Here is a 54917-nt window from a genome sequence, read left to right as displayed (position 1 = left end):
GGTGCTCGCCCTGGAGATCGTGGTCCTCCTGGTCTTCGTCGTCTCGGCGGTGGTCGTGCTCGCACGGGACGGGGCGCTGCGCGACTGGTGGTCGCCGCTCACCGGCGACACCTCGTTCTCGCTCGCCGCGGTGGTCGGCGCGGTCTCGGTGGCCGTCCTGTCGTACCTGGGCTTCGACGCGATCGCCTCCTTCGCGGAGGAGGTCACGGGAGGCTCGGCGAAGGTGGCGCGGGCGGTGCTGTTCTGCCTGGCGCTCGCGGGCGTCCTGTTCGTGGCCCAGACCTGGCTGGTGGCGCTCCTCGAACCCCTCTCCTCGGCCGATCTCGCCGACGACCCCGCCAAGCAGGGCTCTGCCTTCTACGACGCCGTGGACGCCTCGGTGGGCGGCTGGCTGCACGACCTGGTGGCCGCCTCGAAGGCGATCGGCGCGGCCTTCGCGGCGCTCGCGGGGCAGGCGGCGGGCGGGCGGCTGCTGTTCGCGATGGGCCGCGAGCGGCGCCTTCCGCACCTGCTGGGCCGCACCGACGGGGGCGTCCCGCGCGTGGCGCTGCTCGTGGCGGCGACGGTGACGATGATCGCGGCGGTGTGGGCGGCGCGCCGGGACGACGGCCTCGACCACCTGGTCTCGGTCGTCGACGTCGGCGCGCTGACCGCGTTCGTCCTGCTGCACGCGAGCGTGGTGGGCTGGTTCGCCGTACGGCGGGCCGAGGGGCCGCCGCACTGGCTGAAGCACGTCGTGCTGCCGGTGGCCGGCGCGGCGATCCTGATCGCGGTGATCGTCGAGGCGTCGCCCGCCGCGCAGGTGGTGGGCGTGGTGTGGCTGGGCGTGGGCCTGGTGGTCCTGGCGGTCCAGGGCGCGACCCGGACGTCCTCGGGCAGGTGAAGCACGGCGCGGTACGGGGCGGTGCCCACGCGCGCGTGAAGCTCGGTGCGATACGGGCGGTGTCCACGCGCGCCTGAAGCGCGGTCCGATACGGGGCGGTCTCCACGCGCGCCTGAAGCGCGGTGCGGTACGGAGCGGTGTCCACGCGCACGTGAAGCGCGGTCCGATACAGAGCGGTGTCCACGCGCGCCCGAAGTCGCCCGGCCGTCGCGCGCCCCTGACGTTGTCGTACCGCGCGGTTACGCTCGGTCCATGGCTCTGACTACGTCCGCCGAAGCACCGCTTCCCGTCGGTGAGGTCTCCCGGATGATCGGGGGGTGGATCGACCGGCTCGGGGCGATCTGGGTCGAGGGGCAGATCACGCAGCTGTCGCGGCGCCCCGGCGCCGGGGTCGTCTTCCTGACCCTGCGGGATCCGTCGCACGACATCTCCATCGGCGTCACTTGTTACCGCCAGGTCTTCGACGCGGTCGCGGACGTCGTCTCGGAGGGCGCCCGGGTCGTCGTGCACGCCAAGCCCGAGTGGTACGCGCCGCGCGGTCAGCTGTCGCTGCGGGCGGTGGAGATCAAGCCGGTCGGGATCGGCGAGCTGCTCGCGCGCCTGGAGCAGCTGAAGCGGAGTCTGGCCTCGGAGGGCCTCTTCGCGCTCGACCGGAAGAAGCCGCTGCCGTTCCTGCCTCACCTCGTCGGCCTGGTCTGCGGCCGGGCCTCGGCGGCCGAGCGGGACGTCCTGGAGAACGCGCGCCGCCGCTGGCCCGCCGTCCGCTTCGAGGTGCGCAACGTCGCGGTGCAGGGCGTGAAGGCGGTCCCGCAGGTCGTCCAGGCGGTCAAGGAGCTCGACGCCCACGGGGACGTGGACGTGATCATCGTGGCCCGGGGCGGCGGCAGCGTCGAGGACCTGCTGCCCTTCTCGGACGAGCAGCTGGTCCGGACGGTGGCCGAGTGCCGTACGCCGGTGGTGTCCGCGATCGGGCACGAGCCGGACTCGCCGCTGCTCGACCTGGTGGCCGATCTGCGCGCCTCGACGCCGACGGACGCGGCCAAGAAGGTCGTCCCGGACGTCGGCGAGGAGCTGGACCGGGTGCGCGGGCTGCGGGACCGGGCGCTGCGGACCGTGCGCGGCCTCCTGGAGCGGGAGGAGCGCGGCCTGGCGCACGCGCTCGCGCGGCCCGTCATGGAGCATCCGCAGCGCATGGTCGAGGTCCGCGAGGACGAGCTCGCGGCGCTGCTCGCCCGGAGCCGGCGGGTCCTCGGGCACCTGCTGGACCGGGCGGACTCGGAGCTCTCGCACACGCGGGCGCGTGTCCGGGCGCTGTCGCCCGCCGCGACGATGGAGCGGGGGTACGCGGTGCTCCAGCGGCCGGACGGGGCGGTGGTCCGCTCCCCCGAGGAGGTCACGGAGGGCGAGGAGCTGCGGGCCAGGGTCGCCGAGGGCGAGTTCGCGGTGCGCCGCGTGGCCGATCGGGCCTGAGCGGCGAGAAGGCGGAGAGGAACGGAAACCAAGGATGGAGCGACGGATGGCAGCGGGTACGGAGACGAGCGCGGAAGAGGCGGCTCTCGGCTACGAGCAGGCGCGGGACGAGCTGATCGAGGTCGTCCGGCGGCTGGAGGCGGGCGGGACGTCGCTGGAGGAGTCCCTGGCGCTCTGGGAGCGCGGCGAGGAGCTGGCGAAGGTGTGCCGGCGGCGCCTGGAGGGCGCGCGGGCCCGGCTCGACGCCTCGCTGGCGGCGGAACGCGCGGCGGAGGCGGAGGACGAGGACGAGTAGCCCCGGCGCGGGCCGGGGCCGGCATGTAGACTCCGAGTGAAGCGGATCACTATCCGGATGGATTAGTTGAAGTTTCACCAATCTTCCGCGTACTGTCGAGACATCGCCCGAGCCCATGTTCGAGCGGTTCCCCTTTGCAGTCCGGAAGGTACGCAGCATGTCTCTCGCCCTTGACGCCGTCGCCCAGGACCTCCTCTTCCGTGAGGCCCGCACCGCCAACACGTTCACCGACGAGCCGGTGACCGACGAGCAGGTCCAGGCGATCTACGACCTGGTGAAGTACGGCCCGACCGCCTTCAACCAGTCCCCGCTGCGCATCACCCTGGTCCGCTCCCCCGAGGCCCGCGAGCGCCTGGTGAAGCACATGGCCGAGGGCAACCAGGCCAAGACCGCCGCCGCCCCGCTGGTCGCGATCCTGTCCGCCGACAACGAGTTCCACGACGAGCTCCCGGCCCTGCTCCCGCACTTCCCGCAGGCCAAGGACATGTTCTTCTCGGAGCGCCCGGTCCGCGAGGGCTCCGCCCTGCTGAACGCCGCCCTCCAGGCCGCGTACTTCATCGTGGGCGTCCGCGCCGCCGGCCTGGCCGCCGGCCCGATGACCGGTCTGGACTTCGCCGGCGTCCAGAAGGAGTTCCTGGACGGCGACCACACCCCGCTGATGGTCGTCAACATCGGCAAGCCGGGCGAGGACGCCTGGTTCCCGCGCTCCCCGCGCCTCTCCTACGACGAGGTCATCACCACCGTCTGAGCGGCACGCGAGAAGGGCCCCGCACTCCGTGAGTGCGGGGCCCTTCCCCGTTGCGCCTCAGGCCTTCTTCGACTGGAGCGAGCCGGCCATCTCCGCCAGCGTCTCGAAGGAGGCCGTGCCGGTCACCACCGTCGTCGCGCCGTTCTCCGTGCGGACGAGCGCGTCGTACCTCGGGCCCTCCCAGCGCTGCCAGACCTGGCCGGCCACCGTCTGGGTCTTCCCGGTGTTCTTGGCCTTCTGCGTCACCTCGGGCACGAACTTGCCCGGCTCCGCCGTCGACTGGTTCACGGCCACGTACTGGGTGTCCGGGGAGAGGAAGCCCAGCTGCCAGGCGTCGGACTTCTCTCGCTTGTACGAGACGACCGTCGCCTTCCAGCCCTCCCCCAGGCCCTCGGGGGCCAGCACCGGATAGGGCGCCGCCCGCTGGGCCGTGAGGAGCTCGACCCGGTAGTCCTTCGCCTTGACCGGATCCGCGTTCTCGTCGTGCGGGATGAAGAGATACATCACGCCCGCGGCGACCATGATCACCCCGAGGGACTGGAACATCCCGCGTACCGTCTGCCTGCCTCGCATACCTGCCACGCCCACCATGGTCGCATCATGGTGCTGTGCTCATACGTGGGCCCCTCTGCTCATTTTGTCGACGTACCGATAGAGTCGCAGCACCCTCTTTTTTCCGGCCGTCGCCGTACAGAAAGGTGCGTTCCGATGACCGAGCACCACCACCTTCCGCCCGAGCTTGTCGTTTCCCCCGAGGCCCCCGACCGCAACCTCGCCCTTGAGCTGGTCCGCGTCACCGAGGCCGCCGCCATGGCCGCCGGCCGCTGGGTCGGCCGCGGCGACAAGATCGGCGCGGACGGGGCGGCGGTCAACGCCATGCGGACCCTGATCTCCACCGTCTCGATGAACGGCGTCGTCGTCATCGGCGAGGGCGAGAAGGACGAAGCCCCGATGCTGTTCAACGGCGAGCGGGTCGGCGACGGCACCGGCGCCGAGGTCGACATCGCGGTCGACCCGATCGACGGCACCACGCTCAACGCCAAGGGCATGCCGAACGCCATCGCCGTCCTGGCCGCCGCCGACCGCGGCACCATGTTCGACCCGTCCGCGGTCTTCTACATGGACAAGCTGGTCACCGGCCCCGAGGCCGCCGACTTCGTCGACATCAACGCCCCCGTCTCGGTCAACATCCGCCGGGTCGCCAAGGCGAAGAACTCCGCGCCCGAGGACATCACGGTCGTCATCCTGGACCGCCCGCGTCACGAGGGCATCGTCAAGGAGATCCGCGAGACCGGCGCCCGCATCAAGTTCATCTCGGACGGCGACGTCGCCGGTTCGATCATGGCCGTCCGCGAGGGCACCGGCGTCGACATGCTCATGGGCATCGGCGGCACCCCCGAGGGCATCATCTCCGCCTGCGCCATCAAGTGCCTCGGCGGTGTGATCCAGGGCAAGCTGTGGCCGAAGGACGACGCCGAGCGCCAGAAGGCGCTGGACGCGGGCCACGACCTGGACCGCGTACTCTCCACGAACGACCTGGTCTCCGGCGACAACGTCTTCTTCGTCGCCACCGGCATCACCGACGGCGAGATCCTGCGCGGGGTGCGCTACCGCGCCGAGACGGCGACCACGCAGTCGCTGGTCATGCGCTCGAAGTCGGGCACGATCCGCCAGATCGACTCGACGCACCGGCTCTCGAAGCTGCGCGCGTACAGCAAGATCGACTTCGACCGCGCGAAGTAACGCTCCTGCGCGGTGACGGTACGAAGAGGGGCGCCCCCATGTGCGGTGGGGGCGCCCCTTCTCGTACGGACCGGGGGAAGGTCTCCGCGATCCCGTCAGCCCGCCTGGGCGATCCGCTCGGTCGCCGACGCCTTCCGCAGCTCCACCTCGCGCCGCCGGCGCCGGGCGAGGACCACGCGGCGCTCCGCCGCCGTGAGCCCGCCCCACACGCCGTACGGCTCGGGCTGGAGCAGCGCGTGCTCCCGGCACTCGACCATCACCGGACAGCGCGCGCAGACCCGCTTCGCCGCCTCCTCGCGCGCGAGCCGCGCGGCGGTCGGCTCCTTGGACGGGGCGAAGAAGAGCCCGGCCTCGTCCCGGCGGCACACCGCCTCCGCGTGCCATGGACCGGCCTCGTCCTCCCGGGCAGGGGCGCGCTGAGAGGGTACGGCGGCGACCTGGAGGGGCTGATGCGGCAGTTGCAGCACGGTCTACTCCTGACGACGGCTTCGCGAGCGAGCGGCGATGCACCAGCCCTACCCGCTGTGCGCGCGCCTATGCACCGCGTGCCCCGCCGTTCCGCTCTGCGGATACCCGAGGACGAATTCCGGTCACCTCCGGACGGACCCCGGCCGGTCCCCCGAAGCGCCGCCGGCGATTCCCCCGGCGTCCCCCGGCCGGTCCCCCGAAGCGCCGCCGGCGGTTCCCCCGGCGTCCCCCCGGACGGTCACCCGAGGTGCTTGCGGAGCTTGTCCTGGAGGTCGGTGATCCACTTGCCGCGCTTGGGCCTGGCCTCGACGTTCCCGAAGACCGAGTAGCCGTTGATGACGACGACCGGCGCCTGCGGATCGACCCCTTCCAGGGTCACGACCTCGAAGTTCCCGAAGATGCCGCTGCCGTTGCCGCGCAGGCTGATGTTCTCCGGGACCCGCACCTCGACGTTGCCGAAGATGGAGGTGGCGTTGATGGTGGTCAGCCGCTGGGCGAAGATCGCCTCGGTCAGGTCGACCTCGATGTTCCCGAAGAGGGCGAAGGCGTTCGTCCTGCGGCTCACCCGCCAGCGGCCCTTGCGGGTCGTGCTGGAGAAGATCGCGACGAGGTTGTCCGCGGGGCCGTCGGCGTCGTCGGAGCCCCAGGCGAAGGCGGGTTCGGACTCGCGGGCGGTCCGGGCACCCGGCAGGTCGCGGACGATCGGCTCCAGCTCCCCGACGGTCTTGGCCCGGTAGACCGCGTCGATCCGGTCCGAGTGCTCCTCGGCGTCGAGCCGTCCCTCGGCCAGGGCGTCCCTGAGGATGTCCGCGATCCGGTCCCGGTCCGCGTCCGAGGCCCGCAGCGAGCCCTCCGGATCGGCGAAGGCGGGCTTCGCGAGGGCGGGCTCGGCGGGGGCGACCGGCCGCTGCGGCTGCGGCTGCTTCTCGGGTTCGGGCTGCTTTTCGAGGTCCACGGAGCCAGCCTAGCGAAACGCGATAGATCGCAACCAGAGGGAGACACCCCGGTCAGTCCCCTAGGGGATCCCCCCGGACCCGGGGGCGGCCACGACCGGATCCGGACCGAATTCCGCACCGGGGCACGGAAACACGCCATTCCGGTGCGGTCCCGGCACCTAGTGAGCCTTACCTCACAGGATCGGCGCCGCCCCCGCGTCTTACGCTGGAGGGCGCGCAGCCAACGGAGGCGGCGCAGCTGTCTGCCGAGTGAGGAATGGCCGCCGTCATGCCTGAGTTTGCGTACTCCGATCTGCTCCCCCTGGGAGAGGACACCACGCCCTACCGCCTGGTGACCTCCGAAGGTGTCTCCACCTTCGAGGCCGACGGGCGTACGTTCCTCAAGGTCGAGCCGGAGGCGCTGCGCACGCTCGCCGCCGAGGCCATCCACGACATCCAGCACTTCCTGCGCCCGGCCCACCTGGCCCAGCTGCGCCGGATCATCGACGACCCGGAGGCCTCGGGCAACGACAAGTTCGTCGCGCTCGACCTCCTCAAGAACGCGAACATCGCCGCCGCCGGCGTGCTGCCCATGTGCCAGGACACCGGCACCGCGATCGTCATGGGCAAGCGCGGCCAGAACGTGCTGACCTCCGGCCGCGACGAGGAGGCCCTGTCCAAGGGCATCTACGACGCGTACACCAAGCTGAACCTCCGCTACTCGCAGATGGCCCCGGTCACCATGTGGGAGGAGAAGAACACCGGCTCGAACCTGCCCGCGCAGATCGAGCTGTACGCGACCGACGGCGGCGCGTACAAGTTCCTCTTCATGGCCAAGGGCGGCGGCTCGGCCAACAAGTCCTTCCTCTACCAGGAGACGAAGGCGGTCCTGAACGAGGCCTCCATGATGAAGTTCCTGGAGGAGAAGATCCGCTCGCTCGGCACGGCCGCCTGCCCGCCGTACCACCTGGCGATCGTCGTCGGCGGCACGAGCGCCGAGTTCGCGCTGAAGACCGCGAAGTACGCCTCCGCGCACTACCTGGACGAGCTGCCCACCGAGGGCTCGGCCGAGACCGGCCACGGCTTCCGCGACAAGGAGCTGGAGGAGAAGGTCTTCGAGCTGACGCAGAAGATCGGCATCGGCGCGCAGTTCGGCGGCAAGTACTTCTGCCACGACGTCCGCGTCGTCCGCCTCCCCCGTCACGGCGCCTCGCTGCCCGTCGCGATCGCCGTGTCCTGCTCGGCCGACCGCCAGGCCGTCGCGAAGATCACCGCCGAGGGCGTCTTCCTGGAGCAGCTGGAGACCGACCCGGCGCGCTTCCTGCCGGAGACGACCGAGGAGCAGCTCGCCACCGACGAGGACGTCGTCCGGATCGACCTGAACCAGCCGATGGACGAGATCCTCGCCGAGCTGACCAAGTACCCGGTCAAGACCCGTCTCTCCCTCAGCGGCCCGCTGGTCGTGGCGCGCGACATCGCGCACGCCAAGATCAAGGAGCGTCTCGACGCGGGCGAGGAGATGCCGCAGTACCTGAAGGACCACCCGGTGTACTACGCGGGCCCCGCGAAGACCCCCGAGGGCTACGCCTCCGGCTCCTTCGGCCCGACGACGGCCGGCCGCATGGACTCGTACGTGGAGCAGTTCCAGGCGGCGGGCGGCTCGAAGGTCATGCTGGCCAAGGGCAACCGCTCGCAGCAGGTCACGAACGCGTGCGGCGCGCACGGCGGCTTCTACCTGGGCTCGATCGGCGGCCCGGCGGCCCGTCTCGCCCAGGACTGCATCAAGAAGGTCGAGGTCGTCGAGTACGAGGAGCTCGGCATGGAGGCGGTCTGGAAGATCGAGGTCGAGGACTTCCCGGCGTTCGTCGTCGTCGACGACAAGGGCAACGACTTCTTCCAGAACCCGGCGCCGGAGCCGACGTTCACGCACATCCCGGTGCGCGGCCCCGGTCTCGCCTGATCCGACCCCGTAGGGCTCCCGCGAAGCCCCTGGTCCGTCCGCCGGGCCGGGGGCTTCGTCGATCCTCGATCAGAAAGTCGCTACCGACCGGTAGCCTTCCCGTCGCCTACTGGCCAGTATGGGGCGCGAGCATGTCAACCACTGAGCCGGTCGACCACTCGGGAGCCCCCCATGCCCTCCGCCAAGGCCACCGCCACGGCCACCACCGCCCTCGGCCTGACGGCCCTCCTCGTCGTCGGCCCGGCGCCCGCCGCCTCCGCCGCCGACCCCGACACCCACATCACCTCGGCCGCGGCCCTCGCGGACGTCGACTACACGACCTGGCGCCGCGACGTGGCCGCCGTCGTCGCCGAGGCCCGCCCGTACATCGAGGCGCGCGCCGAGGACGCCGGCCGCGAGAAGCAGGCCATCGTCCTCGACATCGACAACAGCTCCCTGGAGACGGACTTCCACCCCTTCTGGGAGCTGCCGACCCCGGCCATCGCGGACGTGCGGGCGCTCGTCCGCGACGCCCACGCGCGCGGGGTGGCCGTCTTCTTCGTGACCGCCCGGCCCGGGATCATCTACTCCCTGACGGACTGGAACCTGAAGAAGGCCGGCTACCCGGTCGACGGTCTGTACGTGCGCTCGCTGCCCGACCTGTTCTCCGAGGTCAGCGCGTACAAGACCGGGAAGCGCGCCGAGATCGAGGCCAAGGGCTACACGATCATCGCGAACATCGGCAACAACACGACCGACCTCGTGGGCGGTCACGCCGAGCGCGCCTTCAAGCTCCCGGACTACGGCGGCAAGCTGTCGTGACGCCCCGGGGTCAGCGCGTGGTGATGTGGAACTCCATCTGCTGGTAGTCCCCGTCGGGGGTCGCGCGGACGTATCCGCGTGCCTGCTTGAAGTCTCCGGTGCCGCCGGTCACGGCGATGTCGTACGCGGCCGGCGCCTGGTTGGAGACGTCGAAGGTGACGAGGGCCTGGGCGGTGAGCTGTCCGCCGGGCCCGCCGTTCAGGACGAAGGTGCCGACGCAGTTCGCGTCGGCCTGGTCCCCGGAGACGCGCACCACGGCGCAGGTGACCCCGTCGCGGCCGACCGTGTCGCCGCCCTTGGTCTTGTACAGGTCGTCGGCGGAAGTGAAGACGTCACCGACCCGGGGCGTCTGCCCGCTCGCGCTCGCCCCGTCGCCGGGAACCTCCTTGGCGAAGAGCGTGAACTCGAACCCGTCGACGGCGTGGGCCGTGTCGGCGGCCCGCACCGCGGCCTGGGCCGGGGCGACGGCCGCGAAGGAGACGACTGCGGCCGTACAGGCGCCGAGCACGCCGATCCTCCGGAGACCGGTCCTCCTGAAGCTGCGGGTCATGTCATGCCTCCTGGGCTGGGGGTCCCCCTCGGCACGCTTCATTGTCCGATGCCCGCCGGGGGTTCGCCCGTCCGGAGCAGTCCCGGGCCTCCGGATCGGGGATCATGGCGTCATGCCACAGAGAGCACGTCCGATACGCACGGCCGCCGTCCCCGCCGCCCTGGTGGCCGCCGGTCTGCTGCTGACCGCCTGCGGGGCGCCGGCGACGACCCCGGAGCCCGACGCCCCGGCGCGGGCCGGCGCACCGCAGAAGCCCGCCGTCCCGGCCGCGGCCGCGACCCTCGGCGGTCCGGGTTCCGCCTGCGCGCTGCCCGTCTCCTTCGCGCTCGCGGAGAGCTGGAAGCCGGAGGCGATCGAGAACCCGGAGGACCCGGAGTTCGCGGCGCTCACCCGGCAGGGGCCCGCCACCGTCCGCTGCGAGGTCGACGCCAAGCCGTCGGGGAACATCGGCTACCTGCGGGTGTGGACGGCCCCGAAGGGCCCGGCCCGGACGGCCCTCGAAGGCTTCGTGAAGGCGGAGAAGGGGAGTTCGGCGGTCTCCTACCGGGAGACCAGGGCGGGCGCGCTGCCCGCGACCGAGGTGACCTACACGGTCCGCGACACGCTGACGGAGGAGACGAAGGAGGAGCGGGCCTTCGCCGTCTCCACCCCGAAGGGGACGGTCATCGTCCACCTCGGCGGCCTCGACACCGACGAGCACCGGGCGATGCTCCCGGCCTACGAGCTCGCGAGGACCACGACGAAGGCGCTCTGAGCACGGTGAACGCCGGCGGAATGACCGTGACCCCCCGTCCCGCACCGGACGAGGGGCCACGGCGTGCGTGGGGCTCCTAGACGAACTTCTGGTTCGCGGAGCCGTCGCAGTTCTGGAGCCTGATCGGCTCCTTCGCCGCGCCCTGGGTGAGGCAGAGCCCAGTCGCGGCGGCGGGCCGGACGGTGGCGCCGTCACGGACGAACTTCTGGTTGGCCGCACCGCTGCAGTTCCAGACGATGAGGGCCTTGCCCGCCTGGTAGACCGCTCCCGGCACGTCCAGACAGCGGTCCTGGGTGAGCTGGGTGAGGACGGTCTGCCGTGCGGAGTCGTACCACCATCCCTGGTTGCGGCCGCCGTGGCAGTCCCAGCCGAGGACGGCGGTGCCGTTGGCGGACTCGGAGGCGTTGACGTCCAGGCAGTTGCCGGTCGCCTGGTTCTTCAGCGGCTTGTACGCGTCGTCCCAGGCGACCGGGAAGAGCGTCGGGGTGCCGGAGGAGTTGACGTCGGCGCAGCTCGCCTCGCGCAGACCCGAGTTGTAGATCTGGGTCAGGCAGGAGGCGAAGGCGCCGTGGCCGCTCCTGTTCGGGTGGAAGGACTGGCGGACGGAGTTCTCGTCGAGGCCGCCGGGCTTGGAGAGGTCGATGTAGAGGCCCCGGGCCCAGGTGTCCTCCATGCAGACCTCGTGGCCGTGGAAGAGGCGCGAGTTGTCGAGGTAGGTGGCCCCGGTGTCGGCCGCGATCCTCCGCATGCCGCGTTCGAAGGCGGGCACGGCGGTGTTGCGGCCCCACTTGGTGTCGGAGTCGTACCCCATGCCGCCGCAGGTGAGCTTGCCGGGGAAGTTCGGGTTGTCGTAGAAGTCGGGGCCGATCGGGCTGGGGTAGCCCATGACGACGAGCTTGTAGTCGCCGTCGGCGTATCCGGCGTCGCGCATGACGGTCTTCAGGTCGCGGACGGTCTGCTCGACCTTGGGGACGAGCGCGTCGACGCGGGCCTGCCAGCCGGGGGCGTACTTGGGCTCGCAGGTGCCCTGGCTGAGCACGAACCGCTGGACGCAGTCGGTCATGACGGGCCCGAACTGCAGGTCGTCGTTGGCGCCGGCGACGAGCAGCACCATCTTGATGCGGGTGTTGCGGGCCTTGACCGCGAGGTTGTCGCTCTGGACGAGCTCGTCGGCGTACTGCTTGGAGCCGCCGATCCGGATGTTGCCGGTGTAGGCGCCGGAGCAGGAGACGTTGAAGGTGAGGTCCGCGGGGATCCCGGTGCGGTGGATGGCGGCGTCCGGGGAGCGGTGGCACCAGTTGGTGGGCCCGTTGGTGGGCGACTCGTACGTGCCGACGCCCTCGCCGGAGATCTCGCTGTCGCCGAGGGAGATCAGGCCGGTCCTGCGCTGGGCGAGCGGGCGCTCCTCGGGGCTGCCGTAGATCTTGGTGGCCTCGGCCGCCCGGATCGCCTCCAGCTCGGGAGAGAGCGGTACGGAGGTGATTCCGGCCGCTGCGCTCGTGTCGACCGCGCCGGCGGGGGCGGCTGCGGTCATGCTGCCGAGGGCCGCCGCGGCGGCGGCGACGGCCGCGACGGGCCAGCGGAGTCTGTACCTGGTGCGCTTCACTGCGCCTCCTGGAAGTGGGGTTACCCACGGTTTTTACTGGCCGGTACGCGCCTTGGGAATACATCGAACAAGAGAAGTGCTCATCTTTTTCAGGAGGTTGACCGACCATGAGCAATGACGACGGATACCGGATCGAGCACGACTCCATGGGTGAGGTGCGGGTCCCCGCGCACGCCAAGTGGCGGGCCCAGACCCAGCGGGCCGTGGAGAACTTCCCGGTCTCCGGACAGCGCCTGGAGCGCGCCCACATCGAGGCCCTGGCCCGGATCAAGGCCGCCGCCGCCACGGTCAACGCCGAACTCGGGGTAATCGGGAAGGACCGCGCGGAGGCGATCGTCTCGGCGGCGGAGGAGGTCGCCGAAGGGCGCTGGGACGAGCACTTCCCCGTGGACGTCTTCCAGACCGGCTCGGGCACCTCGTCCAACATGAACACCAACGAGGTGATCGCCACCCTCGCCACCGAACGGCTCCCCGAGGGGCACGAGGTCCACCCCAACGACCACGTCAACGCCTCGCAGTCCTCGAACGACGTCTTCCCCTCCTCCATCCACATCGCGGCCACCGGCGCCGTCACCCGCGACCTGATCCCCGCCCTCGACCACCTGGCCGCCTCCCTGGAGCGAAAATCGGCCGAATTCGCGTCGGTCGTGAAGTCCGGCCGTACGCATCTGATGGACGCCACCCCGGTCACCCTGGGCCAGGAGTTCGGCGGCTACGCGGCGCAGGTCAGGTACGGCGCCGAGCGGCTGCGCGCGGCACTCCCCCGGCTCGCCGAACTCCCCCTCGGCGGTACGGCGGTCGGCACCGGCATCAACACCCCGGCCGGCTTCTCGGCGGCCGTCATCGCGGAGGTCGCCCGCGCCACCGGGCTGCCGCTGACGGAGGCCCGGAACCACTTCGAGGCCCAGGGGGCCCGCGACGCCCTGGTGGAGACGTCCGGGCAGCTCCGGACCGTCGCCGTCTCCCTCACCAAGATCGCCAACGACCTGCGCTGGATGGCCAGCGGCCCGCGCACCGGCCTCGCCGAGATCAACCTCCCCGACCTCCAGCCCGGCTCCTCGATCATGCCGGGCAAGGTGAACCCGGTGATCCCCGAGGCGGTCCTGATGGTCGCCGCGCAGGTGACCGGAAACGACACCACGGTCGCGGTGGCGGGCGCGGCCGGGAACTTCGAGCTCAACGTGATGCTCCCGGTGATGGCCAAGAACCTCCTGGAGTCCGTACGGCTGCTCGCCAACGCCTCCCGGCTGCTCGCCGACCGCACGGTGGACGGGATCACGGCGAACGTGGAGCGCGCCCGCGAGTACGCCGAGTCATCGCCGTCCGTGGTCACCCCGCTGAACAAGTACATCGGCTACGAGGAGGCCGCCAAGGTCGCCAAGAAGTCGCTCGCCGAGCGGAAGACCATCCGCGAGGTGGTGCTGGAGTCCGGCTACGTCGAGCGGGGCGACCTCACCGTCGAGCAGCTGGACGAGGCACTGGACGTGCTGCGCATGACGCACCCGTAGGGCGGCCGGACGTGGTGCGGCGACGCACCCGCAGGGCAGGTGACCGGCCGGTAGGGTCCGGCCGGTAGCCGACTCCTCCGTGATCTGTGCCGCAGCGGTCGTGGGAGCGCGCCCCTAAGATCTGCGCATGACAGGATCGGACGGCTCACAGCACTGGGCGCCGGGGGAGCACATCCTCTGGCGCTACCGCGGCAACGGCACCGGCGACGTGCACATCTGCCGGCCGGTGACGGTCGTCCAGGACACGCCGGAGCTGCTCGCGGTCTGGATGGCGCCCGACACCGAGTGCGTCCGTCCCGTGCTCGCCGACGGCACCGCCGTCCACGAGGAGCCGCTCGCCACCCGCTACACCGCCCCGCGCACCACCGAGCGCACGCGCTGGTCCGGCAGCGGGGTGCTGAAGCTGGCCCGGCCCGGCGAGCCGTGGTCGGTCTGGCTGTTCTGGGAGCGCGGCTGGCGCTTCCGCAGCTGGTACGTGAACCTCGAGGAGCCACTGGTCCGCTGGTCCCGCGGCGTCGACTCCGAGGACCACTTCCTCGACATCTCCGTCTACCCCGACCGCAGCTGGCTGTGGCGGGACGAGGACGAGTTCGCGCAGGCCCAGAGGTCCGGCCTCATGAGCCCGCGGCAGGCCGCCCGGGTGCGGGCCGCCGGGGAGCGGGCGGTGGAGCGGATCAAGAGGTGGGGGACGCCGTTCGCCGACGGCTGGGAGGACTGGCGGCCCGATCCGGGGTGGCGGGTTCCGGAGCTGCCGGCGGACTGGGATCGCACTCCGGCGCACACGGCGCCGTGAGACCCTTGATGCGCCCCCGGGGTTCAAACGTAGGATCGTCCTCCGCACGGCAGAGACGGACCGGACACCACGTCAGACCCACCGGACAGCACGCCAACGACTCAGCACAGCACAGGACCTGACCAGAAGTCATCGACGAGGGGGAGAGCAGTGCCGGACGTGCGCCCGGGTGTTTCGACCCCTGCCGTTGCCGCGACTCGCGGAACGTCCACATCCGCTGCATACGAGGGGTTTATCCCCGCCGAAGGCGCGGCATCGGCGAGAAGAGCGAGTGCATCGCACCACCGGCCCGGACGGACGGAACCCCACGCGTGACGGAGCATCCCACCTCCCACGAAGGCCGGCAGCCCCTGGCTGCCCGGTCGCAGGAACGCGCGCGCCCTCGCCAGGAGGCCGCCGGCCTGCCCTCCGACGTGCCCGCCCAGCCGGGCGGCCCCGGAGCCCAGGGCCAGGACGCGCCCGCCCCGGACGCGGCCGACGGCACGGGCCGCCCGAGCACCCCGGGCGGTACGCAGCACCCGGCCGCCCCCGGCGGTGCGGACCGTCCCGGCGGCCCCGGCTCCCCCGGCGCCGTGGCCGTCGCCGTCTCCCCGCAGCCGCCCGGCGGCGGCGCCCGCGGCGGGGACGGCGTCGCACGCCGGGAGGGCGACCGGCTGCGGTTCGTCGGGGCCGCGACCCGGCGCATCGCGCGCGGCATCGACCTGGACGAGATCGTCCTCGGTCTGTGCCGCGCCACCGTGCCGACCTTCTCCGACGAGATCCTGGTCTACCTCCGCGACCCGCTCCCGGTGGGCGACGAGCGGCCGGTGGCGCCGTTCGTGCTGCGGCTGCGCCGTACCGACCGGCTCCGGTTAAGCGATGGCGAGGGGGAGGAGCTCGTCCTCGTACCCGATCCGGATCCGACCCCCGCGGCCGAACTCTGCGAGGTGCGGAACGGCGGGGCGCTGGCCGAGGTGCTGCGCGGGGTGCGGCCGGTCTTCGGCGACTCCGCGGCCGCGAAGGCGGCGCTGGCCGAGCTGCTCGGCGCCGAGCACCCGCTGCCCGGCGGGCTGCGCGCGGTCCTCGCGCCGCTGCGCGGCCGGCGACGGGTGATCGGCGCCGCCGTGTTCCTGCGCCGCCCCGAGCGGGCCGGCTTCGAGCCGAACGACCTGCTCGTGGCGGCCCAGCTGGCGACCCACACCGCGCTCGGCATCGACAAGGCCGTGCTGTACGGCCGCGAGGCGTACATCGCGGACGAGCTGCAGCGGACGATGCTGCCGGACTCGCTGCCGCAGCCGACCGGCGTCAAGCTCGCCTCGCGTTATCTGCCGGCGGCGGAGACGGCCCGGGTCGGCGGCGACTGGTACGACGCGATCCCGCTGCCCGGCAGCAGGGTCGCCCTCGTCGTCGGCGACGTCATGGGCCACTCCATGACCTCGGCGGCGATCATGGGCCAGCTGCGCACCACGGCGCAGACCCTGGCCGGTCTCGACCTGCCCCCGCAGGAGGTCCTGCACCACCTGGACGAGCAGGCGCAGCGGCTCGGCGAGAACCGGATGGCGACCTGCATGTACGCGGTGTACGACCCGGTCTCGCACCGGATCACCGTCGCCAACGCGGGCCATCCGCCGCCGATACTGCTCCACCTGGGCGGCCGCGCCGAGGTGCTGCGGGTTCCGCCCGGTGCCCCGATCGGGGTCGGCGGGGTGGACTTCGAGGCGGTGGAGCTGGACGCCCCGGCCGGCGCGACGCTGCTCCTCTACACCGACGGTCTCGTCGAGTCCCGGCTGCGGGACGTGTGGACCGGCATCGAGCAGCTGCGGGAGCGCCTCGCGGCGACCGCGCAGCTGACGGGCCCGGACCACTCGCCGCCGCTCGAAGCGCTCTGCGACGACGTCCTCGACATGCTGGGCCCCGGCGACCGGGACGACGACATCGCGCTGCTCGCGGCCCGGTTCGACGGGATCGCGCCGAGCGACGTGGCGTACTGGTTCCTGGAGCCGGAGGACGCGGCCCCCGGCCGGGCCCGTCGGCTCGCCCGCCGGGCGCTGGCCCGCTGGGACCTGGAGGAGCTGACGGACTCGGTCGAGCTGCTGATCAGCGAGGTCGTGACGAACGCCGTGCGGTACGCGGAGCGGCCGGTGACGCTGCGGCTGCTCCGGACGGACGTGCTGCGCTGCGAGGTCGGCGACGACTCCCCGCAGCTGCCCCGGCAGCGGCGGGCGCGCGACACGGACGAGGGCGGGCGCGGGCTGTTCCTGGTGAACCGGCTCGCCCGGCGCTGGGGGGCGACCCGGCTCTCGGGCGGCAAGGTGGTCTGGTTCGAGCTGGCGACCCGTACCTGATCCGGCGCCGGAGCATTCCCGTACGGCCGAAGGCCGGACCCCTGTGCGGGGGGTCCGGCCTTCGGTCCGTCGTCAGCGGGGCGGGCGTCCCGTGCTGTTCGCGTCGGGCTCGCCGCCCGCGTCCGGCGGCTGGATCGACGTCGGCGGGGACGTCGGCTCATCGGTCGCCGTCGGCTCCTGGGTGGGCTCCGGCGGCGTGGTGACCGGGTCGGTCGTCGGCTGCGGCGGCGTGGTGGCCGTCGAGGTCGGCGGGGCCGTCGGGTTCGGGGAGGCCGTGGTCGGCTCCTCGGTGGGCTCCTCGGTCTCCGGGGCCTCGGTGGTCGGGGTGGGGTCCGGGGTCGTGCCGTCGCCCGGGGCGCCGCCCTCGGTCTCCAGGTCGAAGGAGGCGTCCGAGCCGCCGTTCAGCGCGCGCTCGGTGTAGTCGCCCCAGATCTGGGCGGGCGTGCGGCCACCGTTGGCGCGGCCGGGGTTGATGGTGTCGGTGAGGGTGACCTGGTTGCCCTTGGCGTCCTCGCCGAAGAGGCCGACGGCGGTGACGAGTTCGGGGGTGTAGCCCACGAACCAGGCGGAGCGGTTGTTCTCGGAGGTGCCGGTCTTGCCGGCGGCCTCGTAGTCACCGGCGGCACGGAAGCCGGAGCCGCTCTGCACGACGCCCGTCATGGCCTGGGTGGCGGTGTCGGCGGCCTCGCGGCTGATGACCTGCTCGCCGATCGCCTTGGCGCCCTGGACCGTGCGGTCCTTGTGGGCGGCGGTCTTCACCAGGGTCGGGGTGACCTTCTTGCCGTGGTTGTCGAGCGTGGCGTAGGCGCCGGCCATGTCCATGGTCGAGGCACCCATGGTGCCCAGGGAGATGGCGGGCGTCTGGGGGAAGTCCGCGCCGTCCTTCATGCCGAGGGAGAGGGCGGTCTCCTTGGCCTTGGCCGGGGTGACGTCGACGATCATCTGGGCGTAGACCGAGTTGATCGAGCTGTTGGTGGCCTTCTGGACGGTGACGGGGCCGTAGCTCTCGTCGTCCTCGTTCTCCGGCGCGAAGTCGATGGGGCTGCCGACGACCGGCCGCTGGCTCGTGCCGTCGTAGATGGTGCCGAGGCCGATCTTGCGGCCGTCCTGGGTGGTCGCGCGGTTGTCGACGGCGGAGGCGAGGACGATCGGCTTGAAGGTGGAGGCGGGCTGGTAGTCGCGGCGGGTCGCGTTGGACATCCAGTGCTCGGTGGCGCCGACGCCGCCGTACATCGCGACGACCGCACCGGTCTTCGGGTCGACCGAGGTGGCGCCGGCCTGGACGGTGGCCTGCTTCTTGTCGCCCTTGCGGTCGAGCTTGGACTCCAGCTGCTTGTCGACCGCCTTGACGAGGTCCTTCTGCTTCTTCTCGTCGATGTTGAGGGTGATCGTCCAGCCGCCGGCCTTGATGTCCTCCTCGCTGACGCCCTGGCGCATCAGCTCCTGGTTGGCGGCCTCGACGATGTAGCCGGTCTGGCCCTCCATGCCGGGGGCGGGCTTGGGCTTCTGCGGGACGGGGAACTTCATGCCGGCGCGCTCGGAGGCGCTGAGCCAGCCCTCGCCGACCATGTTGTCGAGGACGTAGTTCCAGCGCTCCTCGACGAGCTTGCGGCCGGTGGCGTTGGCGGAGGTCCAGTCGTACTGGTTGGGCGCCTGGAGCAGCGAGGCGAGGTAGGCGCCCTGGGCGGTGGTGAGCTGGGTGGCGTCGACGCCGTAGTACGAGCGGGCGGCGGCCTGGACGCCGTAGGCGCTGCGCCCGTAGTAGCTGGTGTTCATGTACCCGGCGAGGATCTCGCTCTTGCTCGACTTCTGGTCGACCTTGATGGCTATGACCATTTCCTTGAGCTTGCGCGTCGCGGTCTGGTCCTGGCTCAGGTAGAAGTTCTTGACGTACTGCTGGGTGATGGTCGAGCCGCCCTGCTTGCCCTTGCCGGTGATGGTGTTCCAGGCGGCGCGGGTGGTGCCCTTGATGTCGACGCCGTTGTCCTTGTAGAAGGTCTTGTTCTCGGCGGCGACGAACGCCTGCTGGACCTTCAGGGGGATCTTCTCGAGGCCGACGATCTCACGGTTGATCTTGCCCGTGCGGGCGAGGATCTTGCCGTTGGAGTACTTGTAGATGTTGCTCTGCATCGTCGCCTCGGCGTTGGCCGACGGCACCGGGACCAGCAGGTAGACGACGTAGAGGGCGCCCATGCCGAGCAGGCAGAACACGAAGAAGGTGCCCAGGAGCTTCTTCCAGGTGAAGAGGCGGCGTATGCCCCGCTTCTTCGCCTTGCCCTTGTCCGGTCGGCCCATGTGTCCAGTCGCTCCGCTCGTCTTGTGTCCGGCGCCCTCGGTGCTGAGCCCGTTCGCGCCGGATCAGCTCAGCAAGCTAACACCGGCGAGGCGGACAAAGGACAACCGATCACGTCTTTTCAGGACGTGAGAATCAGCACCCACGCCCAGAGGAACCGACGCTCGGGCGGGCCGGATGGTTGCGTGAAGGGATGATTCCGCTTAGTGACCGATCACCGGATCCGCGGCTATACATCGTGCGTATACACCCCGTGTACAGTGGTCCCATGTCCATCGGTCACACCCTGCTCGGGCTCCTGGAGTCCGGACCGCGCCACGGCTACGACCTCAAGCGCGCCTTCGACGAGAAGTTCGGCCAGGACCGGCCGCTCCACTACGGCCAGGTCTACTCGACCATGTCCCGGCTCCTGAAGAACGGCCTGGTCGTCGTCGACGGCATCGAGGCCGGCGGCGGCCCCGAGCGGAAGCGGTACGCCATCACCGAGGCCGGCATCACCGATGTCGCCCAGTGGCTCGCCACCCCCGAGAAGCCGGAGCCGTACCTCCAGTCCACGCTCTACACCAAGGTCGTCCTCGCGCTGCTCACCGGCCGCGGAGCCGCCGACCTCCTCGACATCCAGCGCGCCGAGCACCTGCGCCTGATGCGCGAGCTCACCCGGCGCAAGCGGGACGGCGACCTCGCCGACCAGCTCATCTGCGACCACGCCCTCTTCCACCTGGAGGCGGACCTGCGCTGGCTCGAACTGACCGCCGCCCGCCTCGACGCGCTCGCCGAGGAGATCCGCCGATGAGCCCCACCCCGCTGCTCCACGCCACCGGCCTGGACAAGACCTACGGCCCGACCCCGGCGCTCGCGGGCGCCGACTTCGCCCTCCGGGCCGGCGAGGTCGTCGCCGTCATGGGCCCCTCCGGCTCCGGCAAGTCGACGCTCCTCCACTGCCTGGCCGGCATCGTGCGCCCCGACGCCGGGACCATCGCCTACGACGGACGCGAGCTCACCGCGCTCTCCGACGGCGCGCGCAGCTCCCTGCGCCGCACCGACTTCGGGTTCGTCTTCCAGTTCGGCCAGCTCGTCCCCGAGCTGACCTGCGTCGAGAACGTCGCCCTCCCGCTCCGCCTCAACGGCGAGAAGCGGAAGACCGCCGAGGCCAGGGCCGCCGAGTGGCTCGCCCGCCTGGAGGTCGACCCCGTCGCGGACAAGCGCCCCGGCGAGATATCCGGCGGCCAGGGCCAGCGCGTCGCCGTCGCCCGCGCCCTCGTCACCGCCCCGCGCGTGATCTTCGCCGACGAACCGACCGGCGCGCTCGACTCCCTCAACGGCGAGCGGGTCATGCGGCTCCTCACCGACGCCTCCCGGGACACCGGCGCCGCCGTCGTCCTCGTCACCCACGAGGCCCGGGTCGCCGCGTACTCCGACCGCGAGGTCGTCGTCCGGGACGGTTCGGTACGGGACGCGGAGTGGGCGGCATGAGCCTCGGCACCTGGGCCCGCGACCTGACGCTCGGCGCCCGGTTCGCGGTCACCGGCGGCCGCTCCGGCCTGCTCCGCACCGTGCTGACCGCGACCGGCGTCGGCTTCGGCGTGGCGCTGCTGCTGCTCGCCGCCTCCTTCCCGAACATGCTCTTCCAGCGGGAGGTACGGGAATCGGTCCGCGCCGTCGACGCCGGCCGGCAGGTCGACGCGCCCCGCGCCGACTCCTTTCTCCACCTCACCCGGAACACCGTCTACCGGGACGACACCATCAGCGGACTGCTGCTGCGGCCCGAGGGCGACGCGCCCCCGCTCCCGCCGGGCGCCGCGGCGTTCCCCGGGACCGGCGAGATGCTGGTCTCCCCCGCGCTCGGGAAGCTGCTCGACTCCCCCGAGGGCGCCCTCCTCAAGGAGCGGCTCCCCTACAAGGTCGTCGGGACGATCGGCCAGGCCGGACTCATCGGCCCGGCCGACCTGCGGTACGTCGCCCACGTCGACTTCCTCGACACCGACAACTTCGACGGGCGCGGCGTGCGCTACGGCTGGTCGGTGCCCGAGGAACCGATGAACGGGTTCCTGATCCTCCTCGTCGTCGTCGCCTGCGTCGTCCTGCTGCTTCCCGTCCTGGTCTTCATCGCGACCGCCGTCCGCTTCGGCGGCGAGCAGCGCGACCGGCGGCTCGCGGCGCTGCGGCTGATCGGCGCGGACACCGCCATGACCCGGCGGATCGCGGCCGGCGAGTCCCTCGCGAGCGCGCTGCTCGGGCTCCTCGTGGGCCTCGGGCTCTTCGCGGTGGCCCGGCAGTTCGCCGGCACGTTCACCATCTGGGACGTCAACGCCTATCCCGACGACGTCGTGCCGATGACCGCGCTCGCCGTGCTCGTCCTCGCCGTCGTCCCCGTCGCCTCGGTCGTGGTGAGCCTCTTCGCGCTGCGCGGAGTGGCCATCGAACCGCTCGGCGTCGTACGGGCCGCCACCCCGCGGCGCCGTCGGCTGTGGTGGCGGCTGCTGCTCCTGGTGGCCGGTGTGGCCGTTCTGGTCCCGCGCATCGGGGACATCGAACTCAGCGACACCAGCATCGACACCTTTAGCGTCGTGACCGGCACCACGGTCGCCCTGATCGGCCTCACCAGCCTTCTGCCGTGGCTCGTCGAGGCGGGCGTGAAACGACTGCACGCCGGACCGGTGGCCTGGCAGCTCGCGGTCCGCAGGCTCCAGCTGAGCAGCGGCACGGCGGCCCGCGCGGTCAGCGGCATCGTGGTCGCGGCGACCGGGGCGATCGCGCTCCAGATGCTCTTCCAGGCGATGGAGACCGAGTTCACGCTCGTCAGCGGCGAGGACACCACCCGCGCCCAGATCGCGATCGGCACCGACGCCCGGAACGTCGGCGAGGCCCGCGGGGTGATCGACCGCGTCGCGCGGACCGAGGGCGTCTCCGGAGTGATCGGCGTCGTCGAATCCCGGGTGTGGCGGCCCGGTCCGCTGAAGGGCGGCGAGGAGTTCGCCCCGGCGGCCTCGCTCCGGGTCGGCGACTGCGCCTCCCTGCAGGAGTTCGCCACGCTGCCCTCCTGCACGGACGGCGACGTGTTCGTCTTCCTCGCGCACGGGGCGCAGGGCAACCCGGACGACAGCTTCGTGACCAAGGCGGCCCGGCCCGGCGCACCGGTCGCCCTGCGCGACCCGTATCCGCACCCGAGCGAGCCGAAGCGGCCGAACGACGGCCCGGTGCCGCAGTGGCGCATCCCCGCCACGGCCAAGGTCGTGGACTCCCGCCCGGACCCGACGGGCATGTACCAGTACGGGGTCCTCGCCACCCCGTCGGCGATCGGCACCGCCCCGCTCGACGACCCCGACGCACAGGTCATGGTCCGGCTCGACCCGGCCGTGCCCGACGCAGCCGACCGCGTACGGAACACGGCGGACGCCATCGACCCGACGTCCTGGGTGCGCACCCTGAAGGACACCGAGCGCGACGCGGCGTTCTCCAGCGTCCGCACCGGCATCCTCGTCGGCTCCACCCTGACGATGCTCCTGGTGGCGGCCTCGCTCCTGGTCGCGACCCTGGAGCAGCTCAGGGACCGCAAGCGGCTGCTCTCCTCGCTGGTCGCCTTCGGTACCCGGCGCTCCACCCTGAGCTGGTCGGTGCTGTGGCAGACGGCGGTGCCGATCCTCCTCGGACTCGTCCTGTCCGTGGCGGGCGGTCTCGGCCTCGGGGTGGTCCTGCTGAAGATGGGCGGGCAGCGGGTCGAGGACTGGTGGGGCTTCCTGCCCGTCGTCGGGATCGGCCTCGGGCTGATCGCGGCGGTGACGCTGCTGAGCCTGCCGGTGCTGTGGCGGCTGATGCGCGCGGACGGCCTGCGCACGGAGTAACCCGCCGTCCGCATGTACGAGGAGGGGCGTCGGATCCTGGCACCGGGGGGTGCCAGGAGCGGGCGCCCCTCACCCGTACGTGAGCACGCGCACGGGTCAGGCCCCCGCGCCCAGCACCCGGACCGGAAGCCCCCTCATCGCGCCCCGCAGGGCCTCCGCGAGCTCCTCGAACTCGGCGTGCCGGGCCGCGCCCGTCCGCATCGCGAGGGCGATCCGCCGCGAGGGCGCCGGTTCGGCGAACCTCCCGGTCCACAGGGCGGTGTTGCGCGCGGTCTCGACGGTCACGGCGGTGCGCGGCAGCAGGGTCACCCCGAGACCGCCGGCGACCAGCTGGACCAGGGTGGCGAGCCCGGCGGCGGTGGTGGTGACCTCGGCGCCGCCGGTGCGCCCGGCCTCCCGGCAGATGTCGAGGGCCTGGTCGCGCAGGCAGTGCCCCTCGTCGAGGAGCAGCAGCCGGAGTTCCCTGAGGGCCTCGCGCGGGATGTCGTCCCGCCCGGCCAGCGGGTGGCCCTCCGGGGTGACCAGGACGAAGTCCTCGTCGAAGAGGGGGAGTTCGGTGACCCCGGGCACTCCGAGCGGCACGGCGAGCAGCAGCAGGTCGAGCCGCCCGGCGGTGAGCCCCTCCAGGAGCGAGGAGGTCTGCTCCTCGTGGACCTGGAGGTCGAGCTCGGGGTAGCGCCGGTGGACGAGCCGCAGGACGGTGGGCAGCAGGTAGGGCGCGACGGTGGGGATCACGCCGAGCCGCAGGACGCCGGTGAAGGGGGCCTGGGCCGCCTCCGCCTCCTCCATGAGCTCCGCCACCGCGTCGAGGACGGCCCGTGCGCGGACCGCGAGCCGCTCCCCCGAGGGCGAGAGCAGCACCTTCCGCGTCGTACGCTCGAGGAGCTGGACACCGAGTGCCTCTTCGAGAGCCGAAACCGCGCCCGAGAGGGCGGGCTGGCTCATGCCGATGGCCGCCGCCGCATCGCGGAAGTGCAGATGCTCGGCGACCGCCACGAAGGCTCTGAGCTGCGAGAGGCTCGGCTGTTTGCCTCGGTGCGGGGCGTGCGGGGTGCTGTACGGGGATGCCACTGATAACCACCTTCGATCAACACGACCCACTCTAGCTATTTCACTGATCAATGCACTCCGTGCCATGCTGTGAGCCGTCCAACCCCCACGGAAGACCCCAAAAGGGACCCTTCCTGCTTGCAAGGAGAGCGCGTGCTCACTGTCGGTGACAAGTTCCCCACCTACGACCTGACCGCCTGCGTGTCGCTGGAGAGCGGCAAGGAGTTCGAGCAGATCGACCACAAGGCCTACGAGGGCAAGTGGCGCGTGGTGTTCTTCTGGCCGAAGGACTTCACCTTCGTCTGCCCGACCGAGATCGCCGCGTTCGGCAAGCTGAACGACGAGTTCGCCGACCGCGACGCCCAGATCCTCGGTGTCTCGGGCGACTCCGAGTTCGTCCACCACGCCTGGCGCAAGGACCACGCCGACCTGCGTGACCTGCCCTTCCCGATGCTGGCCGACTCGAAGCACGAGCTCATGAGCGACTGCGGCGTCCGCGGCGAGGACGGCTTCGCCCAGCGCGCCGTCTTCATCGTGGACCCGAACAACGAGATCCAGTTCGTCATGGTGACCGCCGGCTCCGTCGGCCGTAACCCCAAGGAGGTCCTGCGGGTCCTCGACGCCCTGCAGACCGACGAGCTGTGCCCGTGCAACTGGAACAAGGGCGAGAACACCCTCGACGCGGCCGCCCTCCTCTCCGGCGAGTAAGGGCGATCCGACATGGCTCTCGACGAACTGAAGTCCGCCATACCGGACTTCGCCAAGGACCTGAAGCTGAACCTCGGTTCGGTCATCGGCAACAGTGACCTCCCGCAGCAGCAGCTGTGGGGCACCGTCCTCGCCTGCGCGATCGCCTCGCGCTCGCCGAAGGTGCTCAGGGAGCTGGAGCCCGAGGCCCAGGCCAACCTGAAGCCCGAGGCGTACCAGGCCGCCAAGTCCGCCGCCGCGATCATGGCGATGAACAACGTCTTCTACCGGACCCGGCACCTGCTGTCGGACCCCGAGTACGGGACGCTGCGCGCCGGCCTGCGGATGAACGTCATCGGCAACCCGGGCGTCGAGAAGGTCGACTTCGAGCTGTGGTCGCTGGCCGTCTCCGCGATCAACGGCTGCGGCCAGTGCCTGGACTCGCACGAGCAGGTCCTGCGCCAGGCCGGTGTCGACCGCGCCACGATCCAGGAGGCCGTCAAGATCGCCGCGGTGATCCAGGCGGTCGGCGTCACCCTCGACGCGGAAGCGGTCCTCGCCGAGTAGTCGGCGCGGCCGTACGAGAAGGGCCCCGGGGCTTCGCGCCCCGGGGCCCTTCCGTCATGTCCTGAGCGCCGCCATGAGGGCCAGCAGGTCCTGGGTCATCGGGACGTCGATCCCGGAGAGGTCGACGGGCTCGGCCTCGCCGAGCGGGTTCCCCTGCTCGTCGGTGCTGTACTGCCGGTAGACCTCCAGCTCGAACTGGGCCTGGCCGTCGAGGACCCGGATCTGCCCGCCCTCGCCGCCGCGGTCGTCGAAGAAGGCCTGCTCCCCGAGGCCGCCGATCGGCGTCGCGACGTCGTAGTACTTCGCCCGCGCCGCGAACTCGGGCCCGGGGTCCGTCACCTTGTGCAGGGTGTACGTGAGGGTGGCGCTGTATCCGGCGTCCGGATCGCCGTACATCATCGAGCAGGACGTCTCGTACACGGCGGGATCGTCCATCTCGGGCCCGATGCCGTCCTCGCTGCGCTTGCCGAGGATCCCGCCGAGCGCCTTCAGCTTCGCCTTCTCGCAGAGCTTCACCCCCGTGGGGTACCCGCCGAGGTCCGGGCCCGGATCCTTCTTCTGCGCGTACGCGTAGAGCCCGCCGCCCCACAGGGCCGAGGCGAGGACCGCGCCGCCCAGCGCCCACAGCCAGGGGCGGCGGGTCCGGGGCGGGCGCGGCGGCGGGACGTCGGTGAGCACCTCGGGGTCGTCGAACTCCACGCCGCCCACGAGTTCCGGCTCGGATATCACTTGCCCGCCCCCTCGACGGCGCCCGGCGCCGGGACCGGCGCCACGGCGAAGGCGGTCGCCCCACGGGGTTCCGGCGTGCTGCGGAGGGCCTGTTCGGTGCTGTAGGCGCGCAGGTAGCCGACCACCGTGTTGGCGACGGCGACCAGCGGGACGGCGACGACGGCGCCGCCGATGCCGGCGGTCAGACCGCCGGCCGCGACCGCGAGGACGACGGCGAGCGGATGGACGCGGACCGCCCGGCCCAGGATGAAGGGCTGGAGGACGTGGCCCTCGATCTGCTGCACGGCGAGGACGACGACGAGCACCATCAGCGCGGTGAAGGGGCCGTTGGTGACGAGCGCGACGACGACGGCGAGGGCGCCGGAGATGACCGCGCCGACCAGCGGGATGAAGGCGAAGAGGAAGATGAAGACGGCCAGCGGCACCGCCATCGGCACGTCGAGGAACCAGAGTCCGAGGCCGATGAAGACGGCGTCGATGAGGGCGACGAGGACCGTGCCGCGCACATAGGCGGTGAGGGTGCGCCAGGCGCGCGGGCCGGCGCCGGCGACGCCCGGCCGGGCCTGCGCGGGCACCAGCTTGAGGGTCCACTCCCAGACCTTCTTCCCGTCGTAGAGCAGGAAGAGCGTCGAGAACATGGCGAGCAGGATGCCGGTCATCGCCTCGACGACGACGGTGACGCCCTGGAGTCCGACCTGGGTGATCTGTTCGGCGTTGGCGCCGACGGAGTCGCTGAGGTTCTTCGCGATGCCGTTGATCTGCTGCTCGGTGACGTGGAAGGGGCTGTTGAGGAGGCCTCGCTTGAGCTCCTCGATGCCGTTCTTGATCTGGTCGGACAGGTTGTCGATGTTGTCCATGACCTGCCAGACCACGAACCAGCCGACCAGGCCCATGACGACGAAGCCGGAGACGGCGGTCACGGCGGTGGCGAGCCCGCGCGGCAGGCCCTTGCGGCGCAGCATGGCCACGGTGGGCTGGAGCAGGGCGGTGACGAGGAGCGCGGCGACGAAGGCGAGGACGACCAGCTGCACGGAGCTGATCACCTTCATCAGGACCCAGACCGTGCCGGCGAGGACGAGCAGCCGCCAACTCGCCTCGGCGGCCACGCGCATGCCCCAGGGGATGGCGGCGACCGGGTCGGGGCGGGCGGCGACCGCCGGTGCGTACGAGGGGGGTGCGGGGACGGAGCGGCCGGACTCGCCGGGGGCGCCGTCCGGCGCCGCGGTCCCGGTCGCGGGGAGCGGCGCGGCGGTGTCGGGGTCGTCGGCGTCGGACCGCACCGGGGCGGCCGCGGGCTCGTACGGGACGTCGTGGACGTACGGCGGTCCGAGCGGGTCCTCCCGCTCCGCCTCGGCCCGGCGCTCGTCGAGGCGTTCACCCATGCGGCTCAGGCTCTCGCCGAACCGGCCCAGCCACCCTGGCACTCTGGACATCTCTTCCCTCTTCCCCCCGCTCATTCCTCCTCGCGAACCTACACGCAAGAGGCCCCCCACCGTAGGACGGTGAGGGGCTCCTGGAGGTTGAGCGCGGTACTAGTACCAGCGGTTGGCCTGCCAGAACGACCAGGCGCCGCACGGGCTGCCGTAGCGGCCGTCCATGTAGCTGAGGCCCCACTTGATCTGGGTGGCGGGGTTGGTCTGCCAGTCGGCGCCGGCCGAGGCCATCTTGGAGCCCGGAAGGGCCTGGACGAGGCCGTAGGCACCCGAAGACGGGTTGGACGCGCGGTAGTTCCAGCCGGACTCGTGGTCCACGATGTTGCTGAAGCACTGGAACTGGTCGGAGGCCATCATCTGGCGGGCCATCGACTTGATCTCGGAGACGCTGTAGGAGCCCTGCGCGGAGAACGACGACGCGTCGCGGGCGGCCGAACGGCTCGCGCGCTCCTCGGCCTCCTTCTCCTTGCGCTCCTTCTCGGCCTTCTCCTCGGCGGCCGCCTTGTCGGCGGCCTCCTTCTTCGCCTCGGCGTCCTTGGCGGCGCGGAGGCGGGCCGTCTCCTCGGCGGACTTCTTCGCGGCCGAGTCGGCCGCGGCGGCCTGGACGTCGGCCTGCTGCGAGAGGGACGAGACCTGTACCTGGGCCTGCTCGCCCGCGGGGATGTCCGCGAGCAGCGTGGTGTCGGCCGCGGTGGCTTCGAAGTTGTCGTCCGAGGCCTGGGCGGCGTTGCCCGAGGCAACACCCACGACAGCGCCGACGGTGGTGACCGCAGTGGCCGAAGCCACCGCGAATCCCCGGACCGAGATCCGGCTCACACGGTTTCCTTCCAGCACGCCCGCACAGGTGACCACGCGAGCGAAATCTTGCCCCTGGCACTGGTCTCCGACGTACGGGGTCACAGAAGACACGGGCCCGTGGTGCTGTGGGCGGCATACGGTCAACGGCTGTGGAGTTGTGTGGTGCTGTGCGCACCCCTGAGGGTGCACGTGTGCCGTATGCGGGGCCTGACGGAAGCAAGACTCTGCCGGACGGCGACACCGCAAGGCAATTCCGTGTTGCGTGTGAAAGCTCACACCTCGGTGGACCCAGGTGTTTTGACGGATCCACGGGACAGGGGGGCGCCGCCCGGCTAAGCTCCTGGGCTTTGCCGGGCGGCGCCAACTGCCTTACCCGTACGGACGGGTACGAATCGGTCAGATCTGACCGTCCTCCAGCATCTCCGTCACGAGCGCGGCGATCTGCGAGCGCTCGGAGCGGGTGAGCGTGACGTGGGCGAAGAGCGGATGCCCCTTCAGCTTCTCGACCACGGCGACGACTCCGTCGTACCGCCCCACCCGGAGGTTGTCGCGCTGGGCGACGTCATGGGTCAGGACGACCCGCGAATTCGCCCCGATCCGGGACAGAACGGTCAACAGGACGTTCCGCTCCAGGGACTGGGCCTCGTCCACGATGACGAAGGCGTCGTGGAGCGAGCGGCCGCGGATGTGGGTGAGCGGCAGGACCTCCAGCATCCCGCGCCCGAGCACCTCCTCGATGACCTCGCGGCTCGCGACCGAGGACAGCGTGTCGAAGACGGCCTGGGCCCACGGGCTCATCTTCTCGGACTCGCTGCCCGGCAGGTACCCGAGCTCCTGGCCGCCGACCGCGTACAGCGGGCGGAAGACCATCACCTTCTGGTGCTGCCGGCGCTCCAGGACCGCTTCCAGGCCCGCGCAGAGCGCGAGCGCGGACTTGCCGGTGCCGGCCCGGCCGCCCATGGAGATGATGCCGACGTCCGGGTCGAGGAGCAGGTCCAGCGCGATCCGCTGCTCGGCGCTGCGGCCGTGCAGCCCGAAGGCCTCCCGGTCGCCCCTGACCAGTCGTACGTTCCCGTCGGGGGTGACGCGGCCGAGCGCCTTGCCGCGCTCGGACTGGAGCACCAGGCCCGTGTGGACCGGGAGCTCGGCGGCCTCCGGGACGTACAGCGTGCTCTGCTCGAAGAGCAGGTCCACCTGCTCGCCGGAGAGCGCGAGCTCGGACATCCCGGTCCAGCCGTTGGCGTCCGTGATGGCGAGCTCGGCGCGGTACTCCTCGGCGAGGAGACCCACCGAGGAGGCCTTGATGCGCAGCGGCAGGTCCTTGGAGACGACCGTGACGTCGTACCCCTCGGCCTGGAGGTTGCGCGCGACGGCGAGGATCCGTGAGTCGTTGTCCCCCAACCTGTAGCCGGCGGGGAGGACGCCGGGGTCGGAATGGTTGAGTTCGACACGCAGGGTGCCGCCCAGCTCCCCGACGGGGAGGGGGGCGTCGAGGCGTCCGTACCGGACCCGGAAGTCGTCGAGCAGGCGCAGGGCCTGCCGGGCGAAGTAGCCGAGCTCGGGATGGTGCCGCTTGGCCTCCAGCTCCGTCACGACGACGATCGGGAGCACGACCTCGTGCTCCTCGAAGCGCGAGACGGCGTTGGGGTCGGCCAGCAGGACGCTGGTGTCGAGAACATAGGTGCGCCGGTCGGAAAGGCGGCGCTTCGTGCTGGTCACCACGGAAGGACAGACCCCCTCGGAAGACCCCTGTGAGGTCGGGGTGCGACGGAACCGGTGTCGCTGCGGAATGGGACCGGGCTCAGGCCGCGATGCGCGGGCCGAACCACGGCCCTCCGCTTCTCCCGTACGTGTCCCGCACGGTCGTCCTGGTGCAAGGGGCCTCCCGGGTGGCGGTCTCCGTGCCGCTCACTTCACCAGGGATATGCCCTCGAACAGCCACTGCCATGCCATGGCATATGACGACGTGTTCATGAACACGAGGTGATCGGTTCCGACCGGGTATGTCCGGAGGGGTGACGCGGACGGTCAGGAGCCGTAGCGCCGGTGCCGGGCCGCGTAGTCCCGCAGCGCCCGCAGGAAGTCGACCTTCCGGAAGGCCGGCCAGTGGACCTCGCAGAAGTAGTACTCGGAATGGGCGCTCTGCCACAGCATGAACCCGGAGAGACGCTGCTCGCCGCTGGTCCGGATCACCAGGTCCGGGTCGGGCTGACCGCGCGTGTAGAGGTGCTCCGAGATGTGCTCGACGTCGACGATCTCGGCGAGCTCCTCGAAGCTCGTCCCGCGCTCCGCGTGCTCCAGGAGCAGCGAGCGGACCGCGTCCGCGATCTCCTGCCGGCCGCCGTAGCCCACCGCGACGTTCACGAGTATCCCCGTGTTGCCGTGGGTGGCCTGCTCGGCCTCCTTCAGCACCGTCTGGGTGCGGGCGGGCAGCAGGTCCATCGTGCCGACGTGGTGGACCCGCCAGCGGCCGTCGGCGGCCAGCGAACGCACCGCGTTCTCGATGATGCCGAGCAGCGGGACGAGCTGCTCCTCGGGGCGGTTCAGGTTGTCCGTCGAGAGCATCCAGAGGGTGACGACCTCGACGTCCGTCTCGGCGCACCAGCCCAGCAGCTCCTGGATCTTGTCCGCGCCGGCCTTGTGTCCCTGCTCGGGGGTCCCGCCGGACGCCTTGGCCCAGCGACGGTTCCCGTCGAGGATGACCCCGATGTGCTTGGGCACCTGGGTGTGGTCGAGGCGGCCTTCCACCCGGCGTGCGTAGAGCCCGTACACCAGGTCGCGCAGGTTCACTGTTCTTTACCCCTCCATGCAGTGTCGGCCCCCGAAGCCGCCAGACTACTGCGCACGGGCGACGGGCTCCCAGCCCGGGACTGTCACAAGTCCGTGATAAGCAGAGATACGTGACTGATTCCCCCCTGTACCGCGCCTCCGCGGACCGCTACGACGCCATGGAGTACCGCCGCACCGGCCGCAGCGGCCTCAAGCTCCCCGCGATCTCGCTCGGCCTCTGGCACAACTTCGGCGACGACAAGGCCCTCGACACCCAGCGCGCGATCCTCCGCCGCGCCTTCGACCTCGGCGTCACCCACTTCGACCTGGCGAACAACTACGGGCCGCCGCCCGGCTCCGCCGAGCTGAACTTCGGCAAGCTCTTCGCCCAGGACTTCGCGCCCTACCGCGACGAGCTGATCATCTCGACCAAGGCCGGCTACGAGATGCACCCCGGCCCGTACGGCGAGTGGGGCTCCCGCAAGTACCTGCTGTCCTCGCTCGACGCCTCCCTGAACCGGATGGGCCTCGACTACGTCGACATCTTCTACTCGCACCGCTTCGATCCGCACACCCCGCTGGAGGAGACGATGGGGGCCCTGGCCTCCGCCGTCCAGCAGGGCAAGGCGCTGTACGTCGGCGTCTCCTCGTACAACAGCGAGCAGACCGCCGAGGCCGCGCGGATCCTCACCGGGATGGGCGTCCGCCCGCTCATCCACCAGCCCTCGTACTCCATGATCAACCGGTGGACCGAGGAGGACGCCCTCCTGGACACCCTGGAGGCGGCCGGCATGGGCTGCATCTCCTTCGTCCCGCTCGCGCAGGGGCTGCTCACCAACAAGTACCTGAAGGGCATCCCGGAGGGCTCGCGGGCCACCCAGGGCAAGTCCCTCGACCCGAACCTGCTCTCCGACGAGGTGCTGCGGCGCCTGCGCGGTCTCGCGGACATCGCCGAGCGGCGCGGGCAGTCCCTCGCCCAGCTGGCGCTGTCGTGGGTGCTGCGGGACGAGCGGATGACCTCGGCGCTGATCGGCGCGTCCAGCGTCGCCCAGCTGGAGGAGAACGTGGCCGCGCTCGCGGGCGCGCCGCTCACGGACGAGGAGCTCAAGGAGATCGACTCGTTCGCGGTGGACACCGCCGGCACGAACATCTGGGCCGGCCGGGGCTGACGGTTCCGACGGGGCCGGGGAAAAGAAAAACGGGCCGGTCCGTGGGGGGGATACGGACCGGCCCGAGGGGGGGTTTCCACCATAACCCTTCGATAGTCGTCTTGCGCGCCACGTGCGCCGAACGAACCGTGGCGGATGTGCCGGATCCCAAGCGGCACAAGGGATCCGAGGCCCTGTGGCGGGTTTGCGCCCCGGCGTGGCGGCGGGGTTCCGTCCCTCCGAAGAGGGACCGCCCGCCCGGGGCGCGACGTTGACGGGAGAGCCCCCGGCGGCCCGCCTTCCCGGCAGGTCAGCCGCCTGAGCGGCGGTACGGCAGGGCGAGCCCGTCGCATCGTGCGACGACCTCGTGGCCGTGCGTACGGGTCGCGGCGGCTCGGCGGGGTACGGCGTCGCGGCGGCTCGGCGGGGTACGGCCAGGAGTCAGGCCGGGACGGTGAACGCGCCGAGGAGGAGGCCGAGCAGAAGGCCGCCGAGCATGAAGGGGCCGAAGGGGATCGCCGAGGAGCGGTCGGCCCGGCGCAGCAGGACGAGCCCGAGGCCGTACACCGCGCCGAGGAGGAAGCCTGCGAAGGCCCCCGCGAAGAGCACGCCCCAGCCGTACCAGCCGAGGGCGGCGCCCAGCGGGACCGCCAGCTTCACGTCGCCGAGGCCGAGCTGGCTCGGGCTGATCACGTGGAGCAGCAGGTACGCGCCGCCGAGGACGAGCCCGCCGAGCAGCGCGTGGAACCAGGACCCGGCGCCGTACGGGAGGAGTTCGGCGGCACCGAGGAGCAGCGGGACGGCGACGGCGAGCGGCAGGGTCAGACCGTCCGGGAGGCGGTGCACGCGCGCGTCCACCGTGGCGAGGAGCACCGCGAAGGGCGCGCCGAGCAGCCAGACCGCGAGCTCGGGCCGGGGCGCGCCGGTGGCGGCGGCGAGCGCGGCACAGGCCAGGGCGGTGAGCACGGGAGCGACGAGGGGGCTCGCGGTGGTCGCGCAGGCCTGCCGCCCCGGTCCGCCGAGCCAGCCGCGGCCGGGCCCGGCGAGGACGTGCCCGGCGGGGCAGCGGTCCCGCCACGGTTCCTCCGGATCCACCGAGAACCGGTACGCGGCCCGGGGCACGAGCAGCCCGGCGGCTGCCCCCCACAGGGCGGCGAGGGCGATCAGCGTGACGTACACGGACGAGACCCTAGGCGCCCGTGCCGCTACGGTCTGCCGCATGGGGAAATGGGCGGACGGGACGGGGACGTTGACGGTGGCGGCGCGGGAGGTCCCACTGGAGGTGGCGGCCTCCTACCGGGCCCGGCGGCGGGGGCTCCTCGGCCGGGACGGGATCGCGGGGGCGCTGCTCATCGTCCGCACGAACAGCGTCCACACCTTCGGCATGCGGTTCCCGATCGACGTGGCCTACCTGGACGGCTCGTTCACGGTCAGGTCCGTGGTCACGATGCGCCCGGGACGGCTCGGCATGATCCGCCCGCGCGGCCGGCACGTCCTGGAGGCGGAGGCGGGCGCGATGGCGGGCTGGGGTCTTGAGCCGGGGGTACGCGTGCGCGTGGACCTCACGGGGGTCCCGAACCGAGCAGGGTGAACGCCCCGTACGCGGCGGACGCGAGGGCGAGCCCGCCGAGGACCGGCACGGCCGTGCGGGTCCGCACGCGCGCGAGGGCCACGGCGGGCGGGAGCAGCAGCCCGAACGCGGGCATCATCAGCCGCGGCCGGGAACCGAAGTACGCGGCGCCCACGAGCGAGACGAACACCACCCCGACCGTGTACACGAGCAGCGGCAGCGGCTGCCGCTGCCGCACGCACAGCGCGACCAGCCCGCCGAGCAGCGCGAGCGCCGCGCACAACCCGAGGGCGGCGGGCCACGGCAGGCCCGCGATGAACCGGGCCAGGGCGACACCGCCGTCGATCGAGTTGCCCCAGGCCGCCTGGACGTCGAAGTAGGCGGTCGGACCGCCCTCGCGGACCCCGACGTAGGCGACGTACGCGAGCCAGCCCAGCGGGGCGATCAGCACCCCGGCCACCGTCCGCGCGGGCAGCCGCCGTTCCCGTACGAGGACGACGAGGGCCGTGACACCGAGGGCGGCGATCAGCGCCGCGGCCGTCGGCCGGGTCAGCCCGGCGACCGCGCACAGGACACCGGCCAGGATCCAGCGCCCGCGCAGCACCGCGTACAGCGACCAGGCGGCGAGGGCGGTGAACAGCGTCTCGGTGTACGCCATCGACTGGACGAACGCGGTGGGGTACACGCCCCACAGGACCGCGAGGAGCACGCCCACGCGTGGCCCGGCGACGTGGGTGCCGCAGCGGTGGATCCCCCAGGCGGCGGCGAGCCCGGCCGTCCAGGAGACGACGAGCCCGGCGGTGGCGGCGTCGACGGGGAGGACGGCGGAGAGGCCGCGCTCCAGTGCCGGGAGGAGCGGGAAGAAGGCGAGGTCGGAGTGGACGTCGCCGTTCGGCAGGGTGACCTGGTACCCGTACCCGTGCTCGGCGACGCGGACGTACCAGACGGAGTCCCAGCGCCCCTTGAGCCGGTGCAGCCCCTCCTCGCCGGTCGCGGCCGCGGCGACGGCCAGGACGACGAGGCCGACGAGGCGGGTGGCGACGTAGCCGCCGAGGGCGGCGAGGGTGGCACGGTCGGGCCTGCGGCCGGACAGGGGAAGGGGCGGGGACATGCGCCCGATTATCCCGGGGGCCCTTCCGGCCCGGCCGAGGGGCCTTGCCGCCCGGCCCCTCGGCCCAGGAGCCCTTCCGGCTCAGCCGAGGGGCCTTATGCGGACGAACTTCGCGGCCATGACGGGACCGAGCTGCTCGACGATCGCGTGCCCGGGCTCCTGCGGCGAGGGCAGGTCGCCCAGGAAGGAGGTGACGATGACCTCGTCGATGCCGAGGACGCCGCGGGCACTCTGCTCCTCCAGGAACGCGAGGGTGCTGCGCCAGTCGGCGACGCCGGGGGCCTCGCCGAGGAAGGACCGGACGGTGTCCTGGACGACGTCCCAGAAGAAGACGTGCGGCAGGACGCCGCCCTGATGGAAGACATGGGTCTCGTACACGCCCCGGAACTCGGGGATCCGGGTGACGAGATCACTGACCAACTGCACGCTGGAGGTGAGGTTCGGGCTCGCCGTCATCTGTCCAGAATGCTCCTGCCCGGGACGTACGTCTCGCCGGATTTACGCTTTCCTGGCGACGTCTTTCGCCGGGTTTTCCACAGGGGGTGCGAAGTGTCCCCCTTCCGTGGATCGTTGGGCGTATGTACGAGTTGGCGATCCTCGCCAGGGGCGGGGTCCTCCTGACGGTCTGGGCGGTCGCGGCGGGCTGGCCGCCGGGCCGGCTGGCCGGACGCCTGCGCCGCGACGGCTGGCAGCGGATCTGCCGGGGCGCCTGGGCGGCCCCCGGGAAGGAGGTGGACTGGCGGCTGAGGGCGACGGCCCTGCAGTTCCTGCGCCCGGAACTGGTGTGCAGCCACGGGACGGCGGCGCGGCTGCACCGCATCGAGGTGCTGGGCGGGGAGCCGTCGCCGGACCACCTCGACTTCACGGCGCCACCCGCGGCCGGGTCGGCACGCGGCCACGGCATACGCGTCCACACCACCGTCTTCCTCACGGACGGAGACCGGTCGCTCCGGCGGGGGCTGCGGACGACGACCCCGGCGCGGACGGTCGGCGACCTCATACGGGCCTCCGCGACCCGGGAGGAGGCGGTGGTCGTCGCGGACTCGGCCCTCGCGCGCCGGGCGGTCGGAGGCGTGCGACGGGAGGCCCTCGTCCGGTACGAGCAGCTCACCGCGGAACTCGCCGGCCCGCGCCGGGGTGCGGCCCGCGCCCGCGTCTGGCTGCGCCTTGCCGAACCGGCGTCGGGGTCCCCGGCGGAGACCGTGGCCCGGCTGCGGATGGGTGACGCGGGCCTGGCCCCCGAGTGCCAGCCGACGCTCCGGACGGCTCGGGACAGGGTGCTGCGCCCCGACTTCCTCTTCCGCGAGGCGGGCCTCGCGGTCGAGGTCGAGGGCTACGCCTTCCACGGCACCCGCCGCGCCCACGAACGGGACATCGCCCGCTTCAACGCGCTCCAGACCTGCCCGGAGGTCCGGCGGGTCCTGCGCTTCACGGCGCGGGAGGTGTTCCACCACCCGGACCGCATGACGGCCACGATCCGGGCGGCGCTGACGTCCCTGACCGCCTAGGGAGCGGTGGTCCGGGGGAAGGAGATCTCAACCCGCCGGTTCTTCTTGCGCCCCTCCTCGGTGCGGTTGTCGGCGATCGGGTAGTCCTCGCTGTAGCCGCGGATGTCGAACGTCGTCCCGGGATCGAGGGCGCGGGCGAGGACCTGCTGCACGGCGACGGCCCGCTCCTTCGACAGCTTGAGCCCGTGCTCGTACGTCCCCAGGTTGTCGGTGAACCCGAAGACCCGCACCCGGCCGGAGCCCATTCTGCGGATCTCGGCGGCGATGGCGGCGATGCGGGAGGAGGCGGCGGGGGTGAGCCTGGCGCTGTTCTTCGGGAACAGCACCTCGGCCTGGAGCGCGAACGTCACGTCGACGTTGGTGTCCTGCCGCCGCTGCTGCCCGCCCTCGTCCTCGACGATCTGCTTGATGTCGAGCACCTTGGCGGGGGCGAGGGTGGCACCGTCGGGCAGCATGAGCCCCGGCGAGTCCGGGTCGATGACGGGCGCGGGCGAGGAGGTCCCGGCGGCCCCGGGCGGATCGTCGGCGTAGGCGGCGGACACGGCACCCGGCCAGAACACGACGGAGACGAGCGCGAGGGCGGCGAGGCGGCGGTGAGTGATCGTCGTCATGGCGTCGCCTCAGGAGAGCTTGAGGGTGGCGGGTTCGAAGGTGGGGAGCTGGAAGGAGACTTCGGTGGTGTTGGCGGGGGGTGCGGGGAATTGCAGGAACACTGCGGCCGTCTCCCCTGCGGGGAGGATGTCAAGACCAGTAGTCGTCAACGGGCGGCCATCGGTGTCTCGCAAGACGTAGTAACGCTTCTTGCCTACGGAGTCGATGAGCGTGGCCCCTCCCAGAGAGTTGCCGTGCTTCATGACCTCGGTCTCGTCACCGCGAATCTGGCCAGGGAGCGCAATGGACCGCGTGGACGTGTTCTTCAACGCACCCTTGACGGTGAGGAATCCGCCTGAGTCCCTCACTGCAGAGGAGATGACGAGCTGAACTCCGTCGTTCCCTTTGAGTACGGCAAGCGTCTCGGTGGGTTCCTCGGTCGACTGCGCCTCCTGCGTGCCTGAACCGCCTTTGGGCGGAGCAACCGTCGTAGAAGTGGGCTTGTCCGTAGGGGACTTGTCCTCGGCGCCGCAACCGGCCACGAAGAGTGCCACCGACGTGATCGCGACGGCGACCGCCCCTCTGCGGGTCTTGCTTGCGTAGCGCGCGTTCATGAAGCGTGCGTCCTTTGCTCGTCGCGGGTCAGTCCGACAGTCGGACTCTGAAGAGATCTGCGGCACCGGGGAGGCTCGGACTGTCGGGCTCGATCACCCACGGCTCGCCGTCACACACGAGGCCGACCACGGGCCCCTCCTCGTCCGGCTCTTCGCCGTCCTCGTCGGGGGCCGGCGGCGTCGAACTCGGCGGGGATGTCGGCGGATCCGGAGGAGGTGACGGATCCTCGAACCTGCAACGCGGCTCGAGCACGGCTTCTGCGGATGCTCTGGCGTGACGCGACTCTTCGCCTGTCGTAGTCACCGTCACCTTGAAGCCGTTTTCACCGGTGTCGAGAGATCCACATGAGTCGAGCGCCGCCTCGTTCCGGGCCGCGAACTCCGCGGCCCGTCCGCACGCCGGGCCCTCGTAGTAGGACCTGCCCTTGAGGAACCCATCCCACTGACCCGGATCGAGAATCACGTCGATCCAGCCGTCCCGCAGCTGCTCCCGGGCGTCCTGAGCCGCAGCCAGGGCTGCCGCGTCCGCAGCGGTCTGTGCGCTGTTCCGCGTCAAAGCGGCCTGCCCCACCAGAAAGTAGGCGAACGCCAGGAACAAGAGCCCCGCAATGACCGCGATGTAGACGGGAAATGCCTGCCCCTCATCGCCCTGCCACCTGCGCCGTCTTATTTCCCGGTCAGATCGGCGATCTTCTGAGTGATGGCGTTCTTGATCGAGTTTCCGATGTCCGTACCCGTGATCGCCACCACGATCGCCACCACCACCACAATGATCCCCAGGTACTCCACCGCCGTCTGACCGCGGTCCCGCGTTCGGCGGTCCGTCCAGGCCGCAAGCTGCATGCGTGCCTTGGTCAGGGCCTTCAGCATCGCGTCGTTCATCGTGGTCCCCTCCGCGTTCGGACGCCTGCGCTTGGGCACCGTACGCCGATGGGCGGGTCGGCGGACAGGGCCCGTTCGGCGGGTGGGCCTGATGAAGAGTCCGGTCCATCACGTCCACCCCCCTCACACTCTGTCCGCACTGTGGCACATCGGGTTGCGCCCGCGAAGTCCTTTCCCCGGAATATGTCACCGCACCCCGTCAGCCGTTCACTCCCCCGTCACCGACCCGAAGTCCGTCCCCGTCCCCAGGAACAGTCCGGCGCCCAGCAGGATCATCGTCGCCGGGACCATCAGCGTCGTGATCACCATCGTCGCCTTGGGCACCGCCTTCGCGGCCTTGCGCCGGGCGTTCTGCGCGTCCGTGCGCCGCATGTCGTTGGCGATCTGGATCAGCGTGTCCACGATCGGCGCCCCCAGCTCCTCACCCTGCTGGAGCGCCGTCACGAACTGGGCCACCTGCTCCGAGTCGTTCCGCCGCCGCAGTTCGTCGAACGCCTGTCGGCGGCTGACGCCCATGTCCATCTGCCGCAGGGTGATGCGGAGTTCGTCCGACCAGGGTCCCTCGTACTTCTCCGCCACCCGTTCCAGCGCCTGCCGGAACCCCAGGCCGGCGCTGACCACGACGGCCAGGACGTCGAGGAAGTCCGGCAGCGTGCGTTCGATCTGGTCCTTGCGGATGCGGACCGCCGACCAGATCCCGACCTCCGTCCAGAACGCGCCGAAGGCCAGGAGCAGCAGCGCCGTCACGTACGAGCCCTTGCTCAGCATCACCAGGCCGCCGAGGCCGCCGAGGAAGCCGTAGACCGCGCGCCTCGCCCCGTACCGGTCGATCGTCAGGCCACCGGGGTTGCCCGCGAGGTCGATCCGGCGCCGGACCGCGTTGACCCGTTTCGGGCCCATGAGGCGCAGCACCGTCGGCGACCACCGCATGCCCAGGCGGTCGACCGCCGAGTCGACGGCTCCGGTGCGGGTGCCGCCGACCTCCAGCGCGAGTCTGAGGTCGTCGGGGAGTCTGGCGTCGGCCCGGTAGAGCCGCAGACCGTACGCGAAGCCCGCGACGGCGAGGCCTGCCAGGAGGGACAGGAGGAGGTCCACGGCGCTGTCCCCTACACGTCGATCTTCGAGAAGCGGCGGATGGCGGCGAAGCCGACCACGTACAGCGCGAACGCCGCGACGACCGCGGCCTGCCCGATGCCCGAGGAGGTCATGCGGTCGAGCGCACCGGGCTGCATGTTGTCGATGAGCAGCAGCGAGCCGACGCCGATGACCGGGACGGAGTACGCGGTCATGCTCACCTGCGAGAGCTGGGTGCGGACCTCTCGCCGGGTCTCCTTGCGCTCCTCCAGGGTCTCCGTGAGGTTGCGCAGGGAGGAGACGACGGTGCCGCCCGCCCGGTTCGCGAGGACGAGGGTGGTGACGAGGACGACGAGTTCGCGGGAGGGGAGGCGCTCGGCGAGCTCCCCCAGGGCGTCGTCGAGCGGGGTGCCCACGGCCAGCTGCTGGGCGACCTTCTCCAGTTCGTCCCCGGCCGGCGCCTCCATCTCGTCGGCGGCCAGGCTGAGGGCCATGCGCAGGGCGAGCCCGGCCTGGGTGGCGTTGGCCAGGATCCGGGAGAGCTCGGGGAGCTGGTTGATGAACCGCTCGATGCGCTTCTGCCGCTGCCAGTTGAGGTAGCCCATCGCGACCCAGATGCCGAGCAGTCCGCAGATCGGGCCGAAGAACGGGGACAGCGCGGCCTGTCCCACGATCCAGAGGACCGTCACCGTCGCCGCCAGCGCCATGGTGAACTCGCCGGGTGTGACGTCGAGTCCGGTCGCCGCGATCCGCAGCTCCAGCTTCCGGCCGAGGGCGGTCTTCCGTACGCGCCGGTCGACGCCCCGGAAGCGGCGCCTGCGGCGGCCGGTCGCGGCCTCCGGTTCACCGCTCTCGTCGAGGCGGGCGACGAGGGCCGCGTGGCGGCGGGCGCCGCTCGCGTACACCTGGACGCCGACGACGCCCAGGACGCAGGCGAGCAGCGCCACGCCGGTCGTCAGCCAGAAGGGGTCGGTCGTCATCGCCGCGCCTCGGTTCGCCAGGTCGGGTCGTCGTCGGTCATCGCCGTTCCCCCGGTCGCCAGGTCGGGTCGTCGGTCGTCGCTCCGTCGCCCGGGCGCCAGGTCGGGTCTTCGGTCATCACTCCGCCTCTCGGGTGGCCAGATGGGCGTCCGTCGCGGCCACGCCGAAGGCCTGCGGGATGGGCTGCCCTGCCAGGTACAGGCGCTCGGCGACGCGCCGGGGCAGTGGGTGGTATGTGAACCGGCCGTACACCCGCCCGTCCGCCGCGACCGGCTCGGCCTGGAAGCGGCAGACCGTGGCCAGCAGGAAGCGCTCCCGGCCGTGCGAGGCGAGGACGGAGATCTCGGTGACGCGGCGGGTGCCGTCCGGGTGCCGGGTCAGCTGGACCAGGACGTCGACCGCGCTGTTGATCTGGTCGCGGAGTGCCTCGAAGGGCACCTTCACCTCGGACATCGACGCGAGGGTCTGGAGCCGCATCAGGGCGTCCTCGGCCGAGTTCGCGTGGACGGTGGCGAGCGAGCCGTCGTGGCCGGTGGACATGGCCTGGAGCATGTCGAGCGTCTCGCCGCCGCGGACCTCGCCGACGATGATGCGGTCGGGGCGCATGCGCAGGGAGTTGCGGACGAGGTCCCGGATGGAGATGGCTCCCCGGCCCTCGATGTTCGGCGGGCGGGCCTCCAGGCGGATGACGTGGGACTGCTGGAGCTGGAGTTCGGCCGAGTCCTCGATGGTGATGATCCGCTCGCCGTCCGGGACGAGGCCGGAGAGGGCGTTGAGGAGGGTGGTCTTCCCGGTGCCGGTGGCGCCGGAGACGATCAGGTTGAACTTGGCCTGCACGAGCCCGGAGAGCAGGAGCAGCATCTGCTCGTCGAGGGAGCCGAGGCCGATCATCTCGTGGAGCGTGTACGCGCGGGGGAAGCGGCGGATGGTGAGGGTCGCGCCGGTGAGGGAGAGCGGCGGGATGATCACGTTGACGCGCTCGCCGGAGGGGAGCCGGGCGTCGACCATGGGGTTCGACTCGTCGACGCGCCGGTTGACGGTGGAGACGATCCGCTCGATGGTCTGCATGAGCTGCTCGTGGGAGGCGAAGCGGAGCGGGAGGAGTTCGACCCGGCCGCCGCGCTCGATGAAGATCTGGTCGGGGCCGTTGACCATGATCTCCGTGATGGAGGCGTCTTCGAGGAGCGGTTCGAGGACGCCGAGCCCGAGGGCCTCGTCGACGACGCGGCGGATCAGCTGTCCGCGTTCGGCGGTGGAGAGGACCGGGCCCTCGCGGCTGATGATGTGGCCGAGGACGCGCTCCAGCCGGGCCCGGCGCTCGGTCGCGGCGAGGGCGGACATCTCGGTGAGGTCGATCTCCTCCAGGAGCTTGGCCCGGAAGGCGGCGACGAGGTGTCCGTCCTCCCGGGCGGCCGCGGCACCGCTCTCCTCGGGGGCGTTGATCCGTGCGCGCAGGCTCATGGCAGGTCCTCCTCGTCGGGCATCGGCATGGTGGCGGTCTTCTTCACGGGGTCGAAGGTCCAGAAGGGGACGACCGAGGGGATGCGTACGGTCACGGTGGCGACGGCCTCGCCTCCGGCCGGCCGGACGTCCACGTCGGTGGCCCAGGTGGCGGCCGCGAATCCGGCCGCGACGGGGTCGGGCGCGTCCTCCGCGTCGCTGCTCGCAGCCCGCGCGGCCGCCCGCGCCGCTGTGCCCGCCTGCTGGGCCGCGTACGCGGCGACGCCGAGCTGGAGGCCCGCGAGCCCGACGATGAGCAGGAGGGGGAGGAACCCGAGGTACTCGATGGCGGCCTGGCCCCGGTCGCGCCGGCGCTTCCGCTGGTCGCCCCTCATGGCGTGGGGCCCGTCTCGTCCACGGCGGCCGCCTTGGCCTCGACCGGGAAGAGGCCTCCGACGCCGGGGACCAGGACCGGCACCCGGAGCGTGACCACGGCGGTCACCATGCCTTCGCCCGGGGAGCAGCTCACCTCGGCCCCGTCGAGCCAGGCCCCGTCCAGGTGCCGCTTCGCCGCCTCGCCGCAGTCGTCGCCGACGGCACCGGACCGCGCCGCCTCGTCCGCCGCGTTCCCCGCCAGTGTGTACGTGTAGCCGACCAGGACGACCTGCCACAGCAGGGCCAGGGTGAGCAGGATCAGCGGCACCATGCCGAGGAACTCCACCGCCACCTGCCCCCTGTCGTCGTCCCGGTGCGCGCGCATCGTTCAGCGGCCTCCGGCGCGGCGGCGCAGGCCCAGGGAGCCCCTGTCCCCCGCGCGGGCGAGCTCCTTGCCGGGCTGTCCGGCCGCCTGGACCAGGCCCAGTTCGCCCGCGAGGCTCCACAGGGCCTGCTTGACGGTCGACCTGGCGTCGAGTTCGTGGAGGCGGCCGGCGTCGACGACGGCCTGGAGCTCCTTGAAGTTGGCCGGGACGGCGACGCCCGCGATCCGCGTGCCGGTGATCTTCTGGACGAGGGGCGGCTGGATCTCGGTGGAGCGGTGGTGGCGGTTGACGAGGGTGACGGTCTCCTCGGCCTTGCGGACCTGGAGCCGTTCCCACATCCGTACGGTCCGCTTGGCGGCCCGGACCGCGACCACGTCCGGTGTGGTGACGAGGAGGGCGGTGTCGGCCATCTCGACGGCGGCGGCGTTGGCGCTGTCGAGCCGGGAGCCGCAGTCGAGGACGACGACCTCGTGCCGGCCGCGCAGGGCGCTGACGACCTGGCGGGCGGCGCGGTCGGTGACCTCCTCGCCGCGCTCGCCCTCCGCCGGGGCGAGGAGGAGCGAGAGGCCGGTCTCGTGGACGTAGACGGCGTCCTGGAGGACGCGGGGCGAGATGTCGGTGATGGTGGCGAGGTCGGCGACGGAGCGGCGGAACTGGACGTCGAGGTACGAGGCGATGTCGCCGCTCTGGAGGTCCATGTCGACGAGGGCGACGCTGCGTCCGGAGGCGTGGGCGGCGAGGGCGAGGTGGACGGCGGTGACGGTGGTGCCGACGCCGCCCTTGGCGCCGCTGACGGTGACGACGGTGCCGCCGGGGCCGGTGATCCGCTCGGCGCCTGCGCCGAGGTGGCGGCGGACGCCCAGGGACCACTGGGCGGCGGCCTGGACGCGGCTGGCGAGTTCCTCGTAGCCGAGGGGCAGGGTGACGAGGCCCCGGGCGCCGGAGTCCATGGCGGCGGAGAAGAGGACGGGGCTGGCGTCGGCGGTGATGAGGACGACGCCGACGGCGGGGAAGCGGAGGGCGACCTCGCGGACGAGTTCGAGGGCGGGGACGGGCCCGATCCGCTCGTGGACGAGGACGACCTCGGGGAGTTCGTCGAGGGAGGCGGCGGCGAGGCGGGCGAGGGTGTCGACGAGCTGGGTCGAGTCGGCGACCGGCGGGGCGGGTTCGGCGTCGGGGAGCTGGCTGAGCAGCGTACTGACGGACCGGGCCGCGTCGGGGTCGCCGACGGCCGGGAGGATCCTGGTGGTCATCCGGCCTCACTTGTCCTTGTCGAGCGTGTAGGTGCGGTCGCCCTTGTCGGCGGGGGAGCCGGCGGTGGACGGGGCGACGAGGGCGAGGCGTACGTGCTCGGCGAAGGACTCGGCGTACGCGACGCGCTGGGTGTCGAGGGTGGAGAGCGCGAAGGTGATGGGGACGGCGGAGGTGGCCCGGTCCGCGCGGTCGCTGCGCTGGGAGACCGGGGTGAGGCTGCCGACGTCGAGGACGCGGGCGCCGGCGACGATCAACCGGGACTGGTCGGGGTCTCCCTTCTTCTCGCCCGCGAAGGTCGCGTAGATGTTGACGGTGGCGCCCGGGTTGATCTTTCCGGCGACGCCGCTGGCGGCGTCGACCATGATCGCGATCTCCTGCTCGCCCGGCTTGAGCTGGGGCCGTTCGACGATCATGTCGCTCTGGAGGAGGGAGCCCTCCTTGAGTGCGGTGACGGCGATCTTTCCCTCGATCTGGCGGAGGTCGGTGACGGCGGTCGAGGAGAGCCAGCGCTCGGGCATGGAGATCTTCTCGAAGTCGCCCGCCTTCAGGGGCTTGTAGGGAAGCACGTCGTTCTTGAGCCGGTACGCCGTGGTCTCCGGGCCGACCTTCGAGTTCACGTCGCTGATGACGGCGAGCACTCCGGCGAAGGCGCCGAGGGCGCACAGGACGGAGAGCAGCAGCAGGATCACGCCGCGGCGCTGGCGGGAGTTCATGACCGTACTTCCTCGATCGGAGACGTGGGGCGGGGGCGGGCGGGGGCGGGGCCGTTCACGGCAGCGCGGCGCGGGCGGTGCCGGTGCCGGGCCCCAGGGCGCGGGCGTGCGCACCGGCCGGTGCGGCCGGCCCGAGGGCGTACGGGCCGGTGCGCGGCCCCGGCCCGAGGGTGTGCGCGCCGTGGTCGGGCGGTGGCGGGGCCGCCGGGGGCAGCGGCGCGGCGCAGAAGCCGCAGCGGTCGCCGATGAGCTCCATCCCGCACCAGTGGCAGGCCTCCCGTCGTACGGAGGAGACGAGCTGGTGGAGGACGGACAGGTCCGGCAGGTACGCGGTGAACTCGACGAGCTTGCCGGTGCCCCACCAGCCGGGCGAGGACGCGGGCAGGGGCGTCTCGTGCACGGGGCCGGGGATCCGCCAGGCGGGTACGAGGGTGGTGGTGGGCCAGTCGGTCTGGAGCTGGCCGCGGGCGAGGAGCAGTTCGGTGCCGAACTCCGGTCCTGCGAGGCGTTCTTCCCCGGCGCCGAGCCGTACGAGCTGCGGGGTGGGTCCGGCGAGGACGGCGAAGTGGGCGCCGGGGAGCCAGCCCTTGAGGTGCGAGCCGAGGCTGACGGGGACGCGGTCGAGTCGGGAGACGGAGCCGAGGACGGCGCCGGCGTAGATGTAGTGGGCGAGCAGCCGGGCGGCGGAGGCGAGGACTCCGGGGCTGAAGTCGCAGCCGGCGAGCTGGCGCAGCTGGCGGACGAGGACGGCCGTGCCGAGGGGTGGCAGGTCGGTCCTGACCAGGGCGATCCGGTCGCTCTCCAGGAGGGCGCGGACGGCGCGGAGCCGGTGTTCGACGGCGGGGGGCGCGCCGGTGGGGCAGACGACGACCACGTGTCCGTAGCGGGCGAGGAGCTGCTGCATGTCCGCGAGGGAGGCGTCGAGCGAGCGGGTCTCGGGGGGCGGGAGCACGGCCGCCTGCGGGGTGCGGGGGTCGGTCGCCGGCAGCACCAGGTCGGTGCTGGTGACGGCGATGGCTGTCGGCACGTCGGACCCCCCGTCCCCTCCGGCCTCCGGCGCCCCGGGGGCCGCGGATCACTGACCGCGTTCGCGGCGTCACCGCAGGGTGCCGCCGTCTCTGCACCTTATCCACGTCCCCCGGGGTGGTGAACAGACAATCCGCCAAGCTGTCCCCACTAATTTGCGCCCTGACCTCGGGCCCTGACACCGCCGCCCGCGTCCCGGCTTCCACCTCGGCCGAACTCCGTTCGGTGCCGGGGGTATTGACAACGCGATTGGTCTGGACCAACTTGTTGCGACAGCGGTGGCCACCGCCGGTACCCCCCGTACCCGCACCTTCCCTCCGTACGACGACGTACGGCACCTCCACATCCCCAACTCCCCCACCGGAGGATGCACGTGGACCGCACCACCACCCGCCCGCACGGACGGCGCCGGCTCGCCGGAGCCCTCGCGCTCGCCGTCGGCTCCGGGCTCGTCCTCGTCGGCGGAGCCGGCACCGCACAGGCGGCGGACGTCAACGTCGCCAAGAACGCCGGGTTCGAGAACGGCCTCGCCAACTGGTCCTGCTCCGCCGGGAGCGGCTCCGCCGTCTCCTCGCCGGTCCGCACCGGCACCGGCGCCCTCAGGGCCACCCCGGCCGGTCTCGACAACGCCAAGTGCGTGCAGACCGTCACCGTGAAGCCCAACTCGACCTACACGCTGAGCGCCTGGGTCCAGGGCGGCTACGCCTACCTCGGCGCCAACAACACCGGGACCGGCACCGGCACCGTCTCCACCTGGACGCCCGACAGCCCCTCCTGGAAGCAGCTCACCACCACCTTCACCACCGGCGCGAGCACCACCTCCGTGGAGATCTACACCCACGGCTGGTACGGCACCTCCCCCTACCTCGTCGACGACGTGAGCGTCTTCGGGCCCGACGGGGGCGGCGGCCAGGACCCCGACCCGGTCGTCCCGTCCACCCCGGCCGGACTCGCCGCCGGCACGGTCACCACGAGTTCCGTCGCCCTGAGCTGGGGCGCGGTCAACGGCGCCACGGCCTACAAGGTCTACCGGGACGGCGCCAACCCGCAGACGGTGACCGGCACGTCGGCCACCGTCACCGGGCTCACCGCCGACACCGCCTACCAGTTCCAGGTCTCCGCGACGAACGCCGCGGGCGAGTCCGCGAAGTCCGCCGCCGTGTCGGCCCGCACCTCCAAGGCCACCGACCCGGGCCCCGGCCCGGCCGTGCCCAAGCACGCCGTCACCGGCTACTGGCAGAACTTCGACAACGGCGCGGCGAAGCAGAAGCTGCGGGACGTCCAGGCCGCGTACGACATCATCGCGGTCTCGTTCGCCGACTCGACGGCCACGCCCGGCCAGATCACCTTCAACCTCGACCCGGCCGTCGGCTACGCCTCGGCCGCCGACTTCAAGGCCGACGTCGCGGCCAAGAAGGCGGCCGGCAAGTCCGTGATCCTCTCGGTCGGCGGCGAGAAGGGCAACGTCACGATCAACAGTGACGCCACCGCGACCGCCTTCGCCGACAGCGCGTACGCCCTGATGCAGGAGTACGGCTTCAACGGGATCGACATCGACCTGGAGCACGGCGTCAACGCCACGTACCTCACCAAGGCGCTGCGCCAGCTCTCCGCCAAGGCGGGCTCCTCGATGGTCCTGACGATGGCCCCGCAGACCATCGACATGCAGAACACGAGCTCCGAGTACTTCAAGACCGCGCTCGCCGTGAAGGACATCCTCACGGTGATCAACACCCAGTACTACAACAGCGGTTCGATGCTCGGCTGTGACGGCAAGGTCTACAGCCAGGGTTCGGTGGACTTCCTCACCGCGCTCGCCTGCATCCAGCTCCAGGGCGGCCTCGCCCCGTCGCAGGTCGGCCTGGGCGTCCCGGCCTCCACGCGGGGCGCGGGCAGCGGCTACGTCGACCCGCAGGTCGTGAAGAACGCGCTCGACTGCCTCACCAAGGGCACCGGCTGCGGCACCTTCAAGCCGGCCCAGACCTGGCCGTCGCTGCGCGGCGCCATGACCTGGTCGACCAACTGGGACGCGACGGCCGGCAACGCCTGGTCGAACGCGGTGGGCCCGCACGTGCACGGCCTGCCGTAGCGGAACCCCGGAGGTCCCGGAAGCAAGCGCAGCGCCGCCGCTCCCCCGGCGGCGCTGCGCCGTCCCGTCACAGGGGCAGGTAGTGGCGCAGCACCGGGTCGAGCAGGCGGATCCACTCGTCCACCCGGGCGGCCCGGCGCCCGTCGACCTCGCAGTCCCAGACCGAGCCGTCGTAGAGGGTGACGGCGACGCGCAGCACCCGGTCGCGCCGGACACGCTCGTACCGTACGGCCCCGATCTCGCTCCAGAGGAAGTCGGCCTCCTCGCCGAAGAAGTGCAGGGACACCCCGCTCCCGTCGACGGCGACGCCCGAGTTCCGGTCGGCGGCGGCGAAGTCCGGCGCGGGCGGGGGCGGGACGAGGGGCGGGGGCGGGACGTGGAGGTAGGCGGGATGCGGTACGGCCGCCAGGGCCTGTACGGGTACGGGCGTGGGCACGGCGTCCTGGACCCCGCCGGCCGGGGGCGCAGGCGCCGCGTCGACGGGGCCGGGCGCCACCCGGGGGTCCGGGACCGCCGGGGGCGTGGGAGCGGGCTCGTGCGGGGTCCCCGCCAGTTCGTCCATCAGGGCGTCCGGTGTGGGTCGTTCGGCGGGGTCCTTGGCGAGGCAGCGTCCCACGAGCCCGCGCAACGCCTCCGGTACGGCGCCGAGGTCGGGGGCCTCGTGCACCGAGCGGTACATGAGTCCCATCGGCGTCCCGTCCCCGAAGGGCCGCCCGCCGGCGGCGGCCACGAGGACGGCGCCGAGCGCGAACACGTCGGCGGCGCCGGTGACCTCCTCCCCGAGGGCCTGCTCGGGGGCGAGGTAGCCGGGGGTGCCGAAGGCGTTTCCGGTGGCGGTGAGCCGGGTCGACTCCAGGGCGCGGGCGATCCCGAAGTCGAGGACGCGCGGCCCGTCGGAGGCCATGACGATGTTGCCGGGCTTGAGGTCGCGGTGGACGAGCCCGCAGGCGTGGATGGCTTCCAGGGCCTCGGCGAGCGCGGCCCCGAGCGAGCGCAGCCGCGCCTCGCCCATGGGGCCCTCGGCGGTGAGGAGTCCGGAGAGGGTGGGGCCCGGGATGTAGGCGGTGGCGAGCCAGGGGGCCTCCGCCTCGGGGTCGGCGTCGACGACCTGCGCGGTGTGGAATCCGCCGACCTGCCGGGCGGCGGCGACCTCGGCGCGGAAGCGCGCACGGAAGGACGGGTCGGAGGCGAGTTCCGGCCGTGCGACCTTGACGGCGACGGCGCGCCCGCCACGCGATCGGGCCAGATAGACGGTGCCCATGCCGCCTTCGCCTAGCTTGTGCTCGATGACGTATCTACCGATGAGGGTCCCCACCGGGACAGTATGGCCGAACTCCCCATCTTGACCGGTCCATGACATCGCCGGACCATGTGCGCGGACACCCGCACGACTTGGTCGCACTCCCCCACACTCCCCACCCAGGAGACAGCATGCGACGTCCCACCCGCGGCAGAAGGACCGCCACCCTCGCGGCCCTCGTGGCGTTCGCCCTCGCGGCGCCCCTCTCCGCCCTCAGCACCCCCGCCGGGGCCGACCCGGCGCCGACCGCCGCCCGCATCGCGTCCGGCGCGGAGGAGGTGATCCGGCAGTACGAGATCGCCGGACCGTCCACCGTCGCCGCCCGCAGCGCACTGACCGCCACCGGCGTCTCGATCGACGAGGTCGACGCCCGCTCGGTCGTCGTCAGCGCCAACACCGAACAGCTCGCCCGGCTCAAGGCCCTCGGCTACGCGCCGGTCGCCCTGCCCGGCCCGCCGAACCGCAGCGCGGAGGGCGACAAGAAGGTCGGCCCGGCCGACTTCCCCTCCGCCGACGCGAAGTACCACAACTACGCGGAGATGACCGCGGAGATCGACCAGCGCCTCGCCGCCTACCCCTCGATCATGAGCAGGCGGGTCATCGGCAAGACGTACCAGGGCCGGGACATCGTCGCCATCAAGGTCAGCGACAACGTCGCCACCGACGAGAACGAGCCCGAGGTCCTCTTCACCCACCACCAGCACGCCCGCGAGCACCTCACCGTCGAGATGGCGCTGTACCTGCTGCGCGAGCTCGGCGCGGGCTACGGCACCGACCCCCGCATCACCGGCATGGTGAACAGCCGCGAGATCTGGATCGTCCCGGACCTCAACCCGGACGGCGGCGAGTACGACATCGCGAGCGGCTCCTACCGCAGCTGGCGCAAGAACCGGCAGCCCAACTCCGGCTCCTCCTACATCGGCACGGACCTGAACCGGAACTGGGACTTCAAGTGGGGCTGCTGCGGCGGCTCCTCCGGCTCGAAGAGCTCCGAGACCTACCGGGGCGCGGCACCCGAGTCCGCCCCCGAGGTGAAGGTCGTGGCCGACTTCGTACGGTCCCGGGTGGTCGGCGGCAAGCAGCAGATCACGGCGGCCATCGACTTCCACACGTACAGCGAGCTGGTCCTCTGGCCCTTCGGCTGGACCACGGCCAACACCACCACCGGCATGACGCAGGACGACCGCGACGCCTTCGCGACCATCGGCCGGTCGATGGCGGCGAGCAACGGGTACACGCCCGAGCAGTCCAGCGACCTGTACATCACGGACGGCTCGATCGACGACTACCTGTGGGGTACGCAGAAGATCTTCGCGTACACGTTCGAGATGTACCCGTCGAACGGTGGCGGCGGCTTCTACCCGCCCGACGAGGTCATCGACCGCGAGACGAGCCGCAACCGTGAGGCGGTCCTCCAGCTCCTGGAGAACGCCGACTGCATGTACCGCTCGATCGGCAAGCAGGCCCAGTACTGCGCGGCCTGACGACCCGTGGACGAGAGGGTGCCCCGGCGGGGTCCGTACCGCCGGGGCACCCTCTCGTCCCGTCTCAGCCGAGTACGGCCAGCGCGTCGATCTCGATGAGGAGACCGGCCGGGAGGCCGACGTAGACGGTGGTGCGGGCGGAGGCCGGGGCCTTGAGGCCCTCCTCCTGGAAGTACTGGTTGTAGATCTCGTTCATCTCGGCGAAGTGGTCCACGTCCGTGAGGTAGACGCGCATCATCATCACGTCGTCCCAGCCCGCGCCGCCCTCCTCCAGGATCGCCTTGACGTTGGCGAAGGTCTGGAGGGTCTGCTCGCGCAGGGTCGGGCCCGCGACCGTCGGGGCCTGCCCCTCCGCGGCGGGCAGGAATCCGACCTGGCCGGCGACCTGGAGGATGTTGCCCTTCTTCACGCCGTGCGAGAACCTCGCGGGCGGCGCGGTGTGGGTGGCGGGGGTGAGGGCGGTCTTCTCGGTCATGCGCTGGCTTCCTTCGTCGGGGCGGTGCCGGAGTACTCGCGGCTGATGGCGTCCGCGGTGTCGCGCACCTGCGGGAGGAGGGTGAGGAGTTCCTCGGCGGTGACGACCACGTTGGGCGCCGAGACCGACATGGCGGCGACGACGCGCCCGTCGGCGCCGCGGATGGGGGCGCCGACACAGTTGATGGACTCCTCGTGGCCACCGAGGTCGGTGGCCCAGCCCTGCTCGCGCACGGACGCCAGCTCCTTGAGGAACGCGGCGGCGTTCGGCGTCGAACGGGGCGTGTACGGGGGGTAGTCGAGCCTGGCGGCGACGGCGCGCCGCTCCGGCTCGGGCAGGTCGGCGAGGAGCAGCTTGGCGACGGCGGCGACGGTGATCGCGACGGGCTTGCCGATGCGCGAGTACATGCGGACCGGGTAGCGGCTCTCGACCTTGTCGATGTAGACGACCTCGCCCTCCTCGTACACCGCGAGGTGGATCGTGTGCCCGATCCGCTCGTTGAGGGCGGTGAGGTAGGGGTGGGCGATCTCGCGGACGTCCAGGTTCTCGACGGCCTCCTGCGCGAGCGCGAAGAGACGGGCACCGAGGCGGTAGCGCTGGTCCTGCTGCCGGTGGACGAGCCCGTGCTCGTGGAGCGTGCGCAGCAGCCGAAGGGCCGTGGACTTGTGGACGCCGAGCCGCTCGGCGACCTGGCCGAGGTCGGCGGGCCCCTGGGCGAGCAGCGGCAGGATGCTGAGCGCCCGGTCGACGGTCTGGCTCATGGCGTACGTACCTCCTGGTCGTCCCCCGTCCAGCCGGGGCCGAGGTGAAGTGTGCCCCAGGCGGCGTCGCCGAGCGCGACGAGGCGGTCGGCGTGGCCGCGGCGGGGCGGGGCGGCGACGTCCCCGGGGACGGTGAGCACGGCGGCGGCCATGAGATGCCCGTGCCGGAGCCGCGCGGCCGTCCCGAGCCCGCGAAGGGTCGCGGAGAGAAACCCGGCGGCGAACGCGTCCCCGGCCCCGACGGGCGAGACGAGGGCGACGCGGGGGGCGGGGACGGGGGTGACGGCGTCGGGAGCGGGACCGCTGCGCGGGGCCTCTTTCCTCACCCCGCCCCTTTCCGGACCGGGGCTCCGCGCCCCGATCGCCGGCGGGGCCGGATCGCGGCGCTCGAACGCCACCGCCCCCTCCCCGCCCCGCTTGACCACGACCACTCCGGGCTCCGCCAGAACCGCACGGATCGCCTCCGGATCCCCGACCCCCCACAACCGCTCCGCCTCGTCCGCGCCCACGAAGACGACATCCGCTCCCCGGGCGAGTTCGAGGAGCACCTCGGAGGCGCTCCCGTCCCGCCACAGCCCCGCCCGGTGGTTCACGTCGAACGACACCAGCGGCCGTCCGGGCCGCGGAGAGGTGAGCTCCCGCATCAGTGCCAGGCAGTCCGCCGACAGCGCCGCCGTGATGCCGGTGACGTGGAGGATCCGGGCGTCGGCGACGGAGGCGTACGGGACGGTCGCCGGCGACATCGCGGACGCGGCGGAACCGGCCCGGTAGTAGACGACCTCGTGCGCGTCGGTGGCCCGGTCCTCGTCGGTGCGGAAGTAGACGCCGGTCGGCCGGTGCGGGTCGCGCCCGACGGCGGTGACGTCGACGCCGTGCGCGCCGATGGCCGAGACAAGGTGGTCGCCGAAGCCGTCCCGGCCGACGCGGCCGACCCAGCGGACGCGGTGCCCGGCGGCGGCCAGGGCGCAGGCGACGTTGGACTCGGCGCCGCCGATCGCGCGCGTGAAGGAGGGGACGTCGGCGAGGCGGCCCGGCCGGGAGGGCAGGAAGGTGACCATGGACTCGCCGAGGCAGACGACGTCGGGGGCCTGGTCCACGGGCCCGTCCACGGGCGTGGGTCCGCTCACTCTCGGGCTCCCTCAGACTCGTACGGGTCCATTGACCCGGCCTCGGCCCGGATGTTAGACAGCCCTGAGCACTGTGCGCAATGAGCGTTGCACATCCCGCAACGCCCACGATGAGGAGGCCTCATGCCCGACCTGGCGAACGAGCGCGTCGACCACCGCTTCAAGGCCCTGCCCCCGGACGCCGAGGGCCTGACCGTCGGCGAACTCTCCGCCCAGCGGCGCAACCTCTTCACCGGCGGCTACACCACCCCCGTCCTCGCCCTCTCCGCCGAGTCCGTCGAGCACAACCTCCGCCTCCTGGAGACCTACGCCGAGCGCCACCACCTCGCGTTCGCGCCGCACGGCAAGACCTCCATGGCCCCCCAGCTCTTCGACCGGCAGCTGGAGCACGGCGCCTGGGGCATCACCGCCGCCGTCCCGCACCAGGCCCGCGTCTACCGCGCCCACGGCGTCGCCCGGATCTTCCTCGCGAACGAGCTCGTCGACCCCGTCGCCCTCCGCTGGTTCGCCGCCGAACTCGACGCCGACCCCGGCTTCCGCCTCGTCTGCTACGTCGACTCCGTGCGCGGCGTCGAGCTGATGGACGAGGCCCTGCGCGCGGCGGGCGCGGCCCGCCCCGTGGACGTGGTCGTCGAGCTGGCCGCCGGAGCGACGGGCCGGACGGGCGTGCGGACCGAGACGGAGTGCGCCGCCGTCGCCGACGCGGTCGCCGCCGTCCCCACCCTGCGGCTCGTCGGCGTCGCCGGGTACGAGGGCACGATGCCCGGCGCCGACGCCGGCCTCGTGCGGGAGTGGCTGCGCCGGCTCGTCGCGCTCGCCGCCGACTTCGACAAGGCCGGCCGCTTCGACCCGGCCGTCGGCGAGATCGTCGTGAGCGCGGGCGGCAGCGAGTGGTTCGACACGGTCGCCGAGGTCTTCGCGGAGATCCCCGGCCTCTCCCTCCCCGTCCTGAAGCTGCTGCGCTCCGGCGCTTACGTCTCCCACGACGACGGCCAGTACCGCAACCGCACGCCCTTCAACCGGATCCCCGAGGAGGGCGCGCTCCAGCCCGCCTTCCGGCTCTGGTCGCAGGTCGTGTCCCGTCCCACCGCCGAGCAGGCCTTCACCAACGCGGGCAAGCGGGACGCCGCCCACGACCTGCACCTCCCCGAGGCCCAGGTGGTCCGCGACGGCCGCACGGGTGAGATCCGCCCGGCCGAGGGCATCACCGTGACGGGCCTCTCCGACCAGCACGCCTGGCTCGCCACCGGACCGGGCGCGGACCTGGAGGTCGGCGACTGGGTGGGGATGGGCCTGTCCCACCCCTGCACGATCTTCGACAAGTGGCAGCTGATCCCGGTCGTCGAGGCCGACGGCACGGTGGTCGACCACATCCGCACGTTCTTCTAGGGGGCACGGACATGGACCTCGTCTTCCGCGACGCGGAGGTCGTCGACGGCAGCGGCGGCGACTCCTACCGGGCCGACGTCGCGATCGAGGGCGGCCGGATCGTCTCGATCGTCAAGGAGGCCGCGGCGGCGGGCTGCCAGCGCCCGACCGCCCGCCGCGTCCTGGACGCCGAGGGCCTCGTCCTCTCCCCCGGTTTCATCGACATGCACGCCCACAGCGACCTCGCGCTGCTCCGCGACCCGGACCACAGCGCGAAGGCCGCGCAGGGCGTGACCCTGGAGGTCCTGGGCCAGGACGGCCTGTCGTACGCGCCGGTGGACGACCGCACCCTCGGCGAGGTCCGCCGGGCGATCGCCGGGTGGAACGGCGGTGCGCCCGGGGACACGACCGTCGAGTTCGACTGGCGCACGGTCGGCGAGTACCTGGACCGTCTGGACGGGGCGCACGGGGGCCGGGGGATCGCCGTCAACGCCGCGTACCTCGTCCCCCAGGGCACGGTCCGCATGTACGCGATGGGGTGGGAGAACCGCCCGGCGACGGCGACCGAGCTCGACCGCATGCGGCGGCTCGTCGCGGAGGGCCTGGAGCAGGGCGCGGTCGGCATGTCGTCCGGC

Annotated in this window: 54 protein-coding genes (2 of these 54 only partly in view); 23 read left to right on the top strand and 31 right to left on the bottom strand. The window is 72.1% G+C overall.

The annotated features are described in order from the left end of the window. The 4 genes from ACN9MM_RS25255 to ACN9MM_RS25240 form a co-directional block, all read left to right on the top strand. Positions 1 to 883, top strand: the 3' portion of a protein-coding gene (locus ACN9MM_RS25255; RefSeq protein ID WP_426365894.1) for an APC family permease. 470 nt of this gene lie to the left of the window's left edge; the window shows 883 of its 1353 coding nt (coding positions 471–1353); its start codon lies off the left edge, out of view; it ends in the stop codon at positions 881 to 883. A 252-nt stretch (positions 884 to 1135) separates the two neighbouring features. Continuing rightward, complete coding sequence (xseA, locus tag ACN9MM_RS25250; protein ID WP_426365893.1) at positions 1136 to 2353, top strand: exodeoxyribonuclease VII large subunit; 1218 nt, start codon at positions 1136 to 1138, stop codon at positions 2351 to 2353. Between the two features lie 46 nt (positions 2354 to 2399). Beyond that, positions 2400 to 2648: an exodeoxyribonuclease VII small subunit gene (locus tag ACN9MM_RS25245; protein WP_426365892.1), complete on the top strand. Its 249-nt coding sequence runs from the start codon at positions 2400 to 2402 to the stop codon at positions 2646 to 2648. Between the two features lie 157 nt (positions 2649 to 2805). After that, positions 2806 to 3396 carry a malonic semialdehyde reductase gene (locus ACN9MM_RS25240; protein WP_426365890.1) on the top strand — a complete coding sequence of 197 codons (591 nt, stop codon included), beginning with the start codon at positions 2806 to 2808 and terminating at the stop codon, positions 3394 to 3396. 57 nt (positions 3397 to 3453) lie between these two features. Here the strand turns inward: ACN9MM_RS25240 and ACN9MM_RS25235 are convergent, their stop codons facing one another. Next, positions 3454 to 3987 (bottom strand): DUF4245 domain-containing protein, encoded by a 534-nt coding sequence (locus tag ACN9MM_RS25235; RefSeq protein WP_426365889.1) that lies wholly within the window; start codon positions 3985 to 3987, stop codon positions 3454 to 3456. Between the two features lie 117 nt (positions 3988 to 4104). Here ACN9MM_RS25235 and glpX point away from each other — a divergent pair, with 117 nt between their 5' ends. Beyond that, positions 4105 to 5139, top strand: a complete 1035-nt coding sequence (gene glpX, locus ACN9MM_RS25230) for a class II fructose-bisphosphatase (protein ID WP_189800101.1) — start codon at positions 4105 to 4107, stop codon at positions 5137 to 5139. A 95-nt stretch (positions 5140 to 5234) separates the two neighbouring features. On the opposite strand, the gene ACN9MM_RS25225 is transcribed toward glpX, so the two are convergent. Continuing rightward, positions 5235 to 5606, bottom strand: a complete 372-nt coding sequence (locus tag ACN9MM_RS25225) for a WhiB family transcriptional regulator (RefSeq protein ID WP_382865092.1) — start codon at positions 5604 to 5606, stop codon at positions 5235 to 5237. Between the two features lie 239 nt (positions 5607 to 5845). Further along, positions 5846 to 6562, bottom strand: a complete 717-nt coding sequence (locus tag ACN9MM_RS25220) for a DUF1707 SHOCT-like domain-containing protein (protein ID WP_426365887.1) — start codon at positions 6560 to 6562, stop codon at positions 5846 to 5848. A gap of 269 nt (positions 6563 to 6831) precedes the next feature. Between ACN9MM_RS25220 and ACN9MM_RS25215 the strand changes: the two genes are divergently transcribed. Both ACN9MM_RS25215 and ACN9MM_RS25210 read left to right on the top strand, forming a co-directional pair. Further along, positions 6832 to 8502: a fumarate hydratase gene (locus tag ACN9MM_RS25215; protein ID WP_426365886.1), complete on the top strand. Its 1671-nt coding sequence runs from the start codon at positions 6832 to 6834 to the stop codon at positions 8500 to 8502. Between the two features lie 171 nt (positions 8503 to 8673). Further along, entirely contained in the window at positions 8674 to 9303 is a 630-nt protein-coding gene (locus tag ACN9MM_RS25210) for an HAD family acid phosphatase (protein WP_426365885.1), read from the top strand. A gap of 10 nt (positions 9304 to 9313) precedes the next feature. Here ACN9MM_RS25210 and ACN9MM_RS25205 read toward each other — a convergent pair whose 3' ends face one another. After that, entirely contained in the window at positions 9314 to 9853 is a 540-nt protein-coding gene (locus ACN9MM_RS25205; protein WP_426365884.1) for an allene oxide cyclase barrel-like domain-containing protein, read from the bottom strand. Between the two features lie 112 nt (positions 9854 to 9965). Between ACN9MM_RS25205 and ACN9MM_RS25200 the strand changes: the two genes are divergently transcribed. Continuing rightward, complete coding sequence (locus ACN9MM_RS25200; protein ID WP_426365883.1) at positions 9966 to 10607, top strand: lipoprotein; 642 nt, start codon at positions 9966 to 9968, stop codon at positions 10605 to 10607. A gap of 76 nt (positions 10608 to 10683) precedes the next feature. On the opposite strand, the gene ACN9MM_RS25195 is transcribed toward ACN9MM_RS25200, so the two are convergent. Continuing rightward, on the bottom strand, positions 10684 to 12213 hold the full coding sequence (locus ACN9MM_RS25195) for a ricin-type beta-trefoil lectin domain protein (RefSeq protein WP_426365882.1): 1530 nt from the start codon (positions 12211 to 12213) through the stop codon (positions 10684 to 10686). 107 nt (positions 12214 to 12320) lie between these two features. Between ACN9MM_RS25195 and ACN9MM_RS25190 the strand changes: the two genes are divergently transcribed. The 3 genes from ACN9MM_RS25190 to ACN9MM_RS25180 all read left to right on the top strand — a co-directional run bounded on the left by ACN9MM_RS25190 (position 12321) and on the right by ACN9MM_RS25180 (position 16838). Next, a complete protein-coding gene (locus tag ACN9MM_RS25190) occupies positions 12321 to 13721 on the top strand; it encodes a class II fumarate hydratase (protein ID WP_426365881.1) in 1401 nt (466 codons plus the stop codon). A 127-nt stretch (positions 13722 to 13848) separates the two neighbouring features. Further along, entirely contained in the window at positions 13849 to 14514 is a 666-nt protein-coding gene (gene fomD, locus ACN9MM_RS25185; RefSeq protein WP_426365880.1) for a cytidylyl-2-hydroxypropylphosphonate hydrolase, read from the top strand. A gap of 311 nt (positions 14515 to 14825) precedes the next feature. Next, the gene (locus ACN9MM_RS25180) at positions 14826 to 16838 is read left to right on the top strand and encodes a SpoIIE family protein phosphatase (RefSeq protein ID WP_426365879.1); all 2013 of its coding nucleotides are present in this window, start codon (positions 14826 to 14828) and stop codon (positions 16836 to 16838) included. Positions 16839 to 16910: 72 nt separating this feature from the next. On the opposite strand, the gene ACN9MM_RS25175 is transcribed toward ACN9MM_RS25180, so the two are convergent. Then, positions 16911 to 19133, bottom strand: a complete 2223-nt coding sequence (locus ACN9MM_RS25175; RefSeq protein ID WP_426365878.1) for a transglycosylase domain-containing protein — start codon at positions 19131 to 19133, stop codon at positions 16911 to 16913. A 266-nt stretch (positions 19134 to 19399) separates the two neighbouring features. On the opposite strand from ACN9MM_RS25175, the gene ACN9MM_RS25170 reads away from it, so the two are divergent. Genes ACN9MM_RS25170 through ACN9MM_RS25160 form a run of 3 tightly spaced genes read left to right on the top strand, consistent with a single transcriptional unit; the run spans position 19400 to position 22973 of the window. Beyond that, a complete protein-coding gene (locus tag ACN9MM_RS25170; RefSeq protein WP_426365877.1) occupies positions 19400 to 19924 on the top strand; it encodes a PadR family transcriptional regulator in 525 nt (174 codons plus the stop codon). Next, positions 19921 to 20604 carry an ABC transporter ATP-binding protein gene (locus ACN9MM_RS25165; protein ID WP_426365876.1) on the top strand — a complete coding sequence of 228 codons (684 nt, stop codon included), beginning with the start codon at positions 19921 to 19923 and terminating at the stop codon, positions 20602 to 20604. Before ACN9MM_RS25170 ends, ACN9MM_RS25165 begins: the two co-directional genes overlap by 4 nt. Continuing rightward, positions 20601 to 22973 (top strand): FtsX-like permease family protein, encoded by a 2373-nt coding sequence (locus tag ACN9MM_RS25160; protein ID WP_426365875.1) that lies wholly within the window; start codon positions 20601 to 20603, stop codon positions 22971 to 22973. The genes ACN9MM_RS25165 and ACN9MM_RS25160 overlap by 4 nt, the downstream gene beginning before the upstream one ends. Positions 22974 to 23069: 96 nt before the next feature. On the opposite strand, the gene ACN9MM_RS25155 is transcribed toward ACN9MM_RS25160, so the two are convergent. After that, entirely contained in the window at positions 23070 to 24044 is a 975-nt protein-coding gene (locus ACN9MM_RS25155; RefSeq protein ID WP_426365874.1) for a hydrogen peroxide-inducible genes activator, read from the bottom strand. A 132-nt stretch (positions 24045 to 24176) separates the two neighbouring features. Here ACN9MM_RS25155 and ACN9MM_RS25150 point away from each other — a divergent pair, with 132 nt between their 5' ends. After that, positions 24177 to 24731, top strand: a complete 555-nt coding sequence (locus tag ACN9MM_RS25150) for a peroxiredoxin (protein ID WP_365219945.1) — start codon at positions 24177 to 24179, stop codon at positions 24729 to 24731. 12 nt (positions 24732 to 24743) lie between these two features. After that, entirely contained in the window at positions 24744 to 25277 is a 534-nt protein-coding gene (locus ACN9MM_RS25145; RefSeq protein WP_361396014.1) for an alkyl hydroperoxide reductase, read from the top strand. A gap of 54 nt (positions 25278 to 25331) precedes the next feature. On the opposite strand, the gene ACN9MM_RS25140 is transcribed toward ACN9MM_RS25145, so the two are convergent. The 5 genes from ACN9MM_RS25140 to ACN9MM_RS25120 all read right to left on the bottom strand — a co-directional run bounded on the left by ACN9MM_RS25140 (position 25332) and on the right by ACN9MM_RS25120 (position 31027). Continuing rightward, positions 25332 to 26006, bottom strand: a complete 675-nt coding sequence (locus ACN9MM_RS25140; RefSeq protein WP_426365873.1) for a hypothetical protein — start codon at positions 26004 to 26006, stop codon at positions 25332 to 25334. Beyond that, entirely contained in the window at positions 26003 to 27439 is a 1437-nt protein-coding gene (locus ACN9MM_RS25135) for an AI-2E family transporter (protein ID WP_426365872.1), read from the bottom strand. Before ACN9MM_RS25135 ends, ACN9MM_RS25140 begins: the two co-directional genes overlap by 4 nt. 99 nt (positions 27440 to 27538) lie before the next feature. After that, positions 27539 to 28255 (bottom strand): lytic transglycosylase domain-containing protein, encoded by a 717-nt coding sequence (locus ACN9MM_RS25130; RefSeq protein WP_426365871.1) that lies wholly within the window; start codon positions 28253 to 28255, stop codon positions 27539 to 27541. Between the two features lie 378 nt (positions 28256 to 28633). Further along, positions 28634 to 29959 carry a PhoH family protein gene (locus ACN9MM_RS25125; RefSeq protein WP_426365870.1) on the bottom strand — a complete coding sequence of 442 codons (1326 nt, stop codon included), beginning with the start codon at positions 29957 to 29959 and terminating at the stop codon, positions 28634 to 28636. Between the two features lie 306 nt (positions 29960 to 30265). Beyond that, entirely contained in the window at positions 30266 to 31027 is a 762-nt protein-coding gene (locus ACN9MM_RS25120) for an isoprenyl transferase (RefSeq protein WP_382865035.1), read from the bottom strand. Positions 31028 to 31137: 110 nt separating this feature from the next. Here ACN9MM_RS25120 and mgrA point away from each other — a divergent pair, with 110 nt between their 5' ends. Then, entirely contained in the window at positions 31138 to 32175 is a 1038-nt protein-coding gene (mgrA, locus tag ACN9MM_RS25115) for an L-glyceraldehyde 3-phosphate reductase (RefSeq protein ID WP_426365869.1), read from the top strand. A gap of 420 nt (positions 32176 to 32595) precedes the next feature. Here mgrA and ACN9MM_RS25110 read toward each other — a convergent pair whose 3' ends face one another. Further along, positions 32596 to 33333, bottom strand: coding sequence for a prepilin peptidase (locus ACN9MM_RS25110; RefSeq protein ID WP_426365868.1), 738 nt, complete (start codon positions 33331 to 33333; stop codon positions 32596 to 32598). Positions 33334 to 33373: 40 nt separating this feature from the next. Here ACN9MM_RS25110 and ACN9MM_RS25105 point away from each other — a divergent pair, with 40 nt between their 5' ends. Continuing rightward, entirely contained in the window at positions 33374 to 33745 is a 372-nt protein-coding gene (locus ACN9MM_RS25105) for a DUF192 domain-containing protein (protein WP_426365867.1), read from the top strand. Here ACN9MM_RS25105 and ACN9MM_RS25100 read toward each other — a convergent pair. Further along, complete coding sequence (locus ACN9MM_RS25100; RefSeq protein ID WP_426365866.1) at positions 33717 to 34835, bottom strand: hypothetical protein; 1119 nt, start codon at positions 34833 to 34835, stop codon at positions 33717 to 33719. The two genes, ACN9MM_RS25105 and ACN9MM_RS25100, sit on opposite strands and share 29 nt — an antisense overlap. 81 nt (positions 34836 to 34916) lie before the next feature. Beyond that, entirely contained in the window at positions 34917 to 35291 is a 375-nt protein-coding gene (locus ACN9MM_RS25095) for a hypothetical protein (protein WP_382865020.1), read from the bottom strand. Between the two features lie 122 nt (positions 35292 to 35413). Between ACN9MM_RS25095 and ACN9MM_RS25090 the strand changes: the two genes are divergently transcribed. Next, positions 35414 to 36343: a hypothetical protein gene (locus ACN9MM_RS25090; RefSeq protein ID WP_426365865.1), complete on the top strand. Its 930-nt coding sequence runs from the start codon at positions 35414 to 35416 to the stop codon at positions 36341 to 36343. Here the strand turns inward: ACN9MM_RS25090 and ACN9MM_RS25085 are convergent. The 12 genes from ACN9MM_RS25085 to ACN9MM_RS25030 all read right to left on the bottom strand — a co-directional run bounded on the left by ACN9MM_RS25085 (position 36340) and on the right by ACN9MM_RS25030 (position 45679). Then, positions 36340 to 36954, bottom strand: a complete 615-nt coding sequence (locus ACN9MM_RS25085) for an OmpA family protein (RefSeq protein WP_426365864.1) — start codon at positions 36952 to 36954, stop codon at positions 36340 to 36342. The genes ACN9MM_RS25090 and ACN9MM_RS25085 overlap by 4 nt on opposite strands. Positions 36955 to 36963: 9 nt before the next feature. Next, positions 36964 to 37548, bottom strand: coding sequence for a hypothetical protein (locus ACN9MM_RS25080; protein WP_426365863.1), 585 nt, complete (start codon positions 37546 to 37548; stop codon positions 36964 to 36966). 28 nt (positions 37549 to 37576) lie between these two features. Beyond that, positions 37577 to 38218 (bottom strand): pilus assembly protein TadG-related protein, encoded by a 642-nt coding sequence (locus ACN9MM_RS25075; RefSeq protein ID WP_426368822.1) that lies wholly within the window; start codon positions 38216 to 38218, stop codon positions 37577 to 37579. After that, positions 38215 to 38430: a Flp family type IVb pilin gene (locus tag ACN9MM_RS25070; RefSeq protein WP_426365862.1), complete on the bottom strand. Its 216-nt coding sequence runs from the start codon at positions 38428 to 38430 to the stop codon at positions 38215 to 38217. The genes ACN9MM_RS25075 and ACN9MM_RS25070 overlap by 4 nt, the downstream gene beginning before the upstream one ends. A gap of 207 nt (positions 38431 to 38637) precedes the next feature. After that, complete coding sequence (locus ACN9MM_RS25065; protein WP_426365860.1) at positions 38638 to 39525, bottom strand: DUF5936 domain-containing protein; 888 nt, start codon at positions 39523 to 39525, stop codon at positions 38638 to 38640. Positions 39526 to 39536: 11 nt separating this feature from the next. Further along, on the bottom strand, positions 39537 to 40484 hold the full coding sequence (locus ACN9MM_RS25060) for a type II secretion system F family protein (RefSeq protein WP_426365859.1): 948 nt from the start codon (positions 40482 to 40484) through the stop codon (positions 39537 to 39539). 117 nt (positions 40485 to 40601) lie between these two features. Continuing rightward, positions 40602 to 41945: a CpaF family protein gene (locus tag ACN9MM_RS25055; RefSeq protein ID WP_426365858.1), complete on the bottom strand. Its 1344-nt coding sequence runs from the start codon at positions 41943 to 41945 to the stop codon at positions 40602 to 40604. Further along, positions 41942 to 42319: a TadE/TadG family type IV pilus assembly protein gene (locus ACN9MM_RS25050; protein ID WP_426365856.1), complete on the bottom strand. Its 378-nt coding sequence runs from the start codon at positions 42317 to 42319 to the stop codon at positions 41942 to 41944. The genes ACN9MM_RS25055 and ACN9MM_RS25050 overlap by 4 nt, the downstream gene beginning before the upstream one ends. Beyond that, positions 42316 to 42684 carry a TadE/TadG family type IV pilus assembly protein gene (locus tag ACN9MM_RS25045; RefSeq protein ID WP_426365855.1) on the bottom strand — a complete coding sequence of 123 codons (369 nt, stop codon included), beginning with the start codon at positions 42682 to 42684 and terminating at the stop codon, positions 42316 to 42318. Before ACN9MM_RS25045 ends, ACN9MM_RS25050 begins: the two co-directional genes overlap by 4 nt. Before the next feature lie 3 nt (positions 42685 to 42687). Then, complete coding sequence (locus ACN9MM_RS25040) at positions 42688 to 43938, bottom strand: AAA family ATPase (protein ID WP_426365854.1); 1251 nt, start codon at positions 43936 to 43938, stop codon at positions 42688 to 42690. A 6-nt stretch (positions 43939 to 43944) separates the two neighbouring features. After that, a complete protein-coding gene (gene cpaB / locus ACN9MM_RS25035) occupies positions 43945 to 44652 on the bottom strand; it encodes a Flp pilus assembly protein CpaB (protein ID WP_426365853.1) in 708 nt (235 codons plus the stop codon). A 55-nt stretch (positions 44653 to 44707) separates the two neighbouring features. Continuing rightward, positions 44708 to 45679: a hypothetical protein gene (locus ACN9MM_RS25030; RefSeq protein ID WP_426365851.1), complete on the bottom strand. Its 972-nt coding sequence runs from the start codon at positions 45677 to 45679 to the stop codon at positions 44708 to 44710. Between the two features lie 366 nt (positions 45680 to 46045). Between ACN9MM_RS25030 and ACN9MM_RS25025 the strand changes: the two genes are divergently transcribed. After that, entirely contained in the window at positions 46046 to 47767 is a 1722-nt protein-coding gene (locus ACN9MM_RS25025) for a chitinase (protein ID WP_426365850.1), read from the top strand. 67 nt (positions 47768 to 47834) lie between these two features. Here the strand turns inward: ACN9MM_RS25025 and ACN9MM_RS25020 are convergent, their stop codons facing one another. Next, on the bottom strand, positions 47835 to 49127 hold the full coding sequence (locus tag ACN9MM_RS25020) for a serine/threonine-protein kinase (RefSeq protein WP_426365849.1): 1293 nt from the start codon (positions 49125 to 49127) through the stop codon (positions 47835 to 47837). 71 nt (positions 49128 to 49198) lie between these two features. On the opposite strand from ACN9MM_RS25020, the gene ACN9MM_RS25015 reads away from it, so the two are divergent. Continuing rightward, positions 49199 to 50551, top strand: coding sequence for a M14 family metallopeptidase (locus ACN9MM_RS25015; RefSeq protein ID WP_426365848.1), 1353 nt, complete (start codon positions 49199 to 49201; stop codon positions 50549 to 50551). Positions 50552 to 50615: 64 nt separating this feature from the next. Here ACN9MM_RS25015 and ACN9MM_RS25010 read toward each other — a convergent pair whose 3' ends face one another. The 3 genes from ACN9MM_RS25010 to ACN9MM_RS25000 are packed head-to-tail and all read right to left on the bottom strand — an operon-like array spanning position 50616 to position 52914. After that, complete coding sequence (locus ACN9MM_RS25010; protein WP_426365847.1) at positions 50616 to 51026, bottom strand: RidA family protein; 411 nt, start codon at positions 51024 to 51026, stop codon at positions 50616 to 50618. After that, a complete protein-coding gene (locus ACN9MM_RS25005; RefSeq protein ID WP_426365846.1) occupies positions 51023 to 51787 on the bottom strand; it encodes an IclR family transcriptional regulator in 765 nt (254 codons plus the stop codon). The genes ACN9MM_RS25010 and ACN9MM_RS25005 overlap by 4 nt, the downstream gene beginning before the upstream one ends. Next, positions 51784 to 52914 carry a sugar kinase gene (locus ACN9MM_RS25000; RefSeq protein ID WP_426365845.1) on the bottom strand — a complete coding sequence of 377 codons (1131 nt, stop codon included), beginning with the start codon at positions 52912 to 52914 and terminating at the stop codon, positions 51784 to 51786. The genes ACN9MM_RS25005 and ACN9MM_RS25000 overlap by 4 nt, the downstream gene beginning before the upstream one ends. Positions 52915 to 53037: 123 nt before the next feature. On the opposite strand from ACN9MM_RS25000, the gene ACN9MM_RS24995 reads away from it, so the two are divergent. Further along, complete coding sequence (locus ACN9MM_RS24995) at positions 53038 to 54303, top strand: alanine racemase (protein WP_426365844.1); 1266 nt, start codon at positions 53038 to 53040, stop codon at positions 54301 to 54303. Positions 54304 to 54314: 11 nt separating this feature from the next. Next, on the top strand, positions 54315 to 54917 hold the start of the coding sequence (locus tag ACN9MM_RS24990; protein WP_426365843.1) for an N-acyl-D-amino-acid deacylase family protein. Its footprint extends 1005 nt past the window's final position; the window shows 603 of its 1608 coding nt (coding positions 1–603); its start codon is at positions 54315 to 54317; its stop codon lies off the right edge, out of view.

The organism is Streptomyces sp. E-08 (assembly GCF_049913095.1).
In the GTDB taxonomy this organism is placed as follows: domain Bacteria; phylum Actinomycetota; class Actinomycetes; order Streptomycetales; family Streptomycetaceae; genus Streptomyces.
Note: the sequence above shows the minus strand (reverse complement) of the source record. Positions and strands in the feature narration are given on the sequence as shown.

Bases quoted from the DNA above. Each gene is read 5' to 3' on its own strand.
- ACN9MM_RS25190 (WP_426365881.1), top strand. From the start codon at position 12,321: ATGAGCAATGACGACGGATACCGGATCGAGCACGACTCCATGGGTGAG.
- glpX (WP_189800101.1), top strand. From the start codon at position 4,105: ATGACCGAGCACCACCACCTTCCGCCCGAGCTTGTCGTTTCCCCCGAG.
- fomD (WP_426365880.1), top strand. From the start codon at position 13,849: ATGACAGGATCGGACGGCTCACAGCACTGGGCGCCGGGGGAGCACATC.
- ACN9MM_RS25100 (WP_426365866.1), bottom strand. From the start codon at position 34,835: ATGTCCCCGCCCCTTCCCCTGTCCGGCCGCAGGCCCGACCGTGCCACC.
- ACN9MM_RS25080 (WP_426365863.1), bottom strand. From the start codon at position 37,548: ATGAACGCGCGCTACGCAAGCAAGACCCGCAGAGGGGCGGTCGCCGTC.
- ACN9MM_RS25020 (WP_426365849.1), bottom strand. From the start codon at position 49,127: ATGTCATGGACCGGTCAAGATGGGGAGTTCGGCCATACTGTCCCGGTG.
- ACN9MM_RS25210 (WP_426365885.1), top strand. From the start codon at position 8,674: ATGCCCTCCGCCAAGGCCACCGCCACGGCCACCACCGCCCTCGGCCTG.
- ACN9MM_RS25165 (WP_426365876.1), top strand. From the start codon at position 19,921: ATGAGCCCCACCCCGCTGCTCCACGCCACCGGCCTGGACAAGACCTAC.
- ACN9MM_RS25070 (WP_426365862.1), bottom strand. From the start codon at position 38,430: ATGAACGACGCGATGCTGAAGGCCCTGACCAAGGCACGCATGCAGCTT.
- ACN9MM_RS25245 (WP_426365892.1), top strand. From the start codon at position 2,400: ATGGCAGCGGGTACGGAGACGAGCGCGGAAGAGGCGGCTCTCGGCTAC.
- ACN9MM_RS25235 (WP_426365889.1), bottom strand. From the start codon at position 3,987: ATGGTGGGCGTGGCAGGTATGCGAGGCAGGCAGACGGTACGCGGGATG.
- ACN9MM_RS25060 (WP_426365859.1), bottom strand. From the start codon at position 40,484: ATGACGACCGACCCCTTCTGGCTGACGACCGGCGTGGCGCTGCTCGCC.
- ACN9MM_RS25055 (WP_426365858.1), bottom strand. From the start codon at position 41,945: ATGAGCCTGCGCGCACGGATCAACGCCCCCGAGGAGAGCGGTGCCGCG.
- ACN9MM_RS25010 (WP_426365847.1), bottom strand. From the start codon at position 51,026: ATGACCGAGAAGACCGCCCTCACCCCCGCCACCCACACCGCGCCGCCC.
- ACN9MM_RS25175 (WP_426365878.1), bottom strand. From the start codon at position 19,133: ATGGGCCGACCGGACAAGGGCAAGGCGAAGAAGCGGGGCATACGCCGC.
- ACN9MM_RS25045 (WP_426365855.1), bottom strand. From the start codon at position 42,684: ATGCGCGCGCACCGGGACGACGACAGGGGGCAGGTGGCGGTGGAGTTC.
- ACN9MM_RS25160 (WP_426365875.1), top strand. From the start codon at position 20,601: ATGAGCCTCGGCACCTGGGCCCGCGACCTGACGCTCGGCGCCCGGTTC.
- ACN9MM_RS25050 (WP_426365856.1), bottom strand. From the start codon at position 42,319: ATGAGGGGCGACCAGCGGAAGCGCCGGCGCGACCGGGGCCAGGCCGCC.
- ACN9MM_RS25095 (WP_382865020.1), bottom strand. From the start codon at position 35,291: ATGACGGCGAGCCCGAACCTCACCTCCAGCGTGCAGTTGGTCAGTGAT.
- ACN9MM_RS25015 (WP_426365848.1), top strand. From the start codon at position 49,199: ATGCGACGTCCCACCCGCGGCAGAAGGACCGCCACCCTCGCGGCCCTC.
- cpaB (WP_426365853.1), bottom strand. From the start codon at position 44,652: ATGAACTCCCGCCAGCGCCGCGGCGTGATCCTGCTGCTGCTCTCCGTC.
- ACN9MM_RS25205 (WP_426365884.1), bottom strand. From the start codon at position 9,853: ATGACCCGCAGCTTCAGGAGGACCGGTCTCCGGAGGATCGGCGTGCTC.
- ACN9MM_RS25170 (WP_426365877.1), top strand. From the start codon at position 19,400: ATGTCCATCGGTCACACCCTGCTCGGGCTCCTGGAGTCCGGACCGCGC.
- ACN9MM_RS25090 (WP_426365865.1), top strand. From the start codon at position 35,414: ATGTACGAGTTGGCGATCCTCGCCAGGGGCGGGGTCCTCCTGACGGTC.
- ACN9MM_RS25040 (WP_426365854.1), bottom strand. From the start codon at position 43,938: ATGACCACCAGGATCCTCCCGGCCGTCGGCGACCCCGACGCGGCCCGG.
- ACN9MM_RS25005 (WP_426365846.1), bottom strand. From the start codon at position 51,787: ATGAGCCAGACCGTCGACCGGGCGCTCAGCATCCTGCCGCTGCTCGCC.
- ACN9MM_RS25215 (WP_426365886.1), top strand. From the start codon at position 6,832: ATGCCTGAGTTTGCGTACTCCGATCTGCTCCCCCTGGGAGAGGACACC.
- ACN9MM_RS25025 (WP_426365850.1), top strand. From the start codon at position 46,046: ATGCACGTGGACCGCACCACCACCCGCCCGCACGGACGGCGCCGGCTC.
- ACN9MM_RS25200 (WP_426365883.1), top strand. From the start codon at position 9,966: ATGCCACAGAGAGCACGTCCGATACGCACGGCCGCCGTCCCCGCCGCC.
- xseA (WP_426365893.1), top strand. From the start codon at position 1,136: ATGGCTCTGACTACGTCCGCCGAAGCACCGCTTCCCGTCGGTGAGGTC.
- ACN9MM_RS25240 (WP_426365890.1), top strand. From the start codon at position 2,806: ATGTCTCTCGCCCTTGACGCCGTCGCCCAGGACCTCCTCTTCCGTGAG.
- ACN9MM_RS25145 (WP_361396014.1), top strand. From the start codon at position 24,744: ATGGCTCTCGACGAACTGAAGTCCGCCATACCGGACTTCGCCAAGGAC.
- ACN9MM_RS25105 (WP_426365867.1), top strand. From the start codon at position 33,374: ATGGGGAAATGGGCGGACGGGACGGGGACGTTGACGGTGGCGGCGCGG.
- ACN9MM_RS25085 (WP_426365864.1), bottom strand. From the start codon at position 36,954: ATGACGACGATCACTCACCGCCGCCTCGCCGCCCTCGCGCTCGTCTCC.
- ACN9MM_RS25135 (WP_426365872.1), bottom strand. From the start codon at position 27,439: ATGTCCAGAGTGCCAGGGTGGCTGGGCCGGTTCGGCGAGAGCCTGAGC.
- ACN9MM_RS24995 (WP_426365844.1), top strand. From the start codon at position 53,038: ATGCCCGACCTGGCGAACGAGCGCGTCGACCACCGCTTCAAGGCCCTG.